The organism is Haloactinopolyspora sp. (assembly GCF_027324685.1).
In the GTDB taxonomy this organism is placed as follows: domain Bacteria; phylum Actinomycetota; class Actinomycetes; order Jiangellales; family Jiangellaceae; genus Haloactinopolyspora.
This window is the reverse complement of sequence record NZ_DAHVSH010000034.1, coordinates 1-48,686: the sequence shown is the minus strand read 5'-3', so window position 1 is coordinate 48,686 and position 48,686 is coordinate 1. Positions and strand designations below refer to the sequence as shown.

Sequence of the window (48,686 nt, the reverse complement as noted above, 5' to 3'; positions counted from 1 at the left end):
CCCGCCCCCGCGCGCCCCGGCGACCCGCCCTCGGCGACCCTGGAGGACCGCGCCACCGGAGCCCTGGTCGGGGCGGCGGTGGGCGACGCGCTCGGCGGGCCGGTCGAGGGGTGGAGTCCGGAGCAGATCGTCGCCCGGCACGGCGGCCGGGTCCGGGGGATCGTCGGTCCCTTCCACGAGAACTGGCGCACCGCCCGGCCGATCGCCCCGTACCACAAGGGCGACGGGCACGTCACCGACGACACCCTGATGACCCACCTGCTCGTCGAGGTGTACGAACAGGCCCGTTCCCACCTCAGTGCGTACGACGTGGCGGAGCGTCTGGTGCCGCTGATGATCGGCCGCGAGACGTGGATCCCCGAACTCGAAGCCCGGGCGCTGCCCCTGCAGCGGGTATTCCTCGCCGAGAAGTACATCGCGCTGCGGCTGCACTGGGGGCACGCCGATCCGCGCGAGGCGGGCGTCGGCAATGCGGTGAACTGCGGCGCGGCGATGTACATCGCGCCGGTCGGCATTGTGAACGCCGCCGATCCGGACGGCGCATACGCCGAGGCCATCGATGTCGCCGGCGCGCACCAGTCGTCGTACGGCCGCGAGGCGGCCGGTGTCATGGCGGCCTGTGTCGCCGCTGCCGCCGCACCTCGGGCGACGATCGATGACGTTCTCTCGACCGCCAGCCGGCTGGCCAAGGACGGCACCCGAGCGGCGATCGACGCCGTGCTCGAGGCCACGGCGTCCATCGGGCACTGGACCGAGGCGGTCGAATCGGGCAAGCTCCGGCGGGCCGTCGCGCCGTACGACACGGTGGGGGAGGACTACCGCGATCAGGGCCTCGGTGCCCGGCGGCCGAGCCGGCTGCATGCCATCGAGGAGCTGCCGATAGCGCTGGCCATGCTGGCCATCGCCGGCGGTGACTGGCGGGACGCCGTGCTCGGCGGGGTCAACTACGGGCGCGACTCCGACTCGATCGCCACGATGGCCGGCGCCATCGCCGGGACGCTGGGCGGGCGCTCGGCCGTGCCCGCCGACCTGTGCGACGCCGTCGCGAGCGCCAGCCGGACCGACCTGGTCGCACCGGGGGAGCGGCTGGCGGCCGTGGCGATGGAGATCCGGGCCGCCGATCGTGCCCGGACAGCTGCCGCCGATGCGGCGTTCGAGGAGCTGATGCACTGATGCAGCTCACCTGGGTGCGGCCGGATGAGCTCGTCGAGCACGCGTTCGCCCAGGCCGACGAGGACGGCGTGGACGTGGCGGGGCTGCGGTCGCGCTGGGACGCGACGACCGATGATCGCAGCGTGGTCGCCGCGGACCTGCTCGACGAGATCGACGCTCGGCGGTCTGTCTATGACGAGTCCGAGCCGACGGACTTCGACGCCATTCGCGCGGTGACTCAGCCGGTGCATCCCGGGCCGGACGCCGCCACTTCCTACGACCGGGTACACGGTGCGTGGCTGGGCCGGGCGGCCGGCTGCCTGCTCGGCAAGCCGGTCGAGAAGATCCCGCGCCGGGGCATCCGCGAGATCCTCGAAGCGACCGGGCGATGGCCGCTCGACGACTGGTTCACCGCCGTGGGACTACCCGACGAGGTCGCCGCACGGTGGCCCTGGAACCGACGCAGCGCGCCGACCAGCCTGGCCGAGAACATCGACGGCATGCCCGAGGACGACGACCTCAACTTCCCGATGCTCAACCTCGCTCTGCTGGAAGCGCACGGGACGGAGGTGACCACCGAGGACGTCGCCGAGAGCTGGCTGCTCGAGTTGCCGGCCGGGCGGGTGTTCACCGCCGAGCGAGTGGCCTACCGCAACCTCCTTCTTGGTCACGTCCCACCGCAGACCGCGCGGGTGCGCAACCCGTTCCGGGACTGGATCGGCGCGCAGATCCGCGGTGACGTGTTCGGCTGGGCGTGTCCCGGTGACCCGGCTCGGGCCGCCGAGCTGGCCTGGCGCGACGCCGTGCTCAGTCACACCCGCAACGGCGTGTACGGCGAGATGTTCGTCGCTGCGGCCTGCGCAAGCGCAGTGGTGGCCTCGTCGGTCGACGACGTACTCGACACCGGGTTGTCCGTCGTCCCTGCGTCCTCCCGGTACGCCGAGGCCGTGCGGTTCGCCCGGGCGCTGCCGGGCCGGCACGGCGACTTCGAGGCCGTCGTCGATGCGATCGAGCAACGCTACGGGCACCTGCACTGGGTCCACGTGCTGAACAACGCCGCACTGGTCGTCGCTGCGCTCGTGTACGGCGCGGGCGACTTCGAGCGCTCGATCACCGCCGTCGTCAGCGGCGGCTGGGACACCGACTCGAACGGTGCGACGGTCGGCTCGATCACCGGCGCGCTGACCGGCGCGTCCGGGTTGCCGCAACGCTGGACGGCGCCGCTGCGCAATCGGGTGACCTCCACGCTGAGCGGATTCGACGGCATCGGGTTCGACGCACTGGCCCGCCGGACGCTCGCGGTCGCCGAGCGAAGGGAGATACGCCAGTGAGCGGCGGCAGAATCGCGGTTCTCGGCAGCGCCAACATGGACCTGGTCGTCACCGTCGACCGGGCGCCGCAGCGGGGCGAGACCGTCCCGGGACATTCGTTGCACACCGTTCCCGGTGGCAAGGGTGCCAACCAGGCGCTGGCGGCGGCCCGAGCCGGTGGCACGGTGACGTTTCTCGGTGCGGTCGGCGACGACGAGCACGGGCGTCGGATCACCAACCTCCTGCGCGATGCGGGTATCGACGTGTCCGGGCTGGCCACTGTCGACCAGCCGACCGGGACCGCGCACATCGTCGTCGACGCGGCCGGCGACAACTCGATCGTCGTCGTTCCCGGAGCCAACGGCACGGTCAGCTCTCTCACCGAGGACCATCGGGCGGGTATCGAGGCCGCCGACCTGCTCCTGCTCCAGCTCGAACTGCCGCTGGCGGTCGTCGGCGCGGCCGCGACATATGCCCGAGAACGTGGTGTGCGTACCGTTCTCACCCCGGCGCCGGCGGTTCCCCTGCCGGACTCGCTGCTCGCCGCGGTCGACGTCCTGGTCCCGAACGAGCACGAGGCGGCGCTGCTGACCGGCGCCGGTGCTGCGGACGCGGCGGCTCGCAGCTTGGCCGCCGGTGGTCGTGACGTCGTCATCACGCTGGGCCGCTCGGGTGCGCTGCACGTCAGCGCGGCCGATCAGCCTACGGTGCGCCGAGTGCCGCCGTTCGCCGTCGACGCAGTCGACACCACCGCGGCCGGGGACACCTTCGCCGGCGTCCTCGCGGTCGGGCTCGCCGAAGGCGTGGACTGGTCCGCCTCGCTGCGCCGCGCCTCCGCTGCGGCCGCGCTGTCGGTCCAGCGGTTCGGTGCATCGTCGTCGATGCCGGGCCGCGCCGAGATCGACGCCTTCCTCGATGCCGCGGAGGTGGGCCGGTGAGCGGGCCGCTGGAAGGCATCCGAGTCGTGGACGCGGCGACGCTGTTCGCCGGGCCGATCGCCGCGATGCACCTGGGCGACATGGGTGCGGACGTCGTGAAGGTCGAGCATCCGCGCCGGCCGGACCCGTCCCGCGGGCACGGACCAGCCAAGGACGGCCACAACCTGTGGTGGAAGACGCTCGGGCGGAACAAGCGGACGGTCACCGCCGATCTGTCCCAGCCCGGCGGCCGGGAGGTGTTCCTGCGGCTTGCCGCACAGTCCGACGTGGTGATCGAGAACTTCCGGCCGGACACGTTGGAGCGCTGGAACCTCGGCTACGACCAGTTGTCGGCGGACAACCCCGGCCTGGTGCTGGCCCGTGTCACCGGCTTCGGCCAGGTCGGCCCGTACCGGCGCCGGCCCGGGTTCGGCACGCTCGCCGAGGCGATGAGCGGATTCGCGGCGATGACCGGGGAACCGGACGGCCCACCGACTCTGCCGCCGTTCGGCCTGGCCGACGGCATCACCGCGCTCGCGACGGCGTTCGCGGTGACCGCCGCGTTGCAGGCCAGGTCGCGGACCGGCGCGGGCCAGGTGGTCGACCTCTCGATCATCGAGCCGATGCTGTCGGTCCTCGGCCCGCAGATCACCCGCTGGGACCAGTTGCGGACCATTCAGCCGCGCACCGGGAACCGCTCGGTGAACAACGCGCCGCGCAACACGTACCGCACTCGGGACGGGCGCTGGGTCGCGGTGTCCACCAGCTCGCAGAGCATCGCCGAGCGAGTGATGCGCCTGGTCGGCCGGCCGGAGCTGGTGGACGAACCATGGTTCGCCACGGGTGCCGGCCGGGCCCAGCACGTCGAGGAGCTCGACGCCGCAGTCGCCGCGTGGGTGGCCGAACGGACCCGGGCCGAGGTGGTCGAAGCCTTCGAGGAAGCGCAGGCTGCGGTCGCGCCGGTGTACGACGCCTCCGACGTCGTCGCCGACCCGCAGCTGGCCGCGCTCGGCACCGTCGTGACCATGGACGACGACGATCTGGGGCCGGTGGCCATGCAGAACGTGTTGTTCCGGATGTCCGCGACGCCGGGCGAGGTGCGGTGGACCGGGCGCGCCCACGGCGCGGACACCGACGAGGTGCTCGGTGATCTTGGCTACACCGCCACTGAGATCGCCGAGCTACGCGGGGCCGGTGCGGTATGACGCTCGTGCTGACCCTGCTGTACGTGCCGGCGGACCGGCCGGACCGGGCGCACAAGGCGCTGGGGTCCGCGTCCGACGAGGTGATCCTCGACCTCGAAGATGCCGTGGCGCCGGCTGCGAAGGAAGCGGCCCGGTCGGCGGTACCGGCGCTCCTGGCCGCCCATCCGGACCGGGCGGTCCAGGTGCGGGTGAACGCGCCGTCGTCACCGTGGGGCACGGCCGATCTCGCCATGGTCGCCGACTTGCCACCGGCGGTGGCGGTGCGAGTGCCGAAGGTGACCGGCGCGGCCGACGTCGCGCGAGTCGTGGCGGCAGTCGGTGAGCGGCCGGTGCATTGCCTGATCGAGTCCGCCCGCGGCGTCGAGGCGGCGTTCGAGATCGCCCAGGCGCCGGGGGCGGCGTCCATCGGCCTCGGCGAAGCGGATCTGCGCTCCGATCTCGGGGTCACTGGGCCGGACGGGCTGGACTGGTGCCGGCAGCGGATCGTGGTGGCGGCGCGCGCGGCAGAGTTGCCACCGCCGGCGATGGCCGTCTATCCGGACCTCGCGGATCTGGACGGATTGGCGGAGTCGACCCGGCGCGGGCGGCAACTCGGGTTCGTCGGCCGGGCCGCGATCCACCCGAAGCAGCTGCCGGTCATCGAGGCGGCGTTCCGGCCGGGTGCGGCCGAGGTCGGCCGGGCTCGAGAGGTGGTGGCCGCGGTCGAGGCGGCAGCCAGCCTCGGCGACGGTACAGCGGTCCTGGCCGACGGCTCGTTCCTCGACGTTGCCATGGTCGAGCAAGCCCGGCGGGTGCTCGCCCTCGCCGCCCGCGACGACTAGGCGCGCCGGTAGGCGACGTCCACCGCGTGCCTGGTGAAGCCGGTACGCTCGTAGACCTTCAGCGCTGCGGCGTTGTCGCCTTCGACGTAGAGCTGAACGGTCTCGACACCGCCGACGTCGGCGAGATGCTGTAGCCCGACGGCGGTGAGCGCAGCCCCGAGACCGCGCCCGTGTGCTGCCGGGTGCACACCGACGACATAGACCTCGCCGATCGGCCCGCCGCCGGGATTCGACGGATCTTCGGCGTGCACCTTGGTCCAGTGAAAGCCCAGGACCTGATCGGCGTCGTCGACGGCGAGAAAGAACCCGGCCGGGTCGAAATCTGCCGCGGACTCCGCCGCGCGGATGTCGTCGATCGTCTGCCCGCCCTGCTCCGGGTGCCAGCTGAACGCGGCGTTGTTCACCTTCAGCCATGCTGCTTCGTCCTGGCCCACCACGAAGGTACGGATCCGCACGCCGTCCGGCAGCCGAACCTCGGGAAGCGGCGGAGCGTCAGGACCTACCGGCCGTCTGAGTTGCAGGAGCTCGCGGGCACGCTCGAGGCGGTGGCGCCGTGCGAGCGCGCGGGCGCCGGGCAGATCACCGTGCGCCCAGATCCACAGCTCGCCGTCCGTACGGTCCAGCAACTCCGCCAGCAACTGGCCGCCGAAGCCACGGCGTCGTCGCTGCGGATCGACCAGCAGTTCGGCGGCCAGTCGATCACCCTGGTGCGCGGTGAAGGCCACTCCGCAGACGTCCTCATGCTGGTCGGTCAGCGTCAGCGTGAGCTCGGTGCGCCCCTGCCTCGCCGCGGCCCACAAGTCGTCGGAGAACGGCGCCACGCCGTCGGCCGCCCGGGCGCGGTCGGCGAACTGGCTGATGACCGCGAGGGTGGAGGCATCGAAGGCGCCTGCGGCGAAGATGGCCATGGGGCTGAGCGTACGGTGGCCCGCCGGCCCGGCCGTCAGTCGGTGGACGCGGTGGAGTCGACCGCCTCGTCGTCAGCCCTCGCGGGCTGATCGGGTTCACCGAGCAAGGCCTCGCTGCCCGGGTGGGTACGCCCCGTGCGCGATTGCGGCGGCACGAAGCGGTAACCGACATTGCGGACCGTGCCGATGAGGGCGTCGTGGTCGGGACCGAGCTTCGCGCGCAACCGGCGCACGTGGACGTCCACCGTCCGGGTGCCGCCGAAGTAGTCGTAGCCCCACACCTCCTGCAGGAGCTGAGCGCGGGTGAACACGCGCCCGGGATGCTGGGCGAGGAATTTCAGCAACTCGAACTCCTTGTACGTGAGGTCGAGGGTGCGCCGGGCGATCTTCGCGGTGTAGGTGGCTTCGTCGATCACGAGCTCACCGGTACGGATCTCGTCCGGCGAGTCGTCGTTGGTGGCTGCGACGCGGCCCAGCGCCAGCCGGAGCCTGGCCTCGACCTCGGCCGGTCCGGCCGTGTCGAGCATGACGTCGTCGATGCCCCACTCCACCGTGACCGCGGCCAGACCGCCCTCGGTGACGATGGCCATCAGCGGGACGTCGATGCCGGTCGTGCGGATCACCCGGGTCAGGGCACGCGCGTGGGTCAGGTCGCGACGCGCGTCGACCATGACGACGTCGCCGCTGGGCGCATCGACCAGCGCTGACGCTTCAGCCGGCAGGATCCGTACCTGGTGTAGGAGGAATCCGAGCGCGGGCAACACGTCGGCCGACGACTGGGGTGAGTTGGTCAGCAGAACGATGGTCGGCATCGGTACGCCCCTCCTCCGGACGTGCTCGCACGTCACGTTCGCCCGGGTGCGTGATCCGTCACGAACGCACAAGGGACCCGGCGGCGTCGTCGCCCAGGTCCCTCGTAAGGGAGAATAGCGGACATGGCCGACCGGCTCGCTCCAGACGCCCCGGATGCGGCGCGTACGGCGCGCACGGCGCGCACGGGGCAGCGTCGGCGCCTGCTCGCCGCCGACGGCACCGTCCTGCAAGGCGAGCACTTTCCCGGCGCGGATCCCGACGACGACCTCGCGGTGGTCGTCGCGCACGGATTCACCCAGAACTCGCGCAGCCCGAAGATGCGGCTCATCGCCGGCTGGCTGAGCCAAAGCGCCGGCGTGGTCCTGATCGACCTGCGCGGGCACGGTCGCTCGCGCGGTCACTCCACGCTCGGCTGGCGCGAGGTGCTCGACGTCGACGCCGCCATCGACTGGGCGCACGCGCTCGGGTACCGGCGGGTGGCCACAGTGGGGTTCTCGCTCGGTTCGGCCGTCGTGGTCCGGCACGCCGCGTTGCACCGGGGCGTGCACGCCGTCGTGGCCGTCAGCGTACCCGGCGAGTGGCACTACCGCGGGACCGCCGCGATGCGCACGCTGCACCGGTTGATCCTGACCCGGGTCGGGCGCACGGTGCTCCGGCTCACCCGGCGCACCCGGGTGTCGCCGGCCGGTTGGGCAGCCGACCCCATCGACGCGCGAGCCGCGGCAGCCGAGGTCGACGTCCCGCTCTTGGTGGTGCACGGCGACGAGGACGACTACTTCCCGCTGCATCACGCGTGGCACGTGCACTCGGCGGCCGGCGATGCCACGCTGTGGCTGGAGCGCGGGTTCGGGCACGCCGAAGCCGGAGCGACCGAGCCGCTGATCCGGCGGATCGGTGCGTGGGTGGTCGAGCAGACGAGAGAAGAGTGACGCCGTGGCACGGGTGACGTTGCGCTACTGGGCCGCCTTGCGGTCTGCTGCGGGCGTGGCCGAACAGGTCGTGGAGGCCGACACCCTGGCGACGGCCCTGGCCGATGTGCGCTCGGCGTACGGAGCCGATTCCCGCTTCGCGGCGGTGCTCGGCATCTGCGCGGTCGTCGTCGACGAGACTCCGGCTGGTTCCCGCCGCCACGACGAGATCGTTCTGCGCGACGGCTCGATCGTCGAATTGCTGCCTCCGTTCGCCGGAGGCTGAACCGTTCGTTCGGCGATGGCGAGTCGTTGTGGACTTGTTGCCATTTCGGCGCGGTGACGGCATCGGGGTCTGGAAGCATTCTTTGTGTGCCCTCCGTCCATGCTGCGTTGACCGTCGCCGTACTGGCGGGCGTCTTGGCTTTGGCCTCGACGGCCGGCAGCACGGCGCTCGTCGGTGCCGTGGCGCTGGTGATCGTTTTCTTCGCGGTCGGAGCGGTGGCGACGACCGGAACGACGTCGGCGCGGTGGATGGCCGCACTGGCGCTTGCCTCCGGCGGCGGCGCGCTGGCGTGGACGTATGCCGAGCGCTCGGCCGACCTGGCGCCGATGGCCGCGGTGCTCGGCCCGTCGTTGGTGCTGGCGATCGTCGTGCAGCTGTGGCGGCGTGACGGCCGGGTCGGTCTCACCTCATCCTTGGCGGTCAGTGTGGCCTCCTGCGTGGCGGCGGTCCTCCCGGTGTGCTGGGTCGCGCTGCGCGAGTCCGCTGACGGCGTCTACTCCGTGGGGCTGGCGCTGCTCGGGGTCGGTGCCGTCGGGCTGGTCGAGGCGATTCCGGTCTCGCGCGGGGCGCGGCGGGTGGTCGGGGTACTGCTGGGTGCGGTCGCTGCCGGAGCCGTGGTCATGACCGTCGAACGCATCGGCGAGGCGGTGCCCCCGGTGAGCGCGGTCGTGGTGACGGCCTTCTCCGGGCTGATGGCGGCCATCGCCTTCGCCGCCGTCGACCGCCTGGCTGACGACGCCGTCGCGGCTTCCAGGCGCGTCGGAGCCCGGTCCGAGCACGAGCGAGTCGGACAGCGCGCCGCTCATCGAATCGGTGGGTCCGGCGTCGGCGCCGAAAGCGCGGCCCGCTCGGCTGAGTCCGCGGGCATGGCTGAGCCGGACAGCATGTCTGAGCCGGCCGGCGAACCGGACGATGCGCCGGTGGGCGCTCCCGCCGGTGTTCGCGGCGCCGGTGCGTTGCTGGCGATGCGTGTCACGCTGCCGTTCGTGGCGTCAGCACCTGCTGCGTTCGTTCTGGGGCGGATCTTCGTCGGCTGATCCGGCGGCCCCGGAACATCGGCCGCCACGGCGCTGTTGTCCCGAGCGTGACGGGTGTGATCGTGTTTCTCACTGTGCTGGTCGCTGCTTCGACCTTCGGGGTGTGGCAGCGCCGGCGCGACGGGCGGGTGCGGCCAGCGACGCCGAGCGATCACGCCGACGCCGACACCGGCGAACGCTTGAGCGCAGCCGAGATCGGCGCCGAACTCGGCGAACGAGCCACGCTCGTGCAGTTCTCGTCGGCCTTCTGCCAACCCTGCCGCGCAGCGCGGGCGACATTGGCGCACGTCGCGGCCGACACCGAGGGCGTCGTCCACGTCGAGATCGACGCCGAAGCCAATCTCGATCTGGTTCGCCGACTGTCTGTGCTGCGCACGCCCACCACGCTGGTGCTCGACCACACGGGACGAATCGTCGGCCGCGCGAGCGGGGCGCCCCGGCTCCACGACGTCCGCGCCGCGCTGCCGGCCTGACCGGCCGTCCAAATTCGGGCCACACCTTGAGACGTGTGTCTCACCATATGGCCATCGCGATGACGTGGGTCTCCAGGGGCCGTAAGCTCGATGGCATGTTCCGTACAGAGCTGTGGAAGCGCCGCGCCATCGACTTCGGTCGTGCGGCTTCCATGCTCTGTCGCATGTCCTGACGAGGAACGGTCGCGGGCACGATCTTCCGCGGGTGCCGTCGAGCAGTGTCCGACGAACACCGCCGTTCACGACGTTGTACATCCGTCTTTTCCACGTCAGGAGAGTCATGCAGAGCACTTCGCCCGGGGTCGATCCCCGTGGTTTGCGCTTCGCAGCGACGCTGACCACCGTTGTTCTCGCCGTCGCACTGCTCACCGGTAGTAGCTGGGTCTTGGCCGCGCAGACGCTCGTCTTCGCCGTCGGCGCACTGGCCGGCCCGGCAGCCTCGCCGTACGGACGGCTCTTCGCGTGGTCGGTGCGCCCACGTCTCAGCGCACCGAAACACCTCGAGGACGCAGCCGCGCCACGGTTCGCGCAAGCCGTCGGGCTGATCTTCGGCCTGGTCGGACTAGCCGGGCACGTGGTGTCGGTCGAGCTCGTCACGTACGTAGCCGTCGGCGCCGCATTCGCGGCCGCGTTCCTCAACGCCGCCTTCGGCTTCTGCCTGGGCTGCGAGATCTATCTCACCTACCGGCGCTTCATACCGTCCCATCACCCCAACCCCACCACGGAGGTGGCTTCATGAGTCGCGAGTCCGCTCTCGTCTCGGCCGACTGGGTCGAGCAACATCTCGACGACCCCAAGGTCGTTCTGGTCGAGGTCGACGAAGACACCACGGCCTACGACAAGAACCACATCAAGGGCGCGGTCAAGATCAACTGGACCAGTGACCTGCGTGACCCGGTACGTCGCGACTTCGTCTCCAAGGAGCAGTTCGAGGCCCTGCTCAGCAGGCTGGGCATCGCGAACGACCACACCGTCGTCCTCTACGGCGGCAACAACAACTGGTTCGCCGCGTACGCCTACTGGTACTTCAAGGTCTACGGCCACGAGGACGTCCGCCTGCTCGACGGCGGCCGCAAGATCTGGGAGCTCGAGAGCCGCGAACTCGTCGACACCGTGCCCGAGCGCGCGGCCACCACGTACACCGCGAAGGACCCCGACAACTCGATCCGGGCCTTCCGCGACGAGGTGATCTCGGCGATCGGCCAGCAGAACCTGGTCGACGTGCGCTCGCCCGACGAATACGCCGGCCGGCTGCTGGCTCCGGCGCACCTGCCGCAGGAGGTCTCGCAGGTCGGCGGCCACATCCCGACGGCGGCGAACGTGCCGTGGAGCAAGGCGGCCAACGACGACGGCACCTTCCGCTCCGACGAGGAGCTTCGCGCCCTGTACAGCGAGGCAGGTGTCGACTTCGACAAGGACACCATCGCCTACTGCCGGATCGGCGAGCGCTCGTCGCACACGTGGTTCGTGCTGCGCGAGATCCTGGGTGTGCAGAACGTGAAGAACTACGACGGATCCTGGACCGAGTACGGCTCCCTGATCGGCGTGCCGGTCGCGACGGGTGACGAGCCGGGGACGGTGTAAGTCATGTGCGGAGCCACCACTGGAGGCGTCTCGCTCGACGGCGTCGACGTCACGAAGGAGACGGTGATCCAGGGCGTGGTGCACCGCGCGGACGCGCCCCTGGCCGGTGCGTACGTGCGGCTGCTCGACTCCGGCGGTGAGTTCACGGCCGAGGTGCCGACGAGCACGACGGGACAGTTCCGGTTCTTCGCTGCTCCCGGCACCTGGAAGCTGCGGACGCTCGCGCCGGGGGCGCAGCCGGTGGATCGCGCCGTCGTGGCCGACACCGGCGTCACCGAGGTCGACGTCCACGTCCCCTGAGGTTCGTGTCAAATGATCATGTTCACTAGGTATTCGCCTGGTCCACCACCCGTGCACGCCTGGTGATGCAGCACAACGCCTAGTGGTGTGTCTCGACGGCCGGCCGCGGGGTGGCACCACGAGGTGAACCGCCGGGTAGCGCCACGAGGCGAACCGTCGGGTGGGCGCCACGAGGCGAATCGCCGGGTGGCACCACGAGGCGATCTGTCGCATCACCAGGCGTGCAAGGGTGGTACGGCAGGCAATCACCTAGTGAACATGATCATTTTTCAGTAGACGAGAGTGCGGACGTCGTCGGCGAGGATCTCCTCGACGAACGTCGGCGCTCCGGCGATGCGGATGCCGGGCAGGACGTCGTCGGGCCCGATCTCGCGCCGCGCCGCACACTGCGTGCACAGCGTCACCGTGCCACCTGCGACCAGGGCGTCCAGCAGGTCGGGCAACGGCGCCGCGTGCGGCAGCTCGAACTCAGCGGCGCGGCCGGGCAGCGCGAACCACGCCGACTCCCCGGTGAGCCACAGCGACACCGTCGCCCCCGCCGCGAGTGCCGTCGAAGCGACCGTGAACGCCTGCGAACAGCGCTCCGGCGCATCGGTACCTGCGGTGACCTTGACGACGAGGCGACGCTCCATGGCACCCCAGCCTACGGCGGCGCGTGTGGCGCCGGGGATAGACTCCGGTACGTGCTGGAATTCGCCTTCACCGGCCCGCTCGTCCTGGTCAGCGTGGCCGCCGGAGTCATCGCGGTGTTCGTCGCGCGCAAGCTCTACCAGGGCCGGGCCTGAATCACCGTGATCGAGATCCCCGACGACCTCCACGAGGCGTGTTACCCCATCTCGTGGCTGCTCGGCCGCTGGGAAGGCGTTGGACTCGGCGACTACCCCACCATCGAGGCCTTCCGGTTCGGCCAGGAGGTGGAGTTCACCTACCTGCCGGGCAAACCGTTCCTGTCGTACTCCAGCAAGAGCTGGATCCTCGACGACGACGGCAACCTGGTGCGGCCTGCCGCGCGGGAGACCGGCTATTGGCGCCCACAGGCCGACGGCGAGATCGAAGTGCTGCTCAGCCACCCCACGGGCTTCGTGGAGATCTACATCGGCCAGGTCGAGCCGGCCAAGATCGAGATGGCGACCCGAGGCGTACTGAAGACCGAGGGCGCCAAGGACTACCGGACTGGGCACCGGTTGTATGGTCTGGTCAAGGGCACCTTGATGTACGTCTACGAGATGTCGGCCATGGGCCATGAGCTCACCCCGCACTTGTCGGCCGAGCTCAAGAGAGTCACCGGAGCATCCGAGGCCCAGGGGTGACCGGATCCACCGGGATGGGTGCGCCCGGTGTCGGTGTTGGAGGCAGTATGAGCGCCGATCAGACCTATCGCAGCCCGTGGTTGGACCGACCCGGAGCCGTGGCAGCGGCCGAACCCGACGCCGGGGTCGCCGCGCACTACGGTGACCCGCTGCGCGAACAGCGCATGCTGGCCGCCGGTGACGGCGTGGTGGACCTGTCACACCGCGGTGTCGTACGTGTGGCCGGGCCCGATCGCTTGAGCTGGCTGCACCAGCTGCTGACCCAGCACGTGGAACACCTCGAGCCGCAGCAGGCGACGTCGGCGTTGATCCTCGACGCGAACGGCCGGGTGGAGCACGCGCTGTACGGGGTCGACGACGGCGAGGCGATCTGGTTCCACGTCGAGCCCGGCACCACGGAGGCGTTGACCGGTTACTTGCGTTCCATGACGTTCTGGTCGCAGGTCGAGGTCGACGACGTCAGCGAGCGCTACGCCGTCGTGTGGGAGCCGCTTGCGCAGCCTTCCACGCTGCTGGCCCGGGTCACCGACCGTGGCCGCGACGTGTTCGTCCCCCGAGACGAGCTGGTGAGCTATCTCGGATCCGCCGGCTCGCCGGCCGGCGTCTGGGCCTACGAGGCCCTGCGGATCGAGGCCCGGGAGCCCCGGTTGGGACGCGAGACCGACGAACGCACCATTCCGCACGAGGTCGGCTGGATCGGTACCGCGGTACACCTGGACAAGGGGTGTTACCGGGGCCAGGAGACCGTGGCTCGGGTCCACACGCTGGGCCGGCCACCGCGGCGGCTGGTTCTGCTGCATTTGGACGGCTCGGTGGAACACCTGCCCGCCCACGGTGACGACGTCATCCACGGCGAGCGAGTCGTGGGCTACGTCGGCACGGCGATGCATCACCACGAACTCGGCCCGATCGCACTCGCGGTGGTCAAGCGCAACGTGCCGGTGGACGTCGACCTGGTGGCCGGGGGAGTGGCTGCCGCCCAAGAGGTCGTCGTCGATCCTGAGGTCGGGCTGCACGTCCGCCCGCAACTGCGCTGAGGCCGTCAGCGGGATCAGACGTCGACGATCAGCGTCACCGGACCGTCGTTGACCAAGCTGACCTGCATGTCCGCGCCGAACACGCCGGTGGCGACGTCAGCACCCAGGTCGCGAAGCGCGGCGACGAACGCCTCGACCAGCGGTTCGGACACCGGGCCGGGAGCGGCCGCGCCCCACGACGGGCGGCGTCCCTTGGCGGTGTCGGCGTAGAGCGTGAACTGGCTGACCACGAGGATCGGCGCGCCCACGTCGGAGGCGGAACGCTCATCATCGAGGATGCGCAGGCCCCACACCTTGCGGGCCAGCTTCGCCGCCGTGTCGTTGTCGTCGTCGTGGGTGACGCCCACCAGGACGAGCAGGCCCTGTGCGCCGTCCCCCGGATCGATGGCACCGACGACGTCACCGTCGACGCTGACCGAGGCCGAGGTGACTCGCTGGATCACTGCACGCATGGTCACAGATCTTGCCACCGGCGACGTGGCCGACCCTGCAGCGGGGCACCGTGACAGGATCGAGCGCGAGACGAGGAGGTTCGCGTGAGGCCAGCCCAGGAACCAGCCCGGGAACCAGTCCAGGAGCCAGTCCGGGAACCATCCCACGGGCCGACCCGGACCGTCGTCGTGGCCGAGGTCGTCCGGTCGGGTCTCGTGGAGTCCAGGCATCACGGTTCGGTCGTGGCGGTGGATGCCGACGGCTCGGTCGTGCTCCAGGCCGGAGACGTCGACGTGCCGATGTATCCGCGCTCGGCGAACAAGCCGGCGCAGGCGGTGGCGATGGCCCGGCTCGGGCTGCCGCTGGAGGGTGAGCTGCTCGCGTTGGCCGCGGCCAGCCACTCCGGTGAGCGGTTTCACCGGCACGGCGCGCTGGACATCTTGGGCAAAGCCGGGCTCGAGGAGTCCGCGCTCCAGAACACCCCCGGGTGGCCCGGCGACACCGCTTCCATGCTGGCGATGGCCAGGCAGGGCGAGCACGAGTCCGCTCTGGCCGCCGATTGCTCCGGCAAGCATGCTGCGATGTTGCTCACGTGCGTGGTCAACGGGTGGTCGACGGCGGACTACCTCGACTCCGCGCATCCACTGCAGACGGCGATTCGAGCCACGGTCGCCGAACTGGCCGGCGAACCGGTCTCGCACACCGGCGTGGACGGCTGTGGTGCGCCGCTGTTCGCACTGACGCTGACCGGGCTGGCGCGGATGTACCAGGCGTTGGCCACGGCGCCGAGCGGTAGCCCGGAGCGGCGCGTGGTGGACGCGATCAGGATGCACCCGGAGTTCGTCAGCGGGACGTCCCGCGACGAGGCGAAACTCATCCGCAGCGTGCCGGGGCTGTTCTGCAAGGGTGGCGCCGAAGCCGTGCTGGCGGCCGGGCTGCCGGACGGACGAGCGGTCGCGGTCAAGATCGACGACGGCGGCGCGCGGGCGCGCATGGTCGCTCTGGTCGCGGCGCTCGAGCGGCTGGGCGTCGACGCTTCGGTGCCGGCCGAGCTCGCGACGGTTCCGGTGCGAGGCGGCGGTGCCGTGGTGGGAGAGGTTCGCGCCGCGCGGTCCTGGTGATCGCCGCGACCTCCGCACGGCGCCAGAGGCGGCGCGCGATGTACCGTGGCGACGTGCTCTTCCTGCGCCGTTACGCATGGCGAATCGGACTTGCGGCGGTGATCATCGTCATCGCCGCCGTCAGCATGGCGCCGACCAGCGGAACGGTTCTGGACCTGCGTGCCAGCGGCATCGAGGTGGAGCCCTCCGGTGAGACGGCGACGGTGGCGCCGTCGTCGTCGGCGACGTTCGTGCCCGGAACCAGCGTCTTGAGCACGGCGGACCACCACGACCCGGCCGTGGCCCGCCGCGTCGCGGCTGACCGTGCTTGGCTTCGCGCCGGCACCATTCCGGGCGAGCGCACCGAGTACGCGGACATGGCCGAACGAGCCCTGCTCGATCTCCGCGCGCTGACGGCGGACTCCGGTGCGCTGATGGCGGCTCCGGTGTCGTCGTGGCGGTACGTGTGGCCGCGCGACGCCTCGTTCGCCATCGCTGCCTTCGCGGTCACCGGGCACCATGACGACGCCGCTGACGTGTTCGGCTTCCTGGCCGGGGTGGCGCCGGAGGACGGCCGGTGGGAGGCGCGATACCGGACCGACGGCAGTGGTCCGCCCGATGACCGGCCGCAGCAGCTGGACGGGGCCGGCTGGGTGCTGTGGGCGCTGTGGACCTTCCTGCGTTCCGAGCCCGACGACGACCTGGCTGCCGACGTCATCGACACGATGCGCGAGGCGGCGGTGGATTCGGCCGATGCCATCGTCGACTCGCTCGACGAGGACGGGCTGCCCGAGGTGTCGTCGGATTACTGGGAGAAGTCCGAGTCGGAGGTGACCCTCGGGGTGGCGGCGCCGTTGGCCTCGGGGCTGCACGCCGCCATCGCGCTCGCCCCGGAGTTGGGGGTCGACGACACCGCGTGGCGCGCGGCTTCGGCCCGGCTCGACGCCGCCCTGCACGAGCGGTTCGGCTCGCATGGTTACCCCCGGACGTTGCCGGACGGGGGAGCTGACGCCGCGGTGAGCTTCCTCGCGCCGCCGTTCGCGCCGCCGGCCTCTGCCGTGCGCGATGCCGTGGTCTCAGCCGAGGAGGCCCTGCGGGTTCCGAACGGTGGGCACCGACCCGGTGAGGCGTGGACCAAGGACGTCGGGGTGGCCTGGACTCCCGAGACCGGCCTGCTGGCTCTGGCGCTGGCCGGCCAGGGCGAACGGGATCATGCGGAGCGGCTGCTGACGTTCCTCGACACCTACCGGACCCCGCACGGGTCGCTGCCCGAGAAGGTCGACTCCAGTGCCGAGCCGGCCTCGGTGGCGCCGTTGGCCTGGACGTCGTCGCTCGTCCTGCTCACGTTGACCGAGCTCACCGACGGGCTGCCGGTGGTGCCGATTCCGCGGTGACAACCGTCCGGGTGCTAGCTGTTAGTTTGCGAATGCTTGCAATTGTTAGCTAGCATCGTGGTATGGCGAAGGTGGACATCGGCGAGTTCCTGCGCGAGCAACGTCGCAGTGCGCAGCTGTCGTTGCGACAGCTCGCCGACCTGACCGGAGTCAGCAACCCGTATCTGAGCCAGATCGAGCGTGGGCTGCGTAAGCCGTCGGCCGACGTGCTGCACCAGATCGCCAAGGCGCTGCGGATCTCGTCCGAGGCGCTGTACGTGCGGGCGGGTCTGCTCGACGAACCGAGCGGGGTCAGCGACGTCCAGGACGCCATCCTCGCCGACCCGATCCTCGACGAGCAGCAAAAGCGCGCGCTGCTCGACGTCTATGCCTCGTTCGTCGCCGCCCGGCGCGGCGAGCGGACCGAAGAAGGGTGACTTCCATGACCGACGTTCACACCACCGAGACCGAGGCCCCAGCGGCCGAGCGAAACCCGCTCTACGCGATGGCCGGCGCCGCCGACGCCGCGGTCGCCACCTTGCGTGAGCTGCCGACACGCGTATCCGGCGTGGTCGGCGACGACGAGCTGCGGGCGGACGTGCGCCGCCGGTTCAACGAGCTGCCGGCCGATGTCAAGGCGTGGCGCGCCAGCTTCCCCGAACTGGTCCTGCAGGCGCAGGGGCGAGCCGCCGACCTTCCGCAGCGGCTGCGCGAGCGCGTCGAAACCGCCTCGCGTGAGGCCGTCAAGACCTACGGCGAGCTCTCTGTGCGCGGCGAGGGCGTCGTCGAGCGGCTGCGCGGCCAGTACGGCCCCGCCGTGCACACCGTCGTGGCGAACGTGCGAGGGTACGTGGCCGGTGCTGCCGACGAGGTCGCCGAGGTCACGGAGAAGGCTGCCGACACGTTCAGTCAGAAGCGCAAGTCACGCTGACCGTCGTCGTCGCCGGCAGCCTGCGGAGTTCGACAGCGGAAATCCGCGACAAAGCACTCCTTGGCTGTCGAGCGGCGTCACGTACAGTGGACGCGTGAACACGTTCGGGGACTTCCAGTCGTGGCTGTTGGTGTCGCTCGGCGTGGCCGCCTTGGCATTGAAGGGCTACGCCCTGATCGACGCCGCCCGGGTTCCCACGCGAGCGTTCCCTGCGGCCGGAAAGCTGACCAAGCCGATCTGGCTGGGCATTCTCGGTGTGGCGACGGTGGTCGAACTGGCCGTCTTCCCGGCGCCGCTGTTCTTCCTCAACATCATCGGCGTCGTCGGCGCCGCGGTCTATCTCGTCGACGTACGCCCCGCCGTGCGCGCCGTGGGTGGCGGACGCCGGGGCTCCACCACCCACGACGGGCCGTACGGCCCCTGGTGAGCTTGGGGCGGCACGCCCGCCACACCAGTGACGACCGACGGCATCCGCTCCCTACGTGTTCACTGCTCGGCGAGCAGGTCGAAGGCGTCCTCAGCGAGCTGGAAGAACGCGGTGTGATCGGCGAGCGCCGAGGGCTCGGCGGCCGCAGCCAGCATGACGTAGACGAATCGGTGCCCGTCCACGCGTTCGGCGTACCACGACCCCGTGACCACCCCAGGCGCGCTGCCACCTTTGAACGCGACGTAGGGCCACATGTCGGAGTCGATGTTCACGCCGCGATTGCTGCTGAGAATGTCGCGCAGCTGCTGGTCGTTCGCCGTGCCGGTCTCTTCGTGCAGCGAGACCAACGCCGCGCAGACGTCAGCGGCCGACGCGAACCACCCGACGCCGGCCGGCCAGGCCGGATCGCGCACGTCGCTCGCGCTCAGCGGCAATGCGCCGGACGGTAGCCCGGCCAGCATCTGCTGGCGACCGGCTGTGTCGGCTGCTGCCCACCGGTCGCGGAGCCCTCCGGGGCCCCACCCCACCGAGAACAATTCCCGAGTGGTCAGGAACGGCGTGTTCAGCTGCGGATCCGCGTGGCCCATGTCGGCCATCGCCGCTTCGACGGCGTCGCGACCCAGCAACAGGGCCAGGAGGTCGGCTCCGGTGTTGTCACTGACGGCGATCATGCCGGCGGCGGCTTCAGCCACCGACACTCCGGTGCCGTCAGGCTCGTTCTGCAGCTCACCGGTCGGCAGACTGCGGGTGTCGTCGGTGATGGTCAGCTGGTCGCTCCAGGCGACGTCGCCGTCGGCCACGGCGGTAGCGAGCGCGCCGAGCACGTACAACTTGAAGATCGACGCGATCGGCCGGGGAGAGCGGGGGTCGATCCGGCTGATCGGCTCGCATCGGCCGGCATCGGTGACGCGCGCCGCCAACAGCCCGACGTCCGCGTCGAGCGCCGTGAGCTGATCGTGCAGGTCCTGCCACGTCGACGCCGCCGGGGCCTCGGCGCCGGGCGCGGGCTGGACGACCAGGGTGGTGATGTCGCCGTCGGCATCCACCGAGATGACCATGCGCCACGACCGTCCGGAGCCGTCGAGCAGCCCGACCACCGCGTCCCGCCCGGTGACGTCGACGTTCACCGGGCGCCACGGGCCGAGCGGGCGCAACTGGTCGAAGACCGTCCTGACGTCATCAGCCGGGACCTCGGTGAGGAATTCCGCGGCGAATCGCTCCGCGGCCACGTCGACCGCCGGTCCCGTGTCGTGGCCGAGCTCGTCGAGGACCCATCGCGCCTGCCGTCCGACGGGGGAGTCCGGCAACTGCGCGGTGCCCGGTTTCGAGCCGGCGTCGTGTGCCGTCGAGGTCGCCGGAGACGACGCCGTGTCCACGCCCCCGGTGCAGCCGGCCAGCGCGGCCACAGCCAGTAGGGCAGCGCCGGCCCACGCCGGACGATGACGCACGATGCCCACCCACGACTCCCGACTTTCGTGACCGACGGCCCGCGAGCCACTTTACGGAGCCCGCCCCGATGGCCACTGGCGCGGTCAGCAGGCTGCGCCCTGGCTTCGCCTGCAGCGAACGCGGGCCTGCTGAGTGCTCTGGAGTGGAACATCGGGCGCCGTACGTGGTGTTCTTACGGCACGGAACGTAAGACAGGTCCGCACCATGTCTCACTCCCCGGGCGCACCATCGGGGATGCGACCGGGGGCGGATATAGCATCGAATGGTCAGATGTGGGAGCTTGCAGCCCTCACAGCCGACCGCTCGGCAAGGAGCGCCACTGATGTTCGAGAGGTTCACCGACCGCGCGAGGCGCGTTGTCGTCCTGGCCCAAGAAGAGGCCCGGATGCTCAACCACAACTACATCGGCACCGAACACATCCTGCTCGGTCTCATCCACGAGGGTGAGGGTGTGGCGGCGAAGGCGCTCGAGAGTCTCGGCATCTCGCTCGAGGCAGTGCGCCAACAGGTCGAAGAGATCATCGGCCAGGGACAGCAGGCGCCCAGTGGGCACATCCCGTTCACGCCGCGCGCCAAGAAGGTCCTCGAGTTGAGCCTGCGCGAGGCGCTGCAGCTCGGCCACAACTACATCGGCACCGAGCACATCCTGCTCGGCCTCATCCGCGAGGGCGAGGGCGTTGCTGCTCAGGTCCTGGTGAAGCTGGGGGCTGACCTCAACCGCGTCCGCCAGCAGGTCATCCAGTTGCTTTCCGGGTACCAGGGCGGCAAGGAGGCCGCCACGGCCGGCGCCGGCACTCAGGGCGAGGCGCCGTCGAGCTCGCTGGTGCTCGACCAGTTCGGGCGCAACCTCACCCAGGCCGCCCGTGAAGGCAAGCTCGACCCGGTCATCGGCCGCGAGGACCAGATCGAGCGGGTCATGCAGGTGCTGTCGCGCCGCACCAAGAACAACCCGGTCCTGATCGGCGAGCCCGGCGTGGGTAAGACCGCTGTCGTCGAAGGCCTGGCCCAGGCCATCGTCAAGGGCGAGGTCCCTGAGACGCTGAAGGACCGCCACGTCTACACGCTCGACCTCGGCGCCCTGGTGGCGGGTTCGCGCTACCGCGGTGACTTCGAGGAACGGCTGAAGAAGGTCCTGAAGGAGATTCGCACCCGCGGCGACATCATCCTGTTCATCGACGAGATCCACACGCTGGTCGGTGCCGGGGCCGCGGAGGGCGCCATCGACGCTGCGTCGATCCTCAAGCCGATGCTGGCTCGGGGCGAGCTGCAGACCATCGGCGCCACCACGCTCGACGAGTACCGCAAGTACGTCGAGAAGGATGCCGCGCTGGAGCGCCGCTTCCAGCCGATCCAGGTGGCCGAGCCGACGCTGCCGCACACCATCGAGATCCTCAAGGGCCTGCGCGACCGCTACGAGGCGCACCACCGGGTCTCGATCACCGACAGCGCTCTGGTGGCCGCGGCGCAGATGGCTGACCGCTACATCTCCGACCGCTACCTGCCGGACAAGGCCATCGACCTCATCGACGAGGCCGGCGCCCGGCTGCGTATCCGGCGCATGACGGCGCCGCCGGACCTACGGGAGTTCGACGACCGCATCGCTGACGTCCGGCGCGAGAAGGAGTCTGCGATCGACTCGCAGGACTTCGAGAAGGCCGCGTCGCTGCGCGACAAGGAGAAGCAGCTCATCGCGCAGAAGATCGAGCGCGAGAAGCAGTGGAAGGCCGGCGACCTCGACGTCGTCGCCGAGGTCGATGACGAGCTGATCGCCGAGGTGCTCGCATTCTCCACCGGTATCCCGGTGTTCAAGCTGACCGAGGAGGAGACATCCCGGCTGCTGAACATGGAAGAAGAGCTGCACAAGCGGATCATCGGCCAGGAAGACGCGATCAAGGGTCTGTCCAAGTCGATTCGCCGTACTCGCGCCGGGCTGAAGGACCCGAAGCGTCCCGGTGGCTCGTTCATCTTCGCCGGCCCGTCCGGGGTCGGTAAGACCGAGCTGTCCAAGACGCTGGCGGAGTTCCTCTTCGGTGACGAGGAGGCGCTGATCCAGCTGGACATGAGCGAGTTCTCCGAGAAGCACACCGTCTCGCGGCTGTTCGGTTCGCCTCCGGGCTACGTCGGCTACGAGGAAGGCGGCCAGCTCACCGAGAAGGTGCGCCGGCGTCCGTTCTCGGTCGTGCTGTTCGACGAGGTCGAGAAGGCCCACCCGGACATCTTCAACTCGCTGTTGCAGGTGCTCGAGGACGGTCGGCTCACCGACGCCCAGGGGCGTGTGGTCGACTTCAAGAACACCGTGATCATCATGACCACGAACCTCGGTACTCGCGACATCGCCAAGGGCGTCAACCTCGGGTTCTCCGCGGCTGACGACAACGAGGCGACGTACGACCGGATGAAGGCCAAGGTCACCGAGGAGCTCAAGCAGCACTTCCGGCCGGAGTTCCTCAACCGGGTCGACGACATCGTCGTGTTCCACCAGCTCACGCAGGACGAGGTGCTGCGCATCGTCGACCTGCGGGCCTCCGAGCTGGACGAGCGGCTCAAGGACAAGGACATGGGCCTCGAGCTGACTCAGGCAGCCAAGGAGCTGCTGGCCCAACGCGGCTTCGATCCGGTGATGGGTGCGCGGCCGTTGCGGCGGGCCATCCAGCGCGAGATCGAGGACACGATGTCGGAGAAGATCCTGTTCGGCGAGCTCAAGCCGGGCGAGATCGTCGTGGTCGACGTCGAAGGCGAAGGCCGCGACGCGCGGTTCACCTTCACCGGCAACCCGAAGTCGGAGCTTCCCGACGTCGCGCCGGTGGGTGCCGCCACAGCCGGTGGATCGTCCTCGGCCGCCGAGGGTGAGACCACGGCCTGACCGCACGACGGCAGTACGAGAACGGCCCCGCTTCCCGAATCGGGAGGCGGGGCCGTTTCGGCTCACCCGGTGCGAACGAATCCGTCCGCGAGTGACGGGTCCGTCAGAGCGTGCCCATGTCCACGTCGCACTCTTCCTCGGCGTGCGTGGCGATGTTCTCGAAGTTCGTCTGGACGTCAGCCATGCCCTCCAGCTGCTCCATGACCTCCGGGTCGCTCATGGCCTCGGGGTCGTTGAAGTCGACGTCGAGCTCGGACAGCGTGGTGAACGCGTCGGTCACCGCGGTCCAGTCCTCCTTGACCTCGTCGGGGGCCGAATCGGCGACCGATTCCAGCTTCTCGGTCATGTCCGACAACGCGCCGGGGTCGGTCAGGGCGGTGTCGGCGTCGGAGAGCTCGGACTCGGTGTTCTTGAGCTCGTCGCAGTAGTCGCCGCCGTCGCTGCCGCAGGCCGTCACCGACATGACGAGCGCGGTGGCCCCGAGGATCGACGCGACCTTGGTGACACGATTCATTAGGTGATCTCCTGATGTGAAGTGTTCGGTAAACCGGGCCGACCTTACCTGATGGGCCCGACAGCCGTACGCCCGCTTCACAATTCGATACCGGCTGGGCAACAGATCGCGGTTGGTCTTCCCGTCAGAGGGTAGAGCCTCAGAATCGTGAGCCCGACACTGGGCGTGGGAGGCACCTACAGTGGGAAACGTGAGTGAGCGGAAGATCGAATGCTGGCTGACCGACATGGACGGCGTTCTGGTGCACGAGCAACAGGCCATCCCCGGAGCAGCGGAATTCCTGCAGCGGCTGGCCGACCGTGAACGGCGGTTCCTCGTGCTGACCAACAACTCGATCTACACACCCAGAGACCTGCAGGCCCGCCTGGCCAGATCATCCGGTATCAACCTGCCGGAGGAGTCCATCTGGACCTCCGCGCTGGCCACAGCTCAGTTCCTCGACGACCAGAAGCCGCACGGCACCGCCTACGTCATCGGCGAGGCCGGCCTGACGACGGCGTTGCACGAGGTGGGCTACGTGCTGACGGACACCGACCCCGACTACGTCGTGCTCGGTGAGACCCGGACGTACTCCTTCGAGGCCATCACCAGGGCGATCCGGCTCATCGGCGGCGGCGCCCGGTTCATCGCGACGAACCCGGACTCCACCGGCCCGTCCCCCGAAGGGCCGCTACCGGCGACCGGCGCCGTGGCGGCCATGATCACCCGCGCGACCCAACGAGACCCCTATTACGTGGGCAAGCCCAACCCGATGATGTTCCGCAGCGCGCTGAACCGCATCGAGGCGCACTCGGAGACCACCGCCATGGTGGGCGACCGGATGGACACCGACATCGTGGCGGGCATCGAGGCCGGCCTGTCGACCTACCTGGTATTGACTGGCTCGACGACGCGCGCTGAGATCGACCGGTACCCGTTCCAGCCGAATCACGTGATCGACTCGGTTGCCGACCTCATCGACGTCATCTGAACCCGCGGCCGTCAGCGGGCCACGAGCGACCAGCCGTCGGCGGTGAACGCCTCGGGGTGCTTCTCGCCGTGGAACGTCGGCAGACCCCGGGTCCGCACCTTGACGTCGTCCACGTGCACGCCCCGGCCCTCGTAGAGCGGGTCGGTCGTGTAGGTCCAGCGCAGCACCGCGTCGCCGGACACACCCGGCAGCTCCGCTCGCGCCGGCCACCAATGCCGCCCGTGGTATCCGCTGACCACGCCGTCGTCGGCCTCGATCCGCTCGTCACCGTGGCGGGCGGTGAACGGCACCGGCTCCCAGCTCTCGCCGTCATCGGTGGAGATCTGCAGGCTGAGCAGGTCGGTGCTCTCGGTGTCGGCGAACAGGTCGAACGTCACCGTCGACGTGCCCTGCAACCGGACCGGCAGGTCGAGCGTCGACGTGGCCGATCCGCCGTCGGCCGCCGCCCACGAGGTGTCACCGGAGCGAGGTGCGACGGCGAGCGCGTAGGCCAGTTCGTGGGCGACATCCCGGCGAGCCGGGTTGATCGAGCCCCAGTCCCGCGAGGGGTGCACCCGGTTGGTCAGCAGGATGACGAACGAGCGCGACTGTAGATCGATGACCATGCTCGTGCCGGTGTACCCGGTGTGTCCGGCCGTGGACGGCGAGGACAGCGCGTCCATGAACCAGCGTTGGTTCAGCTCGAAGCCCAGCCCGTGATCGTTGCCGGGGAACGCCTCGTTCTCGTTGGTGAGCATCGCCTCGACCGTGGCGCGGTCGAGGATGCGAGCGCCGTCGTATGCTCCGCCGTTCAGGATCGCCTGCGCGAGCCGGGCGAGGTCGTCGACGGTGCCGAACACGCCCGCGTGTCCCGCGACGCCACCGAACGACCAGGCGTTCTCGTCATGAACCTCGCCATGCACCATGCCGCGGTCGGGGACGGCCTGGAACTCGGTGGCCGCGATCCGCGGCAGCAGTTCCGGTGCCGGGTTGTAGCCGGTGTCGTCCATGCCGAGCGGGTCGGTGATGCCTTCACGCACCAGCTCAGCCAGGCCGCGTCCAGTGACTTCCTCGGCGACCCACCCCGCGGTGATCATGTTGAGGTCGGAGTACTCGTACGCAGTGCCCGGCTCGGCTTCGGGCGTGGCGTTCATGACGGCGTCGAACCGCGCCTGGTTCGAGGGCTCACGCCACAACGGCAGCCAGGAGACCAGGCCGCTGGTGTGCGTCAGCAACTGCCGCACGGTGATGTCCTGCTTGCCGTTCGCCGCGAACGGCGGAAGGTAATCGGCCACGGGCGCGTCCAGGTCGATCAGCCCGGCCTCCACCTGCTGCAGGACGACGATGGTGGTGAACAGCTTCGAGACCGATGCCAGGTCGTAGATGGTGTCGGTGGTCGCCGCCACCCGCTTGTCCGGGGGCAGCGGCGTCCCGTCGGCGTCGGCGTAGCGGAGCGACCAGCCGGCGGCGTCCTCGGCCACGATCTGCCCGTCGTGGGCGGCCAGCACCACGGAGCTGGCGTACAGCGGGTGATCCGCGCCCGGTGCGGGCTCGGTGTAGGACGCCGCTGCCGCGGTCAAGGCCTCGATCCGAGCCGGGTCGAGACCGGCATCGGCCGGCTCGGCCTGCTCGAGCACGGTGGCAGGCGGCATGAACCCCGACTGCGGCCGGTCGAACCGCGCCAGGCCGTCGTCAGCACCGGCCGGGCTGGCCACGACGCCGGTCAGCGCGAGAGTACCCACCGCGGCCACCGTACCGGCCCGCCGCATCATCGCCGGCCCCGGTAGATCAGGTAGCGCCGCCGCGTGGCGTCGAACCGGGTGAGCTCGTGGCGCCAGGAGTCCACGATCTCGTCCGCCGACGCGCCGGCGTCGACCATCGTCTGCAGCCGGTCCGATCCGTGCAGGAGGTGGATGAACCCGTCACTGTCCCCACCGCCTCGCCAGGCGAAGTCGTCGGGATACAGCTGCTTCGCCGTGACGAGCATGGTGACTCCGGTACGGATGGGGTCGAAGGCCAGCGGATCGGTGACGTGCAGTTGGACGCCACCGCAGGTCTCGCCGGTGTGCTTGCTGAACGTCGGCGAGAAGTAGGCCTCGCGGAAGTCCACGCCGGCCAACCCGGCCTCGTTCAGCGCGTCCGACCAGTGATACGTGCCGTAGGGCGCGCCGATGAATTCGAACGGCCGGGTCGTCCCCCGGCCTTCCGACAGCGCAGTGCCCTCGAACAGGCAGGTACCGACGTACACCTGGGCGGTGTCGGGCGTGGGCATGTTCGGACTGGGCAGCACCCACGGCAGGCCGGTGTCGGCGTAGCGCATGTCGGTGCGCCACCCCTCCAGCTCCACGATCTCCAGGTCGTCCACGACGGCGCCGGCGTCGTCCGGCAGGAACTCCCCGTTGAACAGTTGAGCCAGCTCGCCGACGGTCATGCCGTGCTGCTGCACGATGTAGCGCTGCCCGATGCCGGACTCGTAGCCCGGGTAGAGCATGGGACCGTAGGCCGTGCCGCCGAGCGGATTGGGCCGGTCGAGCACGACGAACTTCAGATCCATCCGCGCCGCCGCGCGCATCGCGGACCACATGGTCCAGATGTAGGTGTAGAACCGAGCACCGACGTCCTGGATGTCGAAGACGACGACCTCCACGTCGGCCTCGGCGAACATGTTCATGAAGTGGGCTTCCTGGGCGCCGTAGGCGTCGTAGACCGTGACCCCGGTGCGAGGGTCGGTGAAGGTGTCCTCGGAGTCGCCGGCCTGCGCCGAACCGCGGAAGCCGTGTTCAGGGCCGAACACGCCGGTGATGTTGACGTTGCCCGAGGCGACCATGCTGTCGACGATGTGCGACGTGTCGGTCAGGATGCCGGTCGGGTTGGAGATGACGCCGACGCGATGCCCGCTCAGGGCCGACCAACCGTCCGCAGCCCACCGCTCCGCGCCGACCTGGACGGTCGGCGCTGTGTCGGCGCGGCCCGGTGGCCGCGAGGCAGCTCCAGGACGTGCGGCGGCGGTCGCGGGCCACGCGGCGGCGGCAGCCACGCCGAGGCCGCTGGCGGCGAGGAACTGACGGCGATCCATGGGGTCTCCCGGTGCTCGTGGGGTCGGTGGGTCAGCGTTCGGCGGGCCAGGACAGGCCGGCTCCGATCGGGTAGAGCACGGAGCCGTCGGCTGCGGGGACGTCCACCGGCAGCCGCCCGGTCGGATTGATGGTGCCGGCGATCACACCGGCGACACTTCGCATCGAGACTGCGGTGGAGGAGTACGCGGCGAGGAAACCGGCTTCCTGCGGTAGGTAGGCGACGTCGTAGGCATCGCGGGTAGCCACGGCGACCACGTTGGTGCCGGTCTCGGTGAGGGCCGTGACGAGCTGGCGTTGCCGGCCCTCGGGATCGGTGCCGCTGGTGTCCCACGCCTTCGACGTGATCACCACGCTCAGGTCGTGGGCGGGCGCGGCCTCGACCGCTGCGGCGATGTCGACGTCGGTCGGACGGGTGCCGGTGTTCAACACCTCGACGTCGGCTCCGTGCTCGCGTAGCGCTGCGGCCGCGGCCGTGCCCGCGGCGCCGTTCGCGGTGGCGACCAACACCGAGGCGCCCTCCGCCTGGATCGGCAGCACCGGCTGACCGTCGGCACCGGTGTTCCGCAACGCCGTGACGGTGCGGCCGGTGATCCGCTGGGCGGTCGCGATATGGGCCCGGTTGCCGACGCGACGGTCGACCGCGGAGACGTCGACGTAGGGATTGGCGACCACGCCGTGCTCGAGCTTGAGCTCCAGAACTCGGGCGACGCTGCGGTCGATGCGCTCCTCGCTGAGTTCGCCGCTGCGCACAGCGTCGATCACCGACTGGTACATGACGTCCATATGGCCGTCCTCGGGTACGAGCAACTGGTCGACCCCGGCCCGCAGAGCCAGCACGCCGGCGACGTCGGACCCCCAGTTCTCGACGATGGCGTCCATGTTCATCGCATCGGTGATGATCACGCCGTCGTAGCCCATCTCTTCCCGGAGCAGGCCGGTGACGATCGGGTGCGACAAGGTGGCCGGGTCGCCGGACGGGTCGAGGCTGTTCACCACGATGTGGGCGGTCATGATGACGTCGACGCCGGCGTCGATCGCAGCGTCGAACGGCGGGCGGTCCAGAGCTTCCCATTCCGCCCTGGTGTGGTCGATCGCGGGGAGTTCGACGTGGCTGTCCTCGCTCGTGTCGCCGTGGCCGGGGAAGTGCTTGGCCGCCGCGGCGACGCCGTGCCCGCGCTGGTAGCCGGCTACCTGGGCACGGACGAACTCACTGGCGATGCCCGGGTCGGAGCTGAAGCTGCGCACGCCGATGACCGGATTGTGCGGGTTGACGTTGACGTCGGCGACGGGAGCGAAGTTCTGGGTGATGCCGACGGCACGGAGCTCGCGAGCGGTGATGGTCGCTGCCCGTCGGGCATCGCGGGTTTCACCGCCGGCTGCCAGAGCCTGGGCACCGGGAAACTCCGTTGCCGGCGGCGGCATCCGGGCCACGATGCCTGTCTCCTGGTCGGCGGCGATCATGAGCGGGGGACCGTCGTCGGTGGCCGCTGCCTGCAAGCCGTTGGACAACCGGGCCACCTGGACCGGGTCGTCGACATTCTGCGACCAGGAGAAGTAAATGACCCCACCGAGGTGGTACTTGTCGACCACCTCAGCCGGCGTGTCCACCCCGTAGGCCGCCTGGTTCTTGGCCGCCTGCTCAGCGGTCACCTCGGTGGCGTCGGTGCCGTACACGTGGGTGACGAAGAGCTGGCCGACCTTCTCTTCCAGCGTCATCGCATCGAGTTGTGCCTGAACGTAGCCGGACGTGCTGCGGCCGTCGGAACCCGCGTCGCCGACAGCGCCGGCCGGCGCGGCCACCAAAGCCACGGCACATCCCACGGCAACCGCGGCGCCCGATCGGCGATGACGGGTGGAGCTGGACGTGCGCGGCATACTGGCCTCCCCGACATGGGCGGTTGCCGTTTTCAGCAAACCAGCTTGAGGCGGAACGTAGCGAAATGATTACCGCGGGTCAAGAGGGGTCACATCGGGGCAAGCCACGTGTCAGCTACTCGGCAGGCGATACCGGTCGCCATCGAGCGGCTCGACCAGTCCGTCGGCGACCAACCCATCGAGTGCGCGCTCTCGTTGCCGTGCGTCGGACCATACGACGTCCAACGCGCTTTTGCCGACCGGTCCCGACGCTTCACGGAGGACGGCCAGCAGCCGGCCACGTGCTTGCCGGTCGGTCCCTTCCCAGGCCTGACCGCGTCTGGGCGGGCCCGCATAGGCGGGAGAACCGGCCAGCCGCCACGTGCATTCGCCCGCGATCGGGCATTCTCCGCAGCGTGGGGCTCGCGCGGTGCAGATGACCGCGCCGAGCTCCATGACGGCCACCGACCAGGTGGGTGCGTCCTCGGGCTCCGGTAGGAGCTCCTCGGCCAGCCGGCGCTCGGCTGCCGTCGCGGATTGCGGTGGGTATTGCGACCCGCTGATCGCGCGGGCGAGCACCCGGCGCACGTTGGTGTCGAGTACGGCATGCCGGGCGCCGAAGGCGAACGAGGCGACCGCTGCCGCCGTGTAATCGCCGACGCCAGGTAGTGCGCGAAGGTCGTCGTAGCCGGAAGGCACGGAGCCGGCGTGCCGGTCGGTGATGGCGCGAGCAGCGGCGTGCAAGCGCAGGGCGCGCCGAGGGTAGCCGAGCCTGCCCCAGGCGCGAATGGCGGCAGCAGGCTGCTCGGCCGCCAACGCTGCCGGGGACGGCCACCGCCGGAGCCACTCCCGCCAGACCGGCTCCACGCGCGACACCGGTGTCTGCTGAAGCATGACCTCGCTGACGAGGACACCCCACGGCGTGCGATCGGCGGCACGCCAGGGCAGATCGCGTGCGTTGGCCGCGTACCACGACAGAACGGAGTCCCGCACGCCAGCGATCGTCACACACCGCCCGATGGAACCGATCGGCGGGGCCACGGGATCGATCCGGGCGCAATGCCGGATTTCGCGAAAGCCGACGCGGTAATCGGACATTGCTGCACATTCAGTGGAACCACGAGTATGCGGACAGTTAGCGTTTGTGCCGCAATGTCAACCATAAAACGCCCAGCTCGAAGCGGTTCAAGTGGATCTTCGAGTCATAAGTACGAATGTCATTGACTAGCCGTAGTGACTGTAGTTAGCGTCAGCGGCTGGTGTGTTCGTTAAATCCGCACCGGGCCCGTCAATCGGGTGGAGTCAACTCGAGTACTAGAAGGAGAAGTTATGTCTAGGCCAATAGCCGGCGCCGCGCGTACGCGTCGTCACGCGGTCCGGGTCGTGGCCGGAGCGACGGGCACAGCGCTCGCGGTCGGCTGCGTGGGCTTGCAGGCACAAGCTGCCGACGACAAGGTGTACGTCGGCTCCGACGACTTCCAGATCGTCGCGGATGGTTACTACGCGACGGCGCAGGTCGAGGTCGCCAGCGGGCTGCCGCTGCCGGTCCCGGTGCCAGAGGTCGACGCCAACGTGACGGTCGGCCAGATCGAGTCCGAGGCCAACTCGGCCGGGATCGAAGGCGAAGACCCGGGCGTGTACTCGCGCGCATTCGGCACCATCGCCAACGTCGGCGGGCTCGGCGCCGATTTCGACGTGCCGTACCTGGTCGAGCAGACGGCGCTGCCGGAGGAAGAGGAGCCCGCGACGTACGGGTTCCACGGCATCGAGGTGCCGGTGGTCGGCAGCCTCAGCGCCATCTCGGGTGAGGCGAAGGCCAACTGGAACAGCGACCTGGTCTCCGAGGGTGCCGAAGGTGGCGTGCTGACCAGCCTGTACTCCGGTGTTGGCCAGGTGGATCTGCTCAACGCGTCCGACCTCGGGCCGGTGACCGAATTGCTGCCGATCGACCTTCCGGTCGACGAGTCGGTCATCTCGATCGGGGCCGGCCAGCTGCTGCAGGAGACCGGGACCTTCGCCAAGGAGGACGGTTCGCTGGGTGGCTACGCCGAGGTCAGCGGTCGCTTCGGTGACGTGAGCGTGCTCGGTGGGGCCGAGAACGGCGGCATCTCCGTGGGCTTCGCGGGCTCCGACGACGGAGAGACGCCGAACAGCTGGGGCCGGCTCGAGGCCACCGGTGAGCCCGGCGGCGCGACCTTCGACTACGACCTGCCGGCGCTGGAGCTGCACGTCGCGGGCGAGGAGGTCATCGACGTCGAGCCTGGGTTCGACCAGACCTTCGACCTCAACGGTCTCGCGGTCAACCTCAACTTCGCCGACTACCGCGACGACGACAGCGTCCTGGCCGAGGACGGCACGACGGCCGAGGCCTCCGGCGGCGGGCTGGCGCTGCGCGTCACGCTGAGCGCTCCGATGCCGCTGCTGGGTGACGTCGAGGTCGCCACCGCCGAGGTCGGGCTGCTGAGCTTCCCGGAGCTCTCGGTCCAGGTTCCGCCCGGCGGTATCGCTGAAGAGGTCGTGGCGCACAGCTGAGGCGACAGACCCATGACGCCGACGTGACCACGATCGGCTGATGGTGGGGCCCGCGCGGGATACCGCGCGGGCCCCATGTCTGTGTCCAGGCCTGATCAGATCAAGCGATGCCGGCATCGAGGTGACGCGGAACGCTGGCGGCACGTACTCGTCGGGCCGTCGCCGTCAGACGTAGCGCTCCAGAATGCTCGACTCGGCCAGCCGGGAGAGCCCTTCTCGGACGCTGCGGGCGCGATTCTCGCCGACGCCGTCGACGGCCTGCAGATCGTCGACGCTGGCGGCCAGCAACTTCTGCAGCCCACCGAAGTGATTGACCAGGCGCTCGATGACGCTGTCGGGAAGGCGCGGCACGCGAGCGAGCAGGCGGAAGCCGCGGGGGCTGACCGCGGCGTCGAGTTGCTCGCCGCCGCCGGGGAAACCCAGAGTGCGCGCCACCGAACCGAGGTCGAGCAACTCGACGCCGGACAGGTTGTCGAGATCGTGGATGGCCTCGCTCAGCGTCCGGCCGCGGTTGCCCGACGGCGCCGGAAGATAGTCGCGGATGACCAGTTCACGGTCGACGTCGACCCCCGCGACCAGCTCGTCGAGTTGCAGGCTGAGCAGCCGGCCGTCGGTGCCCAGTTCGACGACGTAGCCGTCGATCTCCACCGAGATCCGCCGGACCATCTCGAGTCGTTGCGCCACGGCGACGACGTCGCGCACCGTGACCAGATCTTCGATCTCGAGGGCCGACAGGGTGCCGGAGACCTCGTCGAGGCGCAGCTTGTACCGCTCGAGCGTGGCCAGGGCCTGGTTGGCCCGGGAGAGAATCTGCCCGGCATCTTCGAGCACGTAGCGGATGTCGTCGACGTAGATGGCGACGATGCGCATCGACTGGCTGACGGAGATGACCGGGAAACCGGTCTGCTTCGCGACCCGCTCTGCGGTGCGGTGCCGGGTGCCGGACTCGGTGGTGGGAATCGAGGGGTCGGGCACCAGCTGAGTGGCGGCGGCCAGAATGCGGGTGCAGTCGCTGTCGACGACGATCGCGCCGTCCATCTTCGCCAGCTCGCGCAGCCTGGTGGCGCTGAATTCGACGTCGAGGTCGAAGCCGCCGGTGCTCATCTGCTCGATGCGCTTGTCATGGCCGAGGACGACCAGCGCCCCGGTTCGCCCGCGCAGAATCCGCTCGAGGCCTTCACGCAGGGCGGTGCCGGGTGCCACAGCTGCCAGAGCCTGGCGCAGTTTGGCGTCGGCGCCGGCTCGATCGTTGCCCTGCACGTGACCCCTGTCGTGACATAACGGCTATCGTCGTGGCTTCAGTGTACGGCGGCTCGTGTCGTCGTGACCGACGACGAGTAGCGCCGGGTGTATCAGTCTATGGCCTTCGGTGCCGAACGGTGACAAAGATCGGACAGAACGGTCTGAATGGTTCACCGAGAGGCTCCGGATGCCCCGTGTAGCGCGGAGTCCGCTGCCATGGCGAGGGCCTGTCCGACGTCCGGAACTTCGACGACTTTGATGCCGGCCGGGACCGGGCCGGGGTCCGGGGGCACCAGCGCCCGGGTGAAGCCGAGCCGCTCTGCCTCGGCCAGCCGCCGCTGCAACCCGGTGACGCGCCGGATCTCTCCGGCCAGGCCGACCTCGCCCAGCGCAGTGGTGCCGGCCGGGATGGGCGAACCATGGGCCGCGCCGGCCACGGCGAGTAGTACGGCCAGGTCGGCGGCAGGTTCGGTGAGCTTCGCGCCGCCCACGGTCGAGGTGTACACGTCGGCCTCGCGGAGTTTGATGCCGCCGCGGCGTTCGAGCACGGCGAGCACCATCGCCACGCGGGACGAGTCGAGGCCGCTGTTGGCCCGGCGCGGGGAAGCCAGCGCCGATGGCGCCACCAGCGCCTGAACCTCCCCCAGCAGCGGTCGGCGGCCCTCGAGTGTCACGGTGATGCAGGTACCGGGTACCGGCGCGGCGTGCTGGGACAAGAACAGGCCGGTGGGGTCGGCGAGTGAGGTGATGCCGGTGTCGGAGAGATCGAAGCAGCCGACTTCGTCGGCCGGGCCATAGCGGTTCTTCACCGCGCGGACCATCCGCAGCCGGGAGTGGCGATCGCCCTCAAACTGCAGGACCACGTCGACGAGATGCTCGAGCACGCGCGGGCCGGCGATGCCGCCGTCCTTGGTGACGTGGCCAACCAGGATGGTCGCGATGCCGCGCTCTTTGGCGATGCGGATCATGGCCGCAGCGACCTCGCGGACCTGGTTGACGCCGCCGGGTGCGGAATCGACCGCCGGACTGGCGACGGTCTGCACCGAATCGAGGACGATGAGTGAGGGATCGACCTCGTCGATGTGGGTGACAACCGCCGACAGGTCGGTTTCGGCGGCCAGGAACAGCTGATCGGCCACCGCCGACGTTCGTTCGGCCCGCAGCCGGACCTGGGCGGCGGATTCCTCGCCGGTGACGTACAAAGCGCGTCCTGCTTCGTGGGCCCACCGAGCGGTGACGTCGAGCAGCAGGGTCGACTTGCCGACACCCGGCTCGCCGGCGAGCAGGATGACCGCCCCTTGGACGAGTCCGCCACCCAGTGCGCGATCGAACTCGTCGACCCCGGTGGGGCGCGAGCGCGCGACGTCGATGCCGACCGACCCGATGGGCTGCGCGGTTTGACTGACCGGCCCGGCGAGCGTGGCCCCAGTACGCGGTGCCGACCCCGTGGCGGACTCGGTGACAGTGCCCCACGTCTGGCATTCGCCGCAGCGGCCGACCCACTTCGCCGTGGTCCAGCCGCACTCGCTGCACCGGAAGATCTGTGCTGCCTTGGCCATGGTCATAGACGGTATCGGCCGGCTCCGACATGGTCAGGGCTCATGGCGGAGTTCAGAACTCGTGCCAGAAGAGGTTCACGGCGTAGTCGACCATGGTGCCCGCATGTGTCGTCAAGAAGGCGTCGGCGACCTGCGGCGGGAACTCGATGCGGACGACCTGCTCGAACGTCTGTCGATCGGGGTGCTCCCAGCGGATGTCGAGTCGTTCGCGGTGCCAGCCCTGCCGGCCCCAGAATCGCTCGACGGCCTCCGGGTCGTACGACGGATACGAGCGCCGGAACCAGCGACCGAACGTGGACCGAGTGGCGTCGTTGTCGATGACGAACGCCGTGCCGCCGCGGCGCATCACCCGCGAGAGCTCGGTCAGGCCGGGCTCGCAGCCGGGACCGAAAAAGTAGGCCCAGCGCGCGTGCGCGACGTCGACCGAAGCCGACGGGACCGGGAGCTGCTGAGCCGTTCCACGCCGGACGTCGATGCGCGAGCGGAACTCGGGCTCGAGACGGGCGACCCGGCGCCTGGCGGCGGCCACCAACGGTTCGTGCGGCTCCACGCCGGTCACGTGAGAGGCGCGGGCAGCGAACAGCGGAAGATGAAAGCCGGAGCCGCAGCCGACGTCGAGCACCGATTGCGCCGCCCAGTCATGCACCCGCCGCATCGCCGCCTCGAGTACGCCATCCGGATCGACACCGCGGTTCTCGAGTTCGTAGACACGCGCATGGTTCCAGATGTTCGGGCTCGGAATGACGTCGCGGCGCACGGAAAGCGAGTTTCGCAGACGGGTGTGCCGCCTTGGGGGAGTGTGTCCACGGGGTGGTCGGTATCGGTGACATCCGGCGGAGCCCCGAGCGAGCCGGCCGGGCACTGCGGCACGTTTCGGACATCAATGCGCAATTCAGTGAAGATTCGAAAGTAGGGATGTTCGAGTCAATGTGCTGACGACATCAGTGACATTAGGAAAATGAGCTTGACATCACTGTCACCAGCGCCGAATGTACTTCTCGGCGGGGTGGGAAATGATCCAGTGGCCCCGATGACACCTGAGAAGATTTGAGGGGAATTGTGCTGAAGAGAGTCTTGGGCGGTGCCGTTGTAACCGGCACGGCCCTTGCCGTCGGCCTCGGGATGGGGACGATGGCGTTCGCGGATACGGGGGCATCCGGGTCGTCCGATGGCCCCAGAGTGACAGATCTCCAGGACTCCGGCGTCGGTGAACTCGGGTCCTTGCTCGGCATGCTCGGCCAGGCAGGTGCTGACGACAAGGTCGACCAGGCCCTGGACGCTCTGGGCCTGGACGCCGTCGACATCGGCAACAACGTCTGCGCACTGCCGTGGTTGTGGCAGGGTCCGTTCAACGTCTTCTCCGGCGGGCAAGAGGCCTACTACGAGGCGTGTAACGGCACGAGCGGCATATCGATCGGTGACGGGATCAACATCCTCAACAACGGTGCCGAGTCGTACGGCGACGGCATCAACATCCTGAACAACACCTGCGCCGCGCCGTGGTTGTGGCAGGGCCCGCTCAACGCCGGCAACGAGGACCAGTCCGCCTACTACGTGGTCTGCAACACCGAGGAGACGACGTACGGCGACGGCATCAACGTGCTCAATGGCGCGTGCGCGCTGCCGTGGCTGTGGCAGGGCCCGGTCAACGTGTTCGAGGAGGGCCAGGAGGCACACTACGTCGCGTGCAACAGTGACGGCACCACCTACGGTGACGGCATCAACGCGGGCAACAACATCTGCGCGCTGCCGTGGCTGTGGCAGGGTCCGATCAACGGCCTCTCGGACGGCCAGTCGGCTCAGTACATCGCGTGCAACAGCAACGGAACGCTGACCGGCGACGGCGTGAACCTGCTCAACAACGCCTGCGCCGCGCCGTGGCTGTGGCAGGGCCCGATCAACGCTGTCCTGGGCGACCAGGAGGCCTACTACGCGGCGTGCAACAGCAACGGTCACGAGTCCGGGAGCGGGCTCAACCTCCTGAACGAGATCTGCGGGCTGCCGTGGTTGTGGCAGGGGCCGATCAACACGCTGGTCGGCAGCCAGGACGCCTACTACGCGGCCTGCAACAGCGGCGCCCCCGAGGCCGAGGTGGACGGGACCGAGGTGGACGGCACTGAGGTGGACGGCACTGAGGTGGACGGCACCGAGGTCGACGGCACTGAGGTCGACGGCACGGACGCGGACGAGTCCGACGACGATCTGAACGCCGGCTCCAGCGACGGGGCCAACAACCAGGCCGAGGACGAGCTCCCCGACACTGGCGCTGGCAACCAGCTGCTGGTCCTGGGCGCGGCGATGATGCTGGCCGGCGGGATCGCAGCCGTGGCCGTGACCCGTCGTCGCGAACTGTCGCAGCGTTAGGCGTCAACCCACCGTCAAGTTCAGATGAACCACTGGGCCCGCGACACCTGCGTCGCGGGCCCAGTCGTATGAGCAGGCGACTGCCTGCGCCCCAGGATGAAAGCGCCCGGTCGACCGGCCATGAACGTCAGTCGTCGTGAAGATCGTCGTGGCTGAAAATGCCGCTATATCGCGCGTTCCTGCGCACGACGATCTTCACGACTGGGCGGGACCGGCATTCCGGCGCACGACGATCTTCGCGACCGCGCAGAACGGCACTCCGGCGCGCAGCACCCGCTCAGGACCCGGCGCAACGCCACCTCTGTGCACCCTGCCACGCGACCCCACGACCCCTGACCTCCGCGACCCCCGACCCTCGCGACCCCGACCCACGCGAGAACCTCGCGACCCCACGACCCCCGACCCTCGCGACCCCCGACCCCCCGAACGCCGAACCGGCGCACTAATCGGCGGTCGCTGTGGCCGGGTGTGTCACGAGAGGCAGTTGAGCCGCGACGAACGCGTCGCAGTGGCGGGCCAGTTCGTCGTAGGCGGCGTCACCGATCAGAGCCCGCAACTCCGGCTCGTTCGACCGGTAGACCGGCTCGCGACCGACGTGGGCCTCGCTGGTGGTGGTGCAGTACCAGTCCATGTCGTGGCCGCCGGCGCCCCAGCCAGCGCGGTCGTACTCGCCGATCGTGACCTCGAGGTACGTCGTGCCATCGGGGCGCTCGGCTTCGCGATACGACCGCCGCAGCGGCAGCTGCCAGCATACGTCGGGCTTGGTCTCCAGCGGATGCATGCCGTTGCCCAGCGCGTACCGGTGCAGCGCGCAGCCGGTCCCGCCGGCGAAGCCGGGGCGGTTGTGGAAGATGCATGCACCGTCGACCACCCGGGTCTTGCGCTCGCCGTCCTCGTCGGTTTCCACGACGCCGCCGCGCAGTCCCTCGGCTCTCAACTGCCAGTCGTCGGGGCCGAGTCGGGCCGCGAACTTCCGAACGCGACGCTCGTCGTCGGCGTCGGAGAAGTGCGCGCCGTGGGTGCAGCAGCCGTCGTCTGGACGGTCGGCGTAGATGCCAGGGCATCCCTGGCCGAAGATGCACGTCCAGCGCGACGTCAACCAGGTCAAATCACACCGGACGACCTGGCCGGAGTCGGCCGGGTCGGTGAACTCGACCCAGGCCCGGGCGGCCGGCGCGCGAAGCTCCATGCCTTCGACCCTACGAGAATTCGCCGGTGCCCAGGTGAATACCGCGAAGCGAATCGGCAGTGATCAAGCGCGCGACGCGTGTTCGCGTCGGTATCGTCAGCATCGTGCGTATGGGTGTCTTGGACGTCGGATCCAACACGGTCCATCTGTTGATGGTCGACGCCCATGTCGGTGCCCGGCCGCTGCCGGCCTACCAGGAGAAGACCGACCTGCGCCTCGTGGAGTTGATCGACGAGCGTGGTTCGGTGCGCGACCACGCGGTCGACGAGCTGATCGAATGCTGCCGCAGCGCCGTACGAGCCGCTGAAGACAAGGGCGCCACGTCGATGCTGGCCTTCGCCACCTCAGCGTTGCGGGACGCCGTCGGGGGAACCGACGTGCTCGACCAGGTGCGCCGACGAGCGGGCGTGGACCTGCAGGTTCTCAGTGGTGAGGATGAGGCGCGGCTGACGTTCCTGGCGGCACGCCGTTGGTACGGCTGGTCGAGTGGCCGACTGTTGTGCCTGGACATCGGCGGCGGCTCGCTGGAGGTGGCCGCGGGCCTGGACGAGGATCCCGACGTCGCCGTCTCGTTGCCGCTCGGGGCGGCCCGACTGACTCGCGAGTGGTTTCACGCCGACCCGCCCGCGCAGAGCGTGGTCCGCGAGCTACGCCGACACGTACGCGCCCACGTGGCCACCATCGTGGGCAACGTGCACCGGCACGGTCGCCCCGACCAGGTCGTCGCGTCGAGCAAGACGTTCCGTTCGCTGGCCCGGGTCGCCGGGGCGGCTCCGTCGAACCTGGGGCCGTACGTCCGCCGCACGCTGAGCCGGCACGACGCGCACGAGCTGGTGACGAAGTTCACCGCCATGTCCGCCGACGAGCGGGCGCAGTTGCCAGGCGTGTCAGTGGGCCGGGCCGAGCAGCTCCTGGCCGGTGCGGTGGTCGCCGACGCCGCGTTGGACCTGTTCGAAGCCGACGACGTCGACATCTGTCCGTGGGCCCTGCGAGAGGGCGTCATCCTCCGCCAGCTCGACCGGCTCAATGGGCAGGACACCGTCGCCGGCACCTGACAGGTTAAGGTCGGTTGCGGCCGCGATTGGACCATCGCCCACGCGCTGTCAGTTCGGAGGTGCCGCCCGCTCGTGCCCGCAGGTCGACACGCATCCAGGTCCGCTCGCCGCCGTCGCGGGTCCAGCCGGGGGCGGTTCCGGCTCGCCGCGCCGCTGGCCGCCATCGGTGTGGCAGCCACGGCGGTGCAGTTGATGCCCCAGGACCGCGACCCGGACATCGGCGCTGTCGGCCCGATCTGGTCGACCCCGGGCGCCGACGTCGAAGCGTTGCGCACGCGAGCGGCCGAGGAACCGGGCCGCTCGGTGGACTCGCCCCGGACATCACCGACGACCACGCCTCCGCCGTCGAGGACGCCTACCCCGACGCGCACTGGATTCGCGCCCGTGGACGGCTGCGACGCGACGGTCCCCGGTTCCGGCGTTGACAACGGCACCCTCGGTGACGAGTACCTGTGCGACATCGGCTCTGCCCACGCCTTGCGCCCGGACGCCGCCGCGGCGTTCGTCGCCCTGGACGAGACGTACGCCGCCGATGCCGGGGTCGCGGTCGGCACGCTGATCGACTGCGTCACCGACTCCTATCGCAGTTTCGATCAGCAGGTCGAGCTCAGCATCACCAAGCCCGGCCTGGCCGCCGAACCCGGAACCAGCAACCACGGCTGGGGGCTGGCCGTCGACGTCGGATGCGGCGCTGAGCAGTACGACGGCGCGTTGCACGGCTGGCTGGATGCCCACGGTCGGGCTTTCGGTTGGCACAATCCGGGCTGGGCGCGCTCCGATGGCTCGAGGCCCGAACCGTGGCACTGGGAGTACGATCCAAGCCTGTTCGAATGACAGCGGGCGGGTACTGCCGCCTAGGCTTGGTGCCGTGTCGGAACTGCGGCAGAGCGCCAGAGGAGTCGTCAGGGTGCCTTCGGCGCCGGTGGGGCTCTCCACAGCTTCGGTGTATCCCCAAGGCGTGGCCACCGCATTCGAGATGGCGGCCTCGCTGGGCTACGACGGCGTCGAGCTCATGGTCTGGACCGATCCGGTCAGCCAGAACATCGACGAGGTGGAGAGCCTGTCCCGGCGTTACGGCATGCCGGTGTTGTCGGTGCACGCACCATGTCTGCTCATCACCCAGCGGGTGTGGTCGCCGGATCCGACCACCCGGCTACGCAAGTCGGTCGACGCAGCGAACCGGCTCGGAGCCTCGACGGTCGTCGTGCACCCGCCGTTCCGGTGGCAGCGTGAGTACGCTCGTGGCTTCGTCGAGCTGGTGGCTCAACTGGAGGCCGAGTCCGGCGTGGCGATCGCGGTGGAGAACATGTACCCGTGGCGTGCGGCCGGGCGAGAAGTCGCCGCCTACGCGCCGGACTGGGATCCGACCGACGAGGCGTACCGGAACATCACCCTGGACCTCTCACATGCCGCGGTGGCCGGGATGGACGGTCTCGAGATGGCTGAGAATCTCGGCGAGCGGCTCACTCACCTGCACATGACCGACGGCACCGGGTCGGCGCGCGACGAGCATCTGATCCCAGGGCGGGGCAAGCAACCGTGCTCGGCGGTGCTCGAGCGCCTCGCCCGGACGGATTGGCCTGGAGCGGTGATCCTCGAGGTGACCACGCGGCGCGCGCGCACCACGGCCGAACGTGAGGCCGACCTAGCCGAGGCGCTGGCCTTCACCCGCCTCAACTTCGCCGCCGCGGTGGAGTCCGCCTTCGCCGTAGGGTCGGATGGGACGACGGAGATGGTCGCCCGCGACGCGGATGCGTCCACCACCTGACCAAACACGACGTCGCGCCGACGGTGGTACCGCCGACGCGACGCCGGGGTGGTAACGACACGCGGGGTCGCTGCCGGCGTCTGTACGAGACGGGCAGCAACCCCTCGCGTGCCGCCAACTGATGACGTACCGGCCGTGGCCGGCCGGAGACGTGATCAGAGGTTGCGCGGAAGGATCTCCGGGATGACGGGCAGGCCGTCCAGAATGCGGTCCGCCTCCTCCGCGCTGATCTCCTCCGAGCCGTTGCAGGCCGAGTACGAGCCGTCCTGGTTGCCCAGGAAGACGTTGAACGGGCCCTGCCAGAACCACGGCAGCACGCAGGCGTTCTCGCCGAGGTTGACGGCGTCGGCGTCCTCGTCCGAGGCCATGCCGTTGCACGCGGAGTACGAGCCGTCCTGGTTCTCCACCAGCACGTTGAACGGGCCCTGCCAGAACCACGGCAGAACGCAGGCGTTGTTCAGGATGTTGATGTCGGGCAGGCCGTCGGTCTGGGGGATCTCGACCTCGGGCACCTCCGCCCGGTCGGACTCGGCAGCCGTCGCGGTGGCGCCGAAGCCGACGCAGGCCGCGAAAGCGACACCTGCGGCCAGAGTGCCACGCAGAACCTTCTTCACCAGAATACTCCTTGGTTGTGATGCGTGTTTCGCATTGGGGGTGGTACTGATGATGCGCATCGGGACAGAAGCCTCCGTTTCTCGATGCCCGATGTCAAGCGCATTGTCAAAGAGTCACCTCATTGGTTGTCCGTGCGGGTGCAAATGGCTCAGATCTGCCATTGTCCGGTTTCACTCCGCGAATGACCCGGTCCTCCTCAGGTGACCGATGTGACCGAATTCGGGTGACAAAGCGCCGGCGCATGTGGCCGGTCGAATTTGTTTATCGCCCCGCCCGCTTGGGTGGCCCGTGCCGGTGTGCCCCTTTTGGCGTGAGCGTGGAGTGAAGTGCCTAGAATGCGATGACATGAGTGCATCGAGGTCGATGTCTGTTCGAGACGCATCCACGGCCGCCACCTTGACGTGGAGGCGCGCCGGTGGGCAGATTCAACATGTGTTGAGTTTCTGTCGCGCCGGTGTCCGAGCGCTCGCATGACCCGAGCGAGGCCTGGGCGCCGGCCAGGTGCGCCTGACACCAAAGGCGACATCCTGACGGCGGCGCGAACGGAGTTCGCCGCCAAGGGGTACGACGGCGCCTCGATGCGAGGCATCGCGGCCCGCGCCGGCGTCGACGCCTCGTTGGTTCACCACTACTTCCGCGGCAAGGAGAAGCTCTTCCTGGCGGCGATGGAGATTCCGTTCGATCCGGAAGTCATCGCCGAGCGGGTCGAGGGCGGCCCCCTGGCCACCGTGGGTGAACGGGCCGCTCGGACGTTCTTCGAGATCTGGGGTGATCCAGACCGGCAGGGGCCGCTGCTCGCGGTGCTCCGCTCGGCCATGTCGCATCCCGATGCCGCCAGGATGCTGCGCGAGTTCGTCACCCGCTCCATACTCAGTCGCGTCTTGCTGGCGTTCGAAGGCGTGCCGGACGCGCCGCTTCGAGCCGAGGCGATGGTCTCGCACCTCATCGGGGTGGCGATCGCGCGCTATGTGGTGCAGCTCGAGCCGATCGCCTCAGCCAGTGACGACGAGATCGTCGCGCTGATCGGCCCCGCCCTACAGACCTACGTGGACAAGGCGCTCGCCACCAAGGGGCTCGCCGCCGAGGACTGACGAGCCCGGCCGGCGTGGCGCCGGTCCACGCATCTCCCGGCGATACCCGGTTGACGGGGTCGTGTTGCGCGAGCAATATTCAACACATGATGAATTTAGCGAGACAGCGGGCACGACCGCCTGTGGGCACCGCCCCGGACATCGCTGTGCGCGCACGTGGCCTGCGTGTCGTGCGCGGCGAGCGCACCGTTCTCGACGACTTCGACCTCGAGGTGCGCCAGGGCACTCTCACCGGTCTGCTGGGTCCCTCGGGTTCGGGAAAGTCGACGCTGATGCGTGCCATCGTCGGCGTGCAGAAGGTGGCCGGCGGCACGATCGAGGTCCTCGGTCAGCCGGCGGGGTCGAAGCCGTTGCGGCACCGCGTCGGCTACGTGACGCAGAGTCCGAGCGTGTACGGCGACCTGACCGTGCGGCAGAACCTGTGGTATTTCGCGAAAGTGCTCGGTGCACCGAGCACCGACGTGGATCGTGCCATCGAGCAGGTCGACCTCACCTCTCATGCCCATCAACTGGTCGGCCGGCTCTCCGGCGGCCAACACTCCCGGGTGTCCCTGGCAACCGCGTTACTGGGCGAACCCGAGGTTCTCGTGCTCGACGAGCCCACGGTCGGGCTCGACCCCGTCCTGCGCGTCGAGCTCTGGGGGTTGTTCCATCGCCTTGCCGAGTCCGGCGTCACGCTGCTGGTGTCCAGTCACGTCATGGACGAGGCCGAGCGTTGCGAGCGGCTCGTCCTGCTCCGCGAGGGCGCTGTGCTGGCTGACGACACCCTGCCGGACCTGCTGGCGCGCACCGGTACCGCCGATGCCGAGCAGGCCTTCCTCAAACTCATCGAACGAGCCGACAGCGAGGTGAAGGAGTCATGAGCCCGCGGATCACCATCGCCACGTCGGCTCGCGTCCTGATGCAGCTCCGGCACGATCCGCGCACGATCGCGATGCTGCTCGTCGTACCGAGCCTGCTGATGTCGCTGCTCTGGTGGATCTACGACGACGGCCGGATGTTCGACCTGATCGGACCGGCGTTACTCGCGATCTTCCCGTTCCTCGTCATGTTCCTGGTGACGTCGATCGCGACCCTGCGCGAGCGCACGACCGGCACCTTGGAGCGGCTGCTGGCGATGCCCACCGGCAAGCTGGACTTCCTGCTCGGCTATGCCCTCGCCTTCGGCGCGGTCGCCCTGGTTCAAGCCACGCTCACCGCGACGGTGGCGGTCGGGCTCCTGGACATGCGCGCGACCGGCCCGACCTGGATCCTCGTGGCCGTGGCGGTGTTCGACGCGTTGCTCGGCGTGGCGCTCGGCCTGTTCGTCAGCGCGTTCGCCGCCACCGAGTTCCAGGTGGTCCAGTTCATGCCGGCCCTGATCCTGCCGCAGTTCCTGCTGTGCGGCCTGCTCGTCCCGCGCGCGGAGTTGCCCGGCATCCTGGAACCGATCTCCGACGTGCTGCCGCTGTCCTACGCGGTGGACGCGATGCTGGAGGTCCAGGCCGTCGCCGAGCCGAGCGTGACCGGGGACGTCGCCGTCGTCGTCGGGTTTTCGCTCGCGCTGCTCGCCCTCGGGGCGGCCACGCTGCGCCGTCGTACCCCCTGACACCGGCTCGGGTGCGGCCCGCCGGCGGCACCGGGCGGACGCCGTGGTTGGCCGCGATCTGCCCGGCGCAGTGCCGTACTCTGACGGAACAGTGTTGCCGGAACGGAGGTCGCCACGTTGGCCGGAACGATGATGCGCTCGGTGTTGTTCGGTGCGGCGCGAAGCGTGCGGTTGCAACGTACCGTCGAAGCCGTGCCGCTCACGCGCAACCTGGTCGCGCGGTTCGTCCCCGGCACCGAAGAGAGCGACGTCGTGCGTGCCGCCGGCGAGTTGGTCGACGACGGGCTCACCGTCACCATCGATCACTTGGGTGAGGACACCCTCGACCGCGGCCAGGCCGAAGCGGTGACGCGGGCGTACGTGTCGTTGCTGGGCGCCCTGCGCGAGGCGGAGTTCGGCACCGACGTCGAGGTGTCGGTCAAGCTGTCGGCCATCGGCCAGGCGTTGCCCGGTGACGGCGAGGCCATCTCCGTGGACCACGCCCGTCGCATCTGCCAGGCCGCCGAGGACGCCGGCACCACGGTCACGCTCGACATGGAGGACCACACCACGACCGATGCGACCCTGAGCGCCGTGCGCGAACTGCGGGCGGACTTCCCCAGCGTCGGCGCGGTGCTGCAGGCCTATCTCAAGCGCACCGAGGGTGACTGCCGCGAGCTGGCGGTGGCGGGGTCACGGGTCCGGCTGTGCAAGGGCGCCTACGACGAGCCGGCGAGCGTGGCCTACCAGGACCGCGACGAGGTCGACCGGTCGTATGTCCGGTGTATGAAGATCCTGTTCAGCGGTGAGGGCTACCCGATGATCGCCACCCACGATCCGCGTCTGGTGGAGATCGCCGGCTCGCTCGCGGCTCGCAACCGCCGGGAGCAAGGCAGTTACGAATACCAGATGTTGTACGGCGTGCGACCTCGCGAGCAGCGCCGGCTGGTCCGCGCCGGTGAGCGGGTCCGGGTCTACGTGCCCTACGGCGCGCACTGGTACGGCTATCTGGTCCGCAGGCTGGCCGAGCGCCCGGCCAATCTCATGCTCTTCCTACGATCGGTGGCGAGCAAGAAATGACAGTCGCGATTCTCGGCGCGGGGGTGATGGGCGAAGCGATCCTCTCGGGCCTGGTGCACGCGGGACGGCAGGTCTCGGAGATCCTGGTGACCGATCGGCGCCCCGAGCGAGCCGTCGAGCTCACCGAACGCTACGGCGTCGAGGTGGTCGACAACCCCACCGCGGTCAAGCGGGCCGACACTGTCCTCGTGGTGGTCAAGCCGCAGGACATGAACGCACTGATGGACGAGATCCGGCCGTCGGTGCGGCCGGGCCAGCTCATCGTCTCGCTGGCCGCCGGCATCACCACCGCCTACGTGGAATCGCGGCTGCCGCCCGGCGTGGCCGTGGTCCGCGTCATGCCCAACACGCCGGCCCTGGTCGACGAAGGCATGGCCGCCATCTCGGCCGGCTCGCACTGCGACGAGGTGCACCTGCGCGAGGCCGAGGAACTGCTCAGCTCCACCGGCCGGGTCGCGCGTGTGCCCGAGCAACAACTCGACGCGGTCACCGCGATCTCCGGCTCCGGGCCCGCCTACGTCTTCTACGTCGTCGAGGCGATGATCGAGGCGGGCGTGCACATGGGCCTGCCGCGGGCCACGGCGACCGAGTTCGTGGTGCAGACGCTGGTCGGCTCGGCCAAGCTCCTGCGCGAGACCGGTGAGCATCCGACGGTGTTGCGCGAGCGGGTGACCTCGCCCGGCGGCACCACCGCGGCGGCGTTGCGCCTGCTGGAGGATGGCAAGGTCCGTGCGGACTTCCTGGCGGCGATGCAGGCCGCGCGCGACCGTTCGCGGGCCCTGTCGTCCGGCGAGGCGGTCTGACGCCGACGACGCGTCGCCGCCGCTCACCCGTCGGCGCCACCGTCCACTGACGCCGGCTGCGTCGGGCTCATCTAGGGTCGGTGGGTATGGACGATCCGCGCCAAGCCGTGCACATCGCCTGGGACGACTCCCTGACCGGTTACGACTTCGGCCACGGGCATCCGATGAACCCCCTGCGGCTGGATCTGACCATCCGGCTCGCGCGCGAGTTGGGCGTCTTCGATCACCGCGGTGTCCATCTGACGACACCGCCCACGGCCGACGACGCGATGCTGACGACCGTGCACACACCGGAATACGTCGCCGCCGTGCGGCGCGCCGGTGCCGATCCCACTACGTTCGACCTGGAGCGCGGCCTGGGTACCGAGGACAACCCGTGCTTCGAGGGCATGCATGAATTGGCCGCCGGCATCGTGGGCGGGACCGTCGCCGTGGCGGACGCGATCTGGCACGGTCGCGCGACGCACGGTGTGAACGTCGCCGGCGGGTTGCACCACGCCATGGCGGACCGGGCGGCGGGGTTTTGCATCTACAACGACGTCGCCGTCGGTATTCAGCACCTGCTCGACTCCGGCGCGGAGCGCGTCGCCTACGTCGACGTCGACGTTCACCACGGCGACGGCGTGCAGGCGGCGTTCTACGACGACCCGCGCGTTCTCACCATCAGCGTGCACGAGTCGCCGACCACCTTGTTTCCCGGCACCGGCTTCCCGACCGAGACCGGCGGCATGAACGCCGAGGGCACCGCGGTCAACGTGGCTCTGCCGCCCGGGACGACCGACGCCGGCTGGCTGCGTGCCTTCCATGCGATCATCCCGCCGTTGCTGCGCGCCTGGAAGCCGCAGATCCTGGTGACGCAGCACGGCTGCGACACCCATCTCGACGACCCGCTGGCGCACCTGGCCTTGACTGTGGACGGGCAGCGCGCTTCCTACGAGGCGCTGCACGATCTGGCTCACGAGCTGTGCGAAGGCCGCTGGCTGGCGACCGGGGGCGGCGGCTACGCCTTGGTCGACGTGGTGCCGCGCGCGTGGTCGCACTTGATGGCCATCGCGGCAGAGCGCCCCATCTCGCCCGGCACGGCGGTGCCGGCGGCGTGGCGTGATCACGTCCGCGCGGCGCACGGCAGGGTGGCGCCGATCCGGATGACCGACGGCGGGGACGCTGACTTCGCCGACTGGTCCGCGGGATACGACCCGGCGGCGGCACTGGACCAGGCCGTGGTCGCGACCCGGACGGCGGTGTTCCCGCTGCACGGGATGGAGCCGCACTACTGATGCGGCGCGCCGGCGGGCGCGAAGCGGACGAAGGCCGCGAGCGTGACCAACCGCCTACGTCGCGCAATCACTGGGCCATCCCCCTTTCCCATCCGTCACATCCGCCACTACTATCGAGCTACACGTTGCCGAGGATGCGTGTCGACGAGGAGGCGCGCCGCCGGCAACGGCGTGGAGGGGCGATGACGACGAACGGACCACAAGCACCGCTCGATGAGGTGCGCTTTCTCACCGTCGCCGAGGTGGCGACCGTGATGAGGGTGTCCAAGATGACGGTGTACCGCCTCGTTCACGCCGGCACCTTGCCGGCGGTTCAGGTGGGGCGATCGTTCCGCATCCCCGAGAACGCGGTGCACGACTACCTGCGCGACTCGTACGTGCACGGGGCGGAAGCCGGCTGACGACGCCGATCGTGCCGTAACGATTGGATCACGCACCAGGGAGCGCAGGTACTCTTACTCCGGCGCGCGCACACGCTCGCGCCTTGGCAACCGTCCGCGGCCGACTCCGGCCAGCCGAGCGGACAACGACCGAACCGAGTGAGGGTGCCTTGTGGGCTCTGTGATCAAGAAGCGGCGTAAGCGAATGGCGAAGAAGAAGCACCGCAAACTGCTGCGGAGGACGCGCGTTCAGCGGCGCCGCATGGGCAAGTAGAGCCCCACATCACCCCGTACCCGCGAGCCGGTCCGGCCACCGTGGGTACCTCGTGGTGCGGCGTTAGGCTGGCATCGGCGTAACGCGACGGAAGGCTGACCCGGTGTCGAGAGTAGTCATGGTGGTCGGCGTGGCCCGGCACCTGGGAGCACGCCTGGCCGAACGGCTGTCGACCGACGCCGCTGTGGACCGGGTCATCGGGGTCGACATGGTCCGGCCTGCCGACGGCATCGGCGAGGCCGAGTTCGCCTCGGCCGACATCCGCACCTCGGACATCGGCCGGGTCATCGAGCGCACTCGACCGGACACCGTCGTGCACATGAACATCTTGGCCACGCGGTCCGATGCCGGCGGGCGCTCGCCGCAGAAAGAGATCAACGTCATCGGCACCATGCAGCTGCTGGCGGCGTGCCAGCGCTCGGACAGCGTGCGCAAGCTCGTGGTGAAGTCGTCCACGACGGTCTACGGTGCCGGCCAGAACGCGCCTGCACTGTTCACCGAAGACATGGTTCCGGGCACGGTGGCGCGCGGCGGATACGAAAAGGACGCGAGCGAGGTCGAGGCCTACGTCCGCGGTTTCTCCCGCCGCCGACCCGACATCGACGTGACGATCCTGCGTCTGGCCAACGTCGTCGGCCCCACCATCCGCACGGCGCTGTCGGAGTACTTCCTGCTGCCGGTCGTGCCGATCGCGCTCGGGCGTGACCCGCGCTTCCAGCTGGTCCACGAGCAGGACTGCGTCGACGTGCTGCGCCACGCGACGCTCGGCGACCACCCGGGCATCTTCAACGTCGCCGGTGCCGACTTCCTCGTGCTCAGTCAGGCGCTGCGCCGAGCGGGGCGGATGGCGCTGCCCCTGC

At 69.6% G+C, this 48,686-nt stretch carries 50 protein-coding genes; 35 read left to right on the top strand and 15 right to left on the bottom strand.

Annotated features, from left to right (window positions below; genetic code table 11):
- Positions 1-39: 39 nt before the first annotated feature.
- From M6444_RS04735 to M6444_RS04715, 5 genes are read left to right on the top strand one after another with little or no spacing between them, the layout of a single operon-like run.
- The gene (locus M6444_RS04735) at positions 40-1,173 is read left to right on the top strand and encodes an ADP-ribosylglycohydrolase family protein (protein WP_363326242.1); all 1,134 of its coding nucleotides are present in this window, start codon (positions 40-42) and stop codon (positions 1,171-1,173) included.
- On the top strand, positions 1,173-2,483 hold the full coding sequence (locus M6444_RS04730) for an ADP-ribosylglycohydrolase family protein (RefSeq protein ID WP_298323650.1): 1,311 nt from the start codon (positions 1,173-1,175) through the stop codon (positions 2,481-2,483). Before M6444_RS04735 ends, M6444_RS04730 begins: the two co-directional genes overlap by 1 nt.
- A 35-nt stretch (positions 2,484-2,518) precedes the next feature.
- The gene (locus M6444_RS04725; protein ID WP_363326241.1) at positions 2,519-3,400 is read left to right on the top strand and encodes a ribokinase; all 882 of its coding nucleotides are present in this window, start codon (positions 2,519-2,521) and stop codon (positions 3,398-3,400) included.
- Positions 3,397-4,584: a CoA transferase gene (locus M6444_RS04720; protein ID WP_298323647.1), complete on the top strand. Its 1,188-nt coding sequence runs from the start codon at positions 3,397-3,399 to the stop codon at positions 4,582-4,584. Before M6444_RS04725 ends, M6444_RS04720 begins: the two co-directional genes overlap by 4 nt.
- Positions 4,581-5,405 carry an aldolase/citrate lyase family protein gene (locus tag M6444_RS04715; RefSeq protein WP_298323645.1) on the top strand — a complete coding sequence of 275 codons (825 nt, stop codon included), beginning with the start codon at positions 4,581-4,583 and terminating at the stop codon, positions 5,403-5,405. The genes M6444_RS04720 and M6444_RS04715 overlap by 4 nt, the downstream gene beginning before the upstream one ends.
- On the opposite strand, the gene mshD is transcribed toward M6444_RS04715, so the two are convergent.
- Together mshD and M6444_RS04705 are read right to left on the bottom strand one after the other, a co-directional pair.
- The gene (gene mshD / locus M6444_RS04710; RefSeq protein WP_298323643.1) at positions 5,402-6,313 is read right to left on the bottom strand and encodes a mycothiol synthase; all 912 of its coding nucleotides are present in this window, start codon (positions 6,311-6,313) and stop codon (positions 5,402-5,404) included. The genes M6444_RS04715 and mshD overlap by 4 nt on opposite strands.
- 35 nt (positions 6,314-6,348) lie before the next feature.
- On the bottom strand, positions 6,349-7,125 hold the full coding sequence (locus M6444_RS04705) for a response regulator transcription factor (RefSeq protein WP_298323641.1): 777 nt from the start codon (positions 7,123-7,125) through the stop codon (positions 6,349-6,351).
- 123 nt (positions 7,126-7,248) lie between these two features.
- Between M6444_RS04705 and M6444_RS04700 the strand changes: the two genes are divergently transcribed.
- The 7 genes from M6444_RS04700 (at position 7,249) to M6444_RS04670 (ending at position 11,714) form a co-directional block, all read left to right on the top strand.
- Positions 7,249-8,055: an alpha/beta fold hydrolase gene (locus M6444_RS04700; protein WP_298323639.1), complete on the top strand. Its 807-nt coding sequence runs from the start codon at positions 7,249-7,251 to the stop codon at positions 8,053-8,055.
- Between the two features lie 4 nt (positions 8,056-8,059).
- Positions 8,060-8,320 carry a MoaD/ThiS family protein gene (locus M6444_RS04695; RefSeq protein WP_298323637.1) on the top strand — a complete coding sequence of 87 codons (261 nt, stop codon included), beginning with the start codon at positions 8,060-8,062 and terminating at the stop codon, positions 8,318-8,320.
- A gap of 86 nt (positions 8,321-8,406) precedes the next feature.
- Positions 8,407-9,357, top strand: coding sequence for a hypothetical protein (locus M6444_RS04690; RefSeq protein WP_298323635.1), 951 nt, complete (start codon positions 8,407-8,409; stop codon positions 9,355-9,357).
- Positions 9,358-9,404: 47 nt separating this feature from the next.
- Positions 9,405-9,830 (top strand): thioredoxin family protein, encoded by a 426-nt coding sequence (locus M6444_RS04685; protein ID WP_363326236.1) that lies wholly within the window; start codon positions 9,405-9,407, stop codon positions 9,828-9,830.
- Positions 9,831-10,110: 280 nt separating this feature from the next.
- Positions 10,111-10,569 (top strand): DUF4395 domain-containing protein, encoded by a 459-nt coding sequence (locus M6444_RS04680; RefSeq protein ID WP_298323632.1) that lies wholly within the window; start codon positions 10,111-10,113, stop codon positions 10,567-10,569.
- The gene (locus tag M6444_RS04675) at positions 10,566-11,414 is read left to right on the top strand and encodes a sulfurtransferase (RefSeq protein WP_298323630.1); all 849 of its coding nucleotides are present in this window, start codon (positions 10,566-10,568) and stop codon (positions 11,412-11,414) included. The genes M6444_RS04680 and M6444_RS04675 overlap by 4 nt, the downstream gene beginning before the upstream one ends.
- A gap of 3 nt (positions 11,415-11,417) precedes the next feature.
- Positions 11,418-11,714 (top strand): DUF1416 domain-containing protein, encoded by a 297-nt coding sequence (locus M6444_RS04670; RefSeq protein WP_298323627.1) that lies wholly within the window; start codon positions 11,418-11,420, stop codon positions 11,712-11,714.
- Between the two features lie 269 nt (positions 11,715-11,983).
- On the opposite strand, the gene M6444_RS04665 is transcribed toward M6444_RS04670, so the two are convergent.
- Positions 11,984-12,346: a DsrE family protein gene (locus tag M6444_RS04665; RefSeq protein ID WP_298323626.1), complete on the bottom strand. Its 363-nt coding sequence runs from the start codon at positions 12,344-12,346 to the stop codon at positions 11,984-11,986.
- A gap of 159 nt (positions 12,347-12,505) precedes the next feature.
- Between M6444_RS04665 and M6444_RS04660 the strand changes: the two genes are divergently transcribed.
- Together M6444_RS04660 and M6444_RS04655 are read left to right on the top strand one after the other, a co-directional pair.
- Positions 12,506-13,024 (top strand): FABP family protein, encoded by a 519-nt coding sequence (locus M6444_RS04660; RefSeq protein WP_298323625.1) that lies wholly within the window; start codon positions 12,506-12,508, stop codon positions 13,022-13,024.
- Positions 13,025-13,071: 47 nt separating this feature from the next.
- Positions 13,072-14,061, top strand: a complete 990-nt coding sequence (locus tag M6444_RS04655; protein ID WP_298323623.1) for a glycine cleavage T C-terminal barrel domain-containing protein — start codon at positions 13,072-13,074, stop codon at positions 14,059-14,061.
- Positions 14,062-14,075: 14 nt separating this feature from the next.
- Here the strand turns inward: M6444_RS04655 and dtd are convergent, their stop codons facing one another.
- Positions 14,076-14,513: a D-aminoacyl-tRNA deacylase gene (gene dtd, locus M6444_RS04650; RefSeq protein ID WP_298323621.1), complete on the bottom strand. Its 438-nt coding sequence runs from the start codon at positions 14,511-14,513 to the stop codon at positions 14,076-14,078.
- A gap of 168 nt (positions 14,514-14,681) precedes the next feature.
- Here dtd and M6444_RS04645 point away from each other — a divergent pair, with 168 nt between their 5' ends.
- From M6444_RS04645 to M6444_RS04625, 5 genes are all read left to right on the top strand, one after another.
- On the top strand, positions 14,682-15,614 hold the full coding sequence (locus M6444_RS04645) for an asparaginase (protein ID WP_298323619.1): 933 nt from the start codon (positions 14,682-14,684) through the stop codon (positions 15,612-15,614).
- Between the two features lie 38 nt (positions 15,615-15,652).
- Positions 15,653-16,987, top strand: coding sequence for a hypothetical protein (locus M6444_RS04640; protein ID WP_298323617.1), 1,335 nt, complete (start codon positions 15,653-15,655; stop codon positions 16,985-16,987).
- A gap of 62 nt (positions 16,988-17,049) precedes the next feature.
- A complete protein-coding gene (locus M6444_RS04635) occupies positions 17,050-17,403 on the top strand; it encodes a helix-turn-helix transcriptional regulator (RefSeq protein WP_298323616.1) in 354 nt (117 codons plus the stop codon).
- Positions 17,404-17,408: 5 nt separating this feature from the next.
- On the top strand, positions 17,409-17,897 hold the full coding sequence (locus M6444_RS04630; protein WP_298323614.1) for a hypothetical protein: 489 nt from the start codon (positions 17,409-17,411) through the stop codon (positions 17,895-17,897).
- Between the two features lie 94 nt (positions 17,898-17,991).
- Positions 17,992-18,324, top strand: a complete 333-nt coding sequence (locus M6444_RS04625; RefSeq protein WP_298323613.1) for a DUF2516 family protein — start codon at positions 17,992-17,994, stop codon at positions 18,322-18,324.
- A 59-nt stretch (positions 18,325-18,383) separates the two neighbouring features.
- On the opposite strand, the gene M6444_RS04620 is transcribed toward M6444_RS04625, so the two are convergent.
- Positions 18,384-19,781: a Cpe/LpqF family protein gene (locus M6444_RS04620; protein ID WP_298323612.1), complete on the bottom strand. Its 1,398-nt coding sequence runs from the start codon at positions 19,779-19,781 to the stop codon at positions 18,384-18,386.
- A gap of 314 nt (positions 19,782-20,095) precedes the next feature.
- Here M6444_RS04620 and M6444_RS04615 point away from each other — a divergent pair, with 314 nt between their 5' ends.
- On the top strand, positions 20,096-22,636 hold the full coding sequence (locus M6444_RS04615; protein ID WP_298323610.1) for an ATP-dependent Clp protease ATP-binding subunit: 2,541 nt from the start codon (positions 20,096-20,098) through the stop codon (positions 22,634-22,636).
- A gap of 103 nt (positions 22,637-22,739) precedes the next feature.
- Here the strand turns inward: M6444_RS04615 and M6444_RS04610 are convergent, their stop codons facing one another.
- Positions 22,740-23,150, bottom strand: a complete 411-nt coding sequence (locus M6444_RS04610; RefSeq protein WP_298323609.1) for a hypothetical protein — start codon at positions 23,148-23,150, stop codon at positions 22,740-22,742.
- Positions 23,151-23,376: 226 nt separating this feature from the next.
- Between M6444_RS04610 and M6444_RS04605 the strand changes: the two genes are divergently transcribed.
- Positions 23,377-24,120 carry an HAD-IIA family hydrolase gene (locus tag M6444_RS04605; RefSeq protein ID WP_363326240.1) on the top strand — a complete coding sequence of 248 codons (744 nt, stop codon included), beginning with the start codon at positions 23,377-23,379 and terminating at the stop codon, positions 24,118-24,120.
- A gap of 11 nt (positions 24,121-24,131) precedes the next feature.
- Here M6444_RS04605 and M6444_RS04600 read toward each other — a convergent pair whose 3' ends face one another.
- The 4 genes from M6444_RS04600 to M6444_RS04585 form a co-directional block, all read right to left on the bottom strand.
- The gene (locus tag M6444_RS04600) at positions 24,132-25,841 is read right to left on the bottom strand and encodes a serine hydrolase (RefSeq protein ID WP_298323605.1); all 1,710 of its coding nucleotides are present in this window, start codon (positions 25,839-25,841) and stop codon (positions 24,132-24,134) included.
- A gap of 26 nt (positions 25,842-25,867) precedes the next feature.
- Positions 25,868-27,175, bottom strand: a complete 1,308-nt coding sequence (locus M6444_RS04595; protein WP_298323603.1) for a DUF1343 domain-containing protein — start codon at positions 27,173-27,175, stop codon at positions 25,868-25,870.
- Positions 27,176-27,206: 31 nt separating this feature from the next.
- Positions 27,207-29,051 carry a glycoside hydrolase family 3 protein gene (locus tag M6444_RS04590; RefSeq protein ID WP_298323601.1) on the bottom strand — a complete coding sequence of 615 codons (1,845 nt, stop codon included), beginning with the start codon at positions 29,049-29,051 and terminating at the stop codon, positions 27,207-27,209.
- Positions 29,052-29,162: 111 nt separating this feature from the next.
- Positions 29,163-30,038 (bottom strand): A/G-specific adenine glycosylase, encoded by an 876-nt coding sequence (locus M6444_RS04585; RefSeq protein WP_363326239.1) that lies wholly within the window; start codon positions 30,036-30,038, stop codon positions 29,163-29,165.
- A 321-nt stretch (positions 30,039-30,359) separates the two neighbouring features.
- Between M6444_RS04585 and M6444_RS04580 the strand changes: the two genes are divergently transcribed.
- Complete coding sequence (locus M6444_RS04580; protein ID WP_298323597.1) at positions 30,360-31,562, top strand: hypothetical protein; 1,203 nt, start codon at positions 30,360-30,362, stop codon at positions 31,560-31,562.
- A gap of 165 nt (positions 31,563-31,727) precedes the next feature.
- Here the strand turns inward: M6444_RS04580 and disA are convergent, their stop codons facing one another.
- The 3 genes from disA to M6444_RS04565 all read right to left on the bottom strand — a co-directional run bounded on the left by disA (position 31,728) and on the right by M6444_RS04565 (position 35,120).
- Positions 31,728-32,786, bottom strand: coding sequence for a DNA integrity scanning diadenylate cyclase DisA (disA, locus tag M6444_RS04575; protein ID WP_363326238.1), 1,059 nt, complete (start codon positions 32,784-32,786; stop codon positions 31,728-31,730).
- A gap of 188 nt (positions 32,787-32,974) precedes the next feature.
- Positions 32,975-34,363: a DNA repair protein RadA gene (radA, locus tag M6444_RS04570; RefSeq protein WP_298323594.1), complete on the bottom strand. Its 1,389-nt coding sequence runs from the start codon at positions 34,361-34,363 to the stop codon at positions 32,975-32,977.
- A 52-nt stretch (positions 34,364-34,415) separates the two neighbouring features.
- Positions 34,416-35,120, bottom strand: a complete 705-nt coding sequence (locus M6444_RS04565; RefSeq protein ID WP_298323592.1) for a class I SAM-dependent methyltransferase — start codon at positions 35,118-35,120, stop codon at positions 34,416-34,418.
- Between the two features lie 422 nt (positions 35,121-35,542).
- Here M6444_RS04565 and M6444_RS04560 point away from each other — a divergent pair, with 422 nt between their 5' ends.
- A complete protein-coding gene (locus M6444_RS04560) occupies positions 35,543-36,727 on the top strand; it encodes an LPXTG cell wall anchor domain-containing protein (protein WP_298323590.1) in 1,185 nt (394 codons plus the stop codon).
- Between the two features lie 442 nt (positions 36,728-37,169).
- On the opposite strand, the gene M6444_RS04555 is transcribed toward M6444_RS04560, so the two are convergent.
- Positions 37,170-37,916, bottom strand: coding sequence for a hypothetical protein (locus tag M6444_RS04555; RefSeq protein ID WP_298323588.1), 747 nt, complete (start codon positions 37,914-37,916; stop codon positions 37,170-37,172).
- A gap of 104 nt (positions 37,917-38,020) precedes the next feature.
- On the opposite strand from M6444_RS04555, the gene M6444_RS04550 reads away from it, so the two are divergent.
- The 3 genes from M6444_RS04550 to M6444_RS04540 all read left to right on the top strand — a co-directional run bounded on the left by M6444_RS04550 (position 38,021) and on the right by M6444_RS04540 (position 40,739).
- Entirely contained in the window at positions 38,021-38,971 is a 951-nt protein-coding gene (locus M6444_RS04550; RefSeq protein WP_363326235.1) for a Ppx/GppA phosphatase family protein, read from the top strand.
- Positions 38,972-39,043: 72 nt separating this feature from the next.
- Positions 39,044-39,805, top strand: a complete 762-nt coding sequence (locus tag M6444_RS04545) for a M15 family metallopeptidase (protein ID WP_298323586.1) — start codon at positions 39,044-39,046, stop codon at positions 39,803-39,805.
- Positions 39,806-39,878: 73 nt separating this feature from the next.
- The gene (locus M6444_RS04540; RefSeq protein WP_298323584.1) at positions 39,879-40,739 is read left to right on the top strand and encodes a sugar phosphate isomerase/epimerase; all 861 of its coding nucleotides are present in this window, start codon (positions 39,879-39,881) and stop codon (positions 40,737-40,739) included.
- Between the two features lie 155 nt (positions 40,740-40,894).
- Here M6444_RS04540 and M6444_RS04535 read toward each other — a convergent pair whose 3' ends face one another.
- A complete protein-coding gene (locus M6444_RS04535; protein WP_298323582.1) occupies positions 40,895-41,353 on the bottom strand; it encodes a hypothetical protein in 459 nt (152 codons plus the stop codon).
- Between the two features lie 471 nt (positions 41,354-41,824).
- Here M6444_RS04535 and M6444_RS04530 point away from each other — a divergent pair, with 471 nt between their 5' ends.
- The 9 genes from M6444_RS04530 to M6444_RS04490 form a co-directional block, all read left to right on the top strand.
- Positions 41,825-42,445: a TetR family transcriptional regulator gene (locus M6444_RS04530; protein ID WP_298323580.1), complete on the top strand. Its 621-nt coding sequence runs from the start codon at positions 41,825-41,827 to the stop codon at positions 42,443-42,445.
- A gap of 146 nt (positions 42,446-42,591) precedes the next feature.
- Positions 42,592-43,308, top strand: coding sequence for an ABC transporter ATP-binding protein (locus M6444_RS04525; RefSeq protein WP_298323578.1), 717 nt, complete (start codon positions 42,592-42,594; stop codon positions 43,306-43,308).
- Positions 43,305-44,033: an ABC transporter permease gene (locus M6444_RS04520; protein ID WP_298323574.1), complete on the top strand. Its 729-nt coding sequence runs from the start codon at positions 43,305-43,307 to the stop codon at positions 44,031-44,033. The genes M6444_RS04525 and M6444_RS04520 overlap by 4 nt, the downstream gene beginning before the upstream one ends.
- Before the next feature lie 129 nt (positions 44,034-44,162).
- Complete coding sequence (locus M6444_RS04515) at positions 44,163-45,092, top strand: proline dehydrogenase family protein (protein WP_363326237.1); 930 nt, start codon at positions 44,163-44,165, stop codon at positions 45,090-45,092.
- A complete protein-coding gene (gene proC, locus M6444_RS04510; RefSeq protein ID WP_298323571.1) occupies positions 45,089-45,895 on the top strand; it encodes a pyrroline-5-carboxylate reductase in 807 nt (268 codons plus the stop codon). Before M6444_RS04515 ends, proC begins: the two co-directional genes overlap by 4 nt.
- Positions 45,896-45,981: 86 nt before the next feature.
- Positions 45,982-47,172 (top strand): acetoin utilization protein AcuC, encoded by a 1,191-nt coding sequence (locus tag M6444_RS04505; RefSeq protein WP_298323569.1) that lies wholly within the window; start codon positions 45,982-45,984, stop codon positions 47,170-47,172.
- Positions 47,173-47,354: 182 nt separating this feature from the next.
- Complete coding sequence (locus M6444_RS04500) at positions 47,355-47,573, top strand: helix-turn-helix domain-containing protein (RefSeq protein ID WP_298323567.1); 219 nt, start codon at positions 47,355-47,357, stop codon at positions 47,571-47,573.
- Between the two features lie 151 nt (positions 47,574-47,724).
- A complete protein-coding gene (locus M6444_RS04495) occupies positions 47,725-47,826 on the top strand; it encodes an AURKAIP1/COX24 domain-containing protein (RefSeq protein ID WP_074946526.1) in 102 nt (33 codons plus the stop codon).
- Positions 47,827-47,929: 103 nt separating this feature from the next.
- The coding region (locus M6444_RS04490) for an NAD-dependent epimerase/dehydratase family protein (protein ID WP_298323558.1) at positions 47,930-48,686 on the top strand (757 nt) is incomplete at its 3' end.

What these genes read in the sequence shown, in the direction of transcription:
- M6444_RS04730 (WP_298323650.1), top strand. Translation starts at nt 1,173, where the DNA reads ATGCAGCTCACCTGGGTGCGGCCGGATGAGCTCGTCGAGCACGCGTTC.
- M6444_RS04725 (WP_363326241.1), top strand. Translation starts at nt 2,519, where the DNA reads ATGGACCTGGTCGTCACCGTCGACCGGGCGCCGCAGCGGGGCGAGACC.
- M6444_RS04715 (WP_298323645.1), top strand. Translation starts at nt 4,581, where the DNA reads ATGACGCTCGTGCTGACCCTGCTGTACGTGCCGGCGGACCGGCCGGAC.
- mshD (WP_298323643.1), bottom strand. Translation starts at nt 6,313, where the DNA reads ATGGCCATCTTCGCCGCAGGCGCCTTCGATGCCTCCACCCTCGCGGTC.
- M6444_RS04705 (WP_298323641.1), bottom strand. Translation starts at nt 7,125, where the DNA reads ATGCCGACCATCGTTCTGCTGACCAACTCACCCCAGTCGTCGGCCGAC.
- M6444_RS04700 (WP_298323639.1), top strand. Translation starts at nt 7,249, where the DNA reads ATGGCCGACCGGCTCGCTCCAGACGCCCCGGATGCGGCGCGTACGGCG.
- M6444_RS04680 (WP_298323632.1), top strand. Translation starts at nt 10,111, where the DNA reads ATGCAGAGCACTTCGCCCGGGGTCGATCCCCGTGGTTTGCGCTTCGCA.
- M6444_RS04675 (WP_298323630.1), top strand. Translation starts at nt 10,566, where the DNA reads ATGAGTCGCGAGTCCGCTCTCGTCTCGGCCGACTGGGTCGAGCAACAT.
- M6444_RS04670 (WP_298323627.1), top strand. Translation starts at nt 11,418, where the DNA reads ATGTGCGGAGCCACCACTGGAGGCGTCTCGCTCGACGGCGTCGACGTC.
- M6444_RS04665 (WP_298323626.1), bottom strand. Translation starts at nt 12,346, where the DNA reads ATGGAGCGTCGCCTCGTCGTCAAGGTCACCGCAGGTACCGATGCGCCG.
- M6444_RS04655 (WP_298323623.1), top strand. Translation starts at nt 13,072, where the DNA reads ATGAGCGCCGATCAGACCTATCGCAGCCCGTGGTTGGACCGACCCGGA.
- dtd (WP_298323621.1), bottom strand. Translation starts at nt 14,513, where the DNA reads ATGCGTGCAGTGATCCAGCGAGTCACCTCGGCCTCGGTCAGCGTCGAC.
- M6444_RS04640 (WP_298323617.1), top strand. Translation starts at nt 15,653, where the DNA reads ATGTACCGTGGCGACGTGCTCTTCCTGCGCCGTTACGCATGGCGAATC.
- M6444_RS04635 (WP_298323616.1), top strand. Translation starts at nt 17,050, where the DNA reads ATGGCGAAGGTGGACATCGGCGAGTTCCTGCGCGAGCAACGTCGCAGT.
- M6444_RS04630 (WP_298323614.1), top strand. Translation starts at nt 17,409, where the DNA reads ATGACCGACGTTCACACCACCGAGACCGAGGCCCCAGCGGCCGAGCGA.
- M6444_RS04615 (WP_298323610.1), top strand. Translation starts at nt 20,096, where the DNA reads ATGTTCGAGAGGTTCACCGACCGCGCGAGGCGCGTTGTCGTCCTGGCC.
- M6444_RS04610 (WP_298323609.1), bottom strand. Translation starts at nt 23,150, where the DNA reads ATGAATCGTGTCACCAAGGTCGCGTCGATCCTCGGGGCCACCGCGCTC.
- M6444_RS04605 (WP_363326240.1), top strand. Translation starts at nt 23,377, where the DNA reads ATGGACGGCGTTCTGGTGCACGAGCAACAGGCCATCCCCGGAGCAGCG.
- M6444_RS04595 (WP_298323603.1), bottom strand. Translation starts at nt 27,175, where the DNA reads ATGGATCGCCGTCAGTTCCTCGCCGCCAGCGGCCTCGGCGTGGCTGCC.
- M6444_RS04590 (WP_298323601.1), bottom strand. Translation starts at nt 29,051, where the DNA reads ATGCCGCGCACGTCCAGCTCCACCCGTCATCGCCGATCGGGCGCCGCG.
- M6444_RS04580 (WP_298323597.1), top strand. Translation starts at nt 30,360, where the DNA reads ATGTCTAGGCCAATAGCCGGCGCCGCGCGTACGCGTCGTCACGCGGTC.
- radA (WP_298323594.1), bottom strand. Translation starts at nt 34,363, where the DNA reads ATGGCCAAGGCAGCACAGATCTTCCGGTGCAGCGAGTGCGGCTGGACC.
- M6444_RS04555 (WP_298323588.1), bottom strand. Translation starts at nt 37,916, where the DNA reads ATGGAGCTTCGCGCGCCGGCCGCCCGGGCCTGGGTCGAGTTCACCGAC.
- M6444_RS04530 (WP_298323580.1), top strand. Translation starts at nt 41,825, where the DNA reads ATGACCCGAGCGAGGCCTGGGCGCCGGCCAGGTGCGCCTGACACCAAA.
- M6444_RS04520 (WP_298323574.1), top strand. Translation starts at nt 43,305, where the DNA reads ATGAGCCCGCGGATCACCATCGCCACGTCGGCTCGCGTCCTGATGCAG.
- M6444_RS04515 (WP_363326237.1), top strand. Translation starts at nt 44,163, where the DNA reads ATGATGCGCTCGGTGTTGTTCGGTGCGGCGCGAAGCGTGCGGTTGCAA.
- proC (WP_298323571.1), top strand. Translation starts at nt 45,089, where the DNA reads ATGACAGTCGCGATTCTCGGCGCGGGGGTGATGGGCGAAGCGATCCTC.
- M6444_RS04505 (WP_298323569.1), top strand. Translation starts at nt 45,982, where the DNA reads ATGGACGATCCGCGCCAAGCCGTGCACATCGCCTGGGACGACTCCCTG.
- M6444_RS04500 (WP_298323567.1), top strand. Translation starts at nt 47,355, where the DNA reads ATGACGACGAACGGACCACAAGCACCGCTCGATGAGGTGCGCTTTCTC.